Raw genomic sequence first — 44,853 nt, 5'->3', positions numbered from 1 at the left:
TATCTCGGTCTTGGTGGCGCTGTTATGTGTCGATCGCTCTGCCTTGCGTGGCGACAGCGGAATGGCTTGTTGGTCATTGGGGACCGTATTGGGCGCGGCCGTTTGCTCGTCGATGCTAGTGGCGGATGTTGGCGCACCGACCGCTGTGCCAGCCTCGGCGTCTTGATTCGCACTGACCTGTGCGCTACCAGGAAGCGGCGGCGTGTCCGCAGCCTCGACGTGTGTGACTTGTCGCGTCTCGGCAAAGGGATCGTTGTTGCTCGCTCGCTGCGGCTCGTCGTAAACCGGTTCGTCTGACGGAGGGAACACGTACTCGTGGCGACTCCGCGTAGTGGCTCTGCGCGGTGGAGTTGCATGGGCATGGCGAACCGCCGGCGCCGCCGCTCGCCCGCCGCGGGCATCGGGAATATCGCGCATATCCTGCCCGCGCGTATGCGAGACGCCAAGGCAAAATGCCGCCCACACCAAGATGGCCGTTCGACCGCGCATCCGTGCGTTATTCCTGGGTTGCCAATTGGCGGCGCATCCTTGCGACCGCGCCGATGATCAACCGGCCTTGGCGGATTCGCTCGAAATCAACTCCGCGACCCGCACGCAAAAATTGTCGTTGAGCACCAGAACTTCGCCCCGCGCGATCAATCGACCGTTCACGTAGATATCGACCGGGTCGCCCGCCAGTTTGTCGAGCGGCACCACCGTCCCCCGTCGCAATTTGAGCACGTCTTCCAGGTACATCTGGGTGCGGCCCAGTTCGATTTTCAAATCGAGGTCGACGTCGCGAATCAGATCGAGTGTGGCCCGCTCGGTCGAAGGAATCGCGCCCGTGAACTCGTGCAATTCAAACGGCGTGGCCGGCGTCGCCGCTTCGGTGGCGGCTGGCGCGTCGATGGACGCCAGCGCTGCCTGCGCTTGGCTCAGCAAAAAGTCCACATCGCCCGGCGCGATCTGCGGTTCTTGCGATTCTGGCGCCGCTCCCTTGGAGCTGGCGGGCGCCGATGTTGCCATCGGCGGTTTGCCGCTGAGCAGCGCCTCGATCTCGTGTTGGCCTAGCGGTGCGCTGCCCGAGGGCGCTGGGCCGCTGCCCAACGACTTGCCGGTCTGGGATTGCTGGAGCAATCGTTCGATTTCGTCTTGGCCCATTTTCTGATGGTCATCGGACATGGCGATGCTGGCGCCTGCGGTTCGGGCCTGTGCTGGCGAGAAAAGCGGGCGGGATTCTCGCGAAAACACGGTCCGGCATCAAGGCCAAGTCACACCGTCGCATCGTGAAACGAGCGGCGCCGAATGACGCTCCGCGCTGGAAGTCGCAGTGGCGCCGCGACAGCCAGCATTGCTGTCACTGCTCGATAAACGAAAACTTGCTGAAGATGACCTCTTGCACCAGCGGCTTGCCCAGTAGTTGATTGGTCTTTTCCAGAATCTGCCGGCGAATGAGCCCCAGGCTGGCGTCAGTCAAATCGGCCATCTCCGCGCTGCGGACGATCGTAATGACCTGGTGACGCATACGATGCCGGTTCTCCTCGAACAGCGCATCAAACTCACCGGATTCGTCGAAAGTCACCGTTCCAAAGATGTGAAAATCGACCAGCAAGCTAGCACCCGAAGCCGGATCTGTGGCCATGATGCTATATTCGCCAAGATCAACCTCGCGGTTCTCGCCGAAATGCTCGACCGGAGCGGCATGCCCATGCTCCGCTTTCTTTTCCTCGCCATGACCGTGTCCCTTGTCATGTTTTTCGGCGGCGCCGTGACCACCATGCCCCTTGTCGTGCGATTTTGCGTGCCCCTTGTCATGTTCTTGGTCATGTTTCTTGTCGTGGCCCTCTTCGGCGACCGCTTCCTTGGCGTCCGCGGCTGCCGCCGGTTCACCATTGCCGAGAAAGAAGAACGCGGCCAGGCATTCGCCCAGAACCACAGCCAGGATCAATGCCAAAATGGTGATCTTGTTCATCAGAGCCGGAGCTCCTTTTCCTTCGGCAGCGTGCTCTTTCGTCGCGGCCGCGGGCGTCGGGGTGGTTTGTTTGCTCATGGCGCCTATCAAGGTTGGAAGCAATGGGCCCCGTTACAAACGCTATGGGAGCCGAGATGGTTAATGAACCATAGCTTCTTCTGCGTTGGCGCTTTCCGAATCCAGCCGAATTGCTCAACAAACACGAATCCGCGTCTGATTAGGCGCTGACCGGCATAATCGGTCGCTTCCGAATACCCGATTTTTCCGCGCCCAAGGCGGGTGGCGTAGCCGATTTGAGCCGCTCTTGGATTCGACCGAAAGTCGCGTCCCCGGACGAACGCGATCGCGCACAGCGTTTCGGTGCGCGCATTACCATCTCTGGGGCGCGCTTGGGCTGAGAACGTGCCCGGCATCGCGACCGTCCCTACATGCGATTGAGTCCGTCGGCGCCAAGCCATGGCGCCTTGCCGCCAACTCAAATCAGCCAGGCGATCACCTCGCGCTTGCCAGCCGCATTCGCTTATCGACGCAGATTCAACAATTCGTCGAGCAGTTGCTGAGCGGCGGTGATTACGCGCGCGTTGCCGCGATATTGCGTCGACGCCAAGATCAGGTCGATCAGGTTCTTGCCGATATCGGTGTTCGAGAGTTCCACGGCGCCGCCAACCACCTGGCCAATGCCCTCCTGACCTGGGTTGCCTTGCACCGGCAGGCCCGAGTTCACACCGCCGGCGTACATGTTCTGGCCGCGGGCTTCGAGACCGGTGTTGTTGGCGAATCGCGCCAATCGCATTTGGCCCAGATCGCGTTCAAAGCCGTTGTCGAACACGCCGCGCATGCGTCCCGATTCGTCGATGATGTAGTTGGTGAGCTTTCCGGGCGGTTGTCCATCCTGACGCGTCACCTGCAAACTACTCACCTTTGACGCCAGTCCCGAGACGTTGCTAAAGTCGAGTGTGAACGACAATGGTTTGTCGGACGCAATGTGCGATCGATCGATCGATATCGTGGCGGTGCCGCCGGGAATCAGATTTCCCTTCCCGTCAAAAGTGACTAGTCCCGATCCGACGGCGGTCTGCACGCCACTCGTCGGATCGTTGTCGGCCGAATCGGCGAACCAACGGTATGTAGTTGTCGTGGCGTTCCGGCTCTCCAGCACCGCCGTGAGTCGCACGTTGAGCGGAATACCCAGCGAGTCGTAAACGAGGAAATCGGCCGTCGCGCTCTCGCCCACAGCCTTTTGCGTGGAACCGAAGCTCAAATTGGGTTGGCTGACGGTCCCAGTGCTGGGAGTCAGCGTAAAGTCGGCAGTGCTGATCTCAATCGCATTGCCTTTGCCGTTGTTGCCCACCAGTCGAATGCGACCGTTGTTCAATGTGCCGCCCGGCGCCAATCCGGAAATGTCCTCCGGAATCCCATTGGCGGCAGTGGAGCGTTGAATGCCGAGCGACTCCTCCATGAAGGTGATCAAATCGAGCACCGTGGAAGTGCCGGTGATTGTGAACTGTTTGGGCGGATTGATCTCGCGCTCCGCCTTGGATCCTTTGAACTCCAACACTCCTTCTTTAAAGGGCGAGTCGTAACCATCGTTGGCGTTCCGCTGCACCACGTTGGTTAAGAGAGTGTTGAAGTTGACCGCCGGACCATCCAGGTTGACCTGCGGATTAAGCGCTATCGTGGCGTCGGAGTTGTTGTCGGTGAAGGTTTGGCTCGGCAGGTTGTTGTCGATCTCCCCCACGTAGTAGAAAACGTTGGGGTTGTTGGCCAGGTTTCGGTAGATGCGGCGTACCGTAAAATTGCCGCTGGTGTCTACCGGAATGTTTTCCAGTTGGACGCGTCCCCCAGAGATCGTGGTCGGATTGATGATCTGAGAGGGCCGACTTTCCACGCCGTTGGGCGGGCCGCCGCTGGCGTCGGCGAAAGTGACGTAGTAGTTGTAGTTGCCCGTCAGCGTCGTTGTGTCGAGTGATTGCCCGGCCGACCAAGCGGCGGCGTTGGCGCCGTCTGTGAACGATTGGCCCGCCAGGTTGTTGAGCACTTCGCCCACGTAATGATAGGCGCCTGTGCCGGTCGCATCGGTCCGGTAGATGCGCCGCGCGGTATAGCGGCCGGTCGGATCGACCGGCAGGTTGCTGAGCGCCACTTGATCGTTCCCGCCGGTGACCGTGATAGGACCCAGCGTCGCTGACGGCAAGCTCTCGGTGGGCGTGTCGGATCCAATAGCGCCATCGGCGAAAACGACCTGGTAGCGGTACACTTCACCCGCCGCCAAGCCACCACCACCAGCGCTTTGCCCCAGTGTGGTTCCGGCGCCTGGCACGGCCGACAGGTTGGCCGTGGTGGTGTTTGTCGGCCGCGTGAGGGCCGAGTCTCCCAGCACGCCACTCTCGATGATCTCAGCCGTGGTGGCCAGATCACCGTCTGGAACCAACGTGCCGGAAAGCTCCGCAGTCTCCGTGGCCTGCGCTACCGCAGCGCTGCCCAAGGGGATCACGAGCGGTTTGAGTTCCGTGGTTTGAAGCTGAAAGTTCTCGTCAACGCCGAAGCCCAGCAATCGCTGGCCGGTCGATGTAACCAACTCGTTCTTGCTGTTTAGCTGAAACGATCCATTGCGGGTGTAAAGGTGCTCGCCGCTTGATGCCTCTACAATGAAGAACCCATCGCCTTGAATCGCGATGTCGTTGGCCGCGGCGCTGATTTGAATTGTGCCTTGCGAGAAATTGGGCGTGATCGATGCGACTTTTGTGCCCAGGCCGATCTGCCGTGGATTCGTACCGCCGTTGTTGTCGGTTGGCGCCGAGCCCAGGCTCAACGTGCGCAAGAACTGAGTGGCGAACAACGCCTCGGACGCTTTGAATCCGTTGGTGTTGGCGTTCGCCACATTGTTGCCCACCACGTCGATCGTGGTTTCGGCGGCGCTGAGTCCGGTGATGGCCGTGCTGAATACGGAGGAAAGGCCCATTTCTCGTTCCTTCCAGAAATGTATGCGTTATTGAGCGGGTTGAATCTCGCGGATATTGCTGAGGCTGACGCTCTTGTCGCCGACATGCACGCGGATGGCGCCGTCGGCCACCGTGGCCTTGTCCACCTTGCCAGTCACCTCATTCGAACCGTCGTCCAGTCCTTTGATCTGCTTGCCGATCAAACTGCTGGCGGCCGCGAAGCTTTGCCCCTGCTCCATCGAATCCAGCGTTTTGGAAAGCTTGTCGGTCGAAGAAATCGAACGCAGTTGCCCCAATTGTTCCAGGATCTGCGCATTGTCCATCGGATTGACCGGATCCTGGTTCTGCAACTCGGCGATCATCAAGTCCAAGAAGCTCTTGAGGTCAATGTCTTGAAATGCGTCGGCCTTCTTTCCCTTCGGCAGAATCTTGGCCTGGTTTTGATTGCTGGTTTGTCCGATCGCGGCGGTATTGTCTGTAGCCATCTGATTGTCCTTACGGTGGTTTGGCTTGTCTTACGAACGCGCCGGCGCCGCGGCGCAAGCGCGGTGGCGTCAACCGGGCTAATTCATCCGAAAAACGATGTTCCTGCTCTCTCCGGTCTTAAATCACCACATCCAGCGCGCCATTGGTCTGTTGCCTCCCACGCTCCGGCGCCGCTGGAGACGCAGCACTGTCGCGCGCCAGCGCGGTTTCAAAGCGGCGCTGGCCGGCTGATCCACGCTGGCCATCGTTGGCTTGTTGACCCGCGTCGCGCGCCAGTTCGCCTCCGGACTGATTCATGAGATCAATGTCGAAGCGCTCGATCTTGATGCCTTGTTCGCCAAGGCGCTCGCGCAACTGCGGCAAGTTGTCGGTCAGCACCTGGCGGGCGTGGTCCGTTTCGGCCTCGATCCGCGCCGACAACACGCCATCTTTAACCGTGACATCGAGCTTGAGCGAACCAAGTTCCGCCGGGCTCAACCGCAATCGCAGTTTGCCACCCGTCTCGCCGATCGTTTGAAACGCTCGAGATACTCGACCGATGAAGCGGGCCTGATCGGTCTGCGACAGTCCCGTGGATCGGCCCATCTCGCTGCCGCGCTTCGCGCTGCCGGTGGTTGAGCGGCCAGTTTCGGCGCCGGCGGTGGAGCCACTGGCGACGGTTTGAGTATTCGCAGGTGATTGCGTTGCTGGGCTGGCTGGCCGTTGCGTAGCCTGGACGGACAGCGCAGCGGCATCGCCAGGCTTGCTGACCACCGCGGCCGGCGTCTCCAATCCCGTGGCTGGCGCCGCAGCATTGTCGGGCGGTGGCGCGCTGGCGGTATCGACCGCCTGCACGATCTTCGCCTGCGAGTCCGCGTCTGCGCGCGATTCTCTCCGTTCGGAACGCTCCCGCCGCGTGGACGATCGCGCATCGGCCGACGGCTCGACCGGTATTGACGAGTTCACTTTTTCGGCGATCGCTTCGGCAGTTTTGAGTGAAGCCTCCTCCGAACTCTCCTTGGCATTGGTGTTGCCGGACTTTGCTACTTCGGCCTCGCCTGCCGCTACTGCCGCCGAAGGGTTGCGAACCGGCGCTTCAGCAGGCGTCGTGTGTTGCTCATCCGCGGACTTGCCTGGCGCCTTGTGCATCGGCGACTTCACGGCGGCAGCAACATGCGCGGTTTCCGCGTTGTTGAGGCCTCTTGTCGCGCTGACTGCTTCTGTGGCGTGGACCTGTTCCTCCGACGCGTCTCCATCCTTCGCCGCATCCCGCTCCGCGTGCTGAGCCAGCTCCGCGCGAGGAACAGCACTGACGGTTGCCGCTGCGGAAACAACGGCTTGGACCGAAGTCGCTTCGGGCGACTTCTGCTCGGTGGCCGGTTCGGGATCGGCGTGTGTTCTGGCCGCCTTGTGGGGCCGCTCAGCCTTCGTGTCGCGATCCGTCACTTGCTTCTTGGGGCGCTCCGTCGCGGGGGCCGGATCGTTCCGGCGGCTCTCATCGCGCGCATCTTCGCGTTGTTCGCTTCGCTGCTCGATCAGCTTGGACAGCGGCGATTGTTCCATGTGCCGCAGGTGATCGTCAAACACTGGCGCGCCATCGTCTGCCGACGCGCGCCGCTTGGTGGCCTCAACCGGCGGAATGCTGAAGATCAGACTATCGATATTCATCCGCGCCATTGCATTGGTCCTAAGGTTGGGATGCTGCCTGCGACATCGCGCCGCGCGTCTCATCCACCATGCGAGCGACCGGATCGCCCTGTCCCATTACTTCCAGAATCTCATTCAGTCGCGGCAGATCTTCGGGCGACTTGAACTCAGCCACGATTTTCGCCCGTCTCTCTATCGGCATCGCGGCCAGCATCGCGACCACATTTTCCAACTCGCCCTGCTCCAGCATCAGCAGCAACTGTTGACGCGCCTGTGGCGGCCGCATTCGCTCGAAGGTGAGCCGCACGTTCTCTTCGCCAGCCACGAGCGCGGCGTCGGCCATTTGCGCCAGTTCCGCTTGAAACGCCTGTTGAATGCGGGTCAGTTCGTCACGTCGCGCCGTCACATCGAGCCGCTCGCGGGTGAGAATCGAAACATTCTGTCGCACCACTTCTTCGCGCAGCTCCAATTCGCGAAACTTCACCGAGCGCCGCTCGAGCAACTCTTCATACGAAGGCGTCTCCTTGGCCTCGTCTGGCCGCGCCTTGGGCGCTTGTGCTTCGGTTCCCACCAACACCGCGCGCAGCCGCGCCAACTTGGCTTCGTTCAACGTGCCAGTAGAAAAACCAATTACGACCAATGTGATCGCGGCCAATACCGTGGCAACCGCGAAGTACGAAACGCCCGCCCCCAACTTGGAGATCAGCCCTCCCATGCGGTTCGACCTCCCATGGCAAAGGGCCGTAGCGCGATCTCATCTAGCTGCGCCTGCTCGCGCCGCTCCTCCTCGACCTGATGTCGCGCGGCCTGCGCCTCCTTCATCTTTTCCAGCATCCGCACTTCGCGATCCGCCTCGACCAGCACCAGCCGTCGCCGCTCGATTTCCTCCGCCAGCACTTTCCGCTGGACAATGGCCATCTGCTCTTCCGCTCGCAACAGCAGTTCATAACGTTGCGCGTCGAGCAGTCGATCGACGTTGATCGGTCCCACGGACAGATGGGTGGCGTTCACGCGCAGTTGCCGCAAGTCCCCTTCCAACTCCTGTAGCCGATCCAACAGTGCCGCATCGGCGCGCAGCGCCTGCGCCAACTCGCCGCGCTTTTCATCGCGCCACGATTCGCGCAGTCGCATTAGCGTCGCCAGTCGGAAATGAAACGGCTGCATGGACCTGGATTAACCTCGGCTTGAACTCTGTGCCGTGCTAGCGCGCCGCGTCGCCGCCACCTTGGCGAGCTGAACCAGCATTTGCCGCGCCCCTTCGACGGAACTGGACTCCTCGACCTTTTGCCGCAAGAACTGGTTGATCACATCGTGCATGTCCATGGCCAAGTCGACCGTGGGGTTGCTCCCGCGGCGATACGCGCCGATCGAGATCAAATCCTCATGGTCGCGATACGCCGACAGCAGCTCGCGGATCAACTGCGCGGCCGCCACTTGCTCCGCCGGCACAATGTCGTTCATCAAACGACTTAAGCTGCCCAGGACATCGATCGCCGGATAATGTCCACGGGAGGCAATTTTCCGCGACAGCCAGGTATGTCCATCGAGCAATCCGCGCACGGCGTCGCCAATCGGCTCATTGGGATCGTCGCCCTCCACCAGCACCGAGTAAAAGGCGGTGATGCTGCCGCGCGGGCTGCGGCCTGCGCGCTCCACCAGCTTCGGCAACATGGCAAATACCGACGGCGGAAATCCTCGCGTGGTAGGGGGCTCGCCCGCGGCCAGCCCAATCTCGCGCTGCGCCTGCGCAAAGCGCGTCACCGAGTCCATCATCAACAGGACGTCGCGGCCTTGATCTCGAAAGTACTCGGCGATTGCCGTGGCGGTCGACGCGGCGCGCACGCGCTTCACCGCGGGCTCGTCGCTGGTCGCCACCACTACGACGCTACGCTTCAGGCCTTCTGGGCCGAGGTCGCGTTCGATGAAGTCGTTGACTTCGCGGCCGCGCTCGCCAATGAGACCTACGACGCTCACCTCCGCCGAGGTGTAGCGCGCCATCATGCCAAGCGTCACGCTCTTGCCGACGCCCGAACCCGCGAAGATTCCCATCCGCTGGCCCTTGCCGCAGGTGAGCAGCGCATCCATGCAGCGCACCCCTGTCGAAAGGGGCGTATCGATGCGTGGCCGTGAAATAGGGCTGGGGGGCGCTTGATCCACTAACGCGCGGCCCGCCAGACTGGGCTGCGGCAGTCCATCGATCACCTGTCCTTCGGCATTGACGACCCGGCCTAGCAGTTCGTCGCCCACCGCAATCCAAGGCAGGGTGCGCACCAACCGCACGCGGTTGCCGCGCCGCACTTCCACCAGGTCGCTGTGTGGATAGACGATCGTCGTTTCGTCTCGAAAGCCAATCACCTCGGCGCGCAGCGTCGTGCCCGACTGACGCTCGATCTCAACGACCGCGCCCACCGGGGCCGGAAAGCCCGCCACCGCTGCCGTGGTGCCAACAATCCCCTGCACCTTCCCCGTCAGGGCGGTGGGCATGACACGTCGAATTTGTTCTTGTAGTTCCAACATGACGATTTGTCGGCAGGTGCTAACTCAGCTCTTCCTCAATCCGCGCTAATTGTGCCCCGATTTGTTGATCAATCACTCCAAATCGCGTCTCTACTCGGCAACCGCCCCGGCCGATATCGTCGGCAGCGATCACTTCCGCCGCGCCGGCGCGGCTTAGTTCTCGAATCAACAATTGCGCCTGCTTACCGAGCGCTTGTTGATCCTCGGGGTGCAAATAAATCTTCACATCCGCGCTGCCAGCCGCCAGTTCCAAGGCTTCGCGAACGAGCGCGAGAGTGATTTCTGGTTCTCGTGCCAGCTCTTTGCGAATCACGCGCTCTGCTATCGCCGCAGCGACGTGAATCGCTTGTCGTTCCCAATGCTTGATCCATGCTTGGCGCGCGTGTCCGATTTGCTCCACCACCTGTTTGAGCGCCGGTAACAGCGTGGCCACATGCGTACTCACTTTTTGCTCGGCAGTTTGTTCCATCTGCGCCATCGCCGCGGCGCGACCCTCGCGTTCGGCTCGTTCGCGGATGCCCGCAGCCTGCTGTTCCGCTTCGGCGATGATCTTGCGCGCCTCGCCCTGAACGGTCGCCAGGTAGGCCTGTGCCTTTTCGGTCATGTCGCCGAAATTGAAGGCGACTCCGCCTGCTTGTCTGGCTGGCTCCTTCGATTTGATGATCGAGCTCATGCCGCCCCCTCTACGACCGACCATTGCTCCGCGGCGATCAGGCACACTTCGCGCTGAGCGGCGGCCACATCGCTCATCCGCACCGCCCCCAGTTGTTCGATTGAGCGGCGCAACTTCTTGGCCGCGCGCCCGCCCAGCAGCCGGTAGACCCGTTCCGCAAACATCAGTGTCGCGCCGGCCAGCGCCAGCCGCATCACCTGTGGGTCGCAGTCGGCGATCACCCCGGCCAGTTCAACGTCGGTCCATTCGATCAGTTCGTCGAATTCGACCTCGCGAGGCGCCTCGGAGGGTAGCGGCTCTGCGGGCGCCACCTGTGGCGCGCGTCCCAAACGAGTCGCCAACTCGGCGTCGTGGCGGGCAATGCTCGACAGCAGTTCGTGTTCCGTCAGCGGACCACTGGCATGGAGTATCTGCCGCATGGTCGCCATTCCCGCCGCCTGGCGGCGCTGGCCTTCCAACCGCGACTGTAATCGTGTCTCCAAGCTGCGCTGAACCGCGGCAAGCGCTGTGGGGTGCGCTTCGTCGAGCTCCACCAGCCGTCGTACAACCTCCGCGCGCAAATCCACGCCGAGGTGCATCAACACGTCCGACGCGCGGTGCGACGTCAGGTGCGCCAGCACGAGCGCGATGGTCTGTGGCTGTTCGTGCTCGAGCAACCGAGACAATTCGGCAACATCTGAGTCGTGAAGCAGCGACTCGCCGCCGAAAGCGACCGGACGACTTCGAGAGTCCGCGGCGATCTCTTGGGGTTCATGCGCCAGATTGACGTCGAGCTCCACGCCGCCATCGTCCACCACCGTTCTCGGTCGCTCGCTGCCCAGAAAGTCGTTCAGCACCTGCTGCTGCTCGATCGGGTCCACGTCGTCCAGATATCGCGCCAGCTCGCGCACCTGCGCCGCCTGCGACGGCGGCAGTTGCGCAAGCAAGCTGCTGGCAGTGCGGTCGTCGAGGCTACGAATGAGAATCGCCGCCTTACGCAATGTGGATTCTTTGTGCTCTATCATCGTCATGCGCTAATTCAGGTTGCCGATCCAGCCCTTGAGTATGTTCGCCGCCGCATCGGGATCTTCGCGCACCAGCTCGACCAGATCATCGCGCAACGACGGCCCAGTGCTTGCTCGCCGCCGTAGCCGGCTCTTGGCGCTTGCCGCCTCGCCGGCTTCGACGGGATTTGCCGACATCGGCAGCACCGCCGGGTTTTCTTCATATCCTGCGACTGGCTGCGGCGAGACCTGGCTCGGCACGCCGCGCACCACCGATCGCAGCATGACCAGACTCACGCCAGCCAACGCGAACATGCCCAGCGTGCTCCACGAGTCGCCAAGCCAAGCCAAGGCCTTGGTGGACATTGCTGGTCCGGTGGGTGGCGCTAGCGGAATCGGCGTGAACGGCGCGACCGACACTAGATCCGCGGCGCTGACGTCGGCCTGATGCGGAATCTTGTTGAACACCAGTAGTCGAATCTTTTCTCGTTCCTCCTCCTCGATCTGCACCAGTTCCGCCGTGGTTGGTTCGACCGGCGTCTGGCCCTCGGCGGTCGGATGGCGTTCGCGCCACAAATTGACGAAATAGCTGCTTGGTATCGCCACCGACACCGACACACGCTCGGGAGTCAAGCCGACATGTCGTGACCGAGTGATGTCGGTCGAAGTGACTTTGGACTCCTCGCTGCGGTTACGCGTCTCGCGCGACGAAGTTCCGCGTCCGGCGCCGGCGATTGACGCCCCACGATTGGGCTGCTGCGCTTCGAGCCCCGGCCGGCCGCCCGGCCCGCCACTATCTGTGCTGGTTTCCGTCTCGTCCGAAGTCGTCCTCATCGCCACCGGCTTGGGATCAAACTTTTGGCTTTCCTCTTCGCTATGCTGCATCTTGCTGAGCTCGACGTTGACGCTCACGTTGACGCCGGGCACATACGACAGCAGCGATGCGATGTCGTCCTGAAACTCTTGCTCGTAGGTGCGCTTGAGCGACAGGTAAGGGTGGTCAAAGCCTCCACCGCCTCCACCGCTTTCGCCATCGCCAGAAAATGTCTTCCCATGATGCGCGTCGATGACGCTGACCTGGTCGCGCGAAAGCCCCAAGATGGCGCCGGCTACCAGGCTGCGAATCGCAAAGGCCTGCGCGGCGGTCAGAGGCTGCGAGCCAAGCGTCCGCACATGCACCGCGGCGGTGGCCTGCGGCTCGGACTTGAATCCACGTTTTTCCTTAGTGTCGGTGTAAACATCGGCGCTCTCAATACCGGCCATCTGGCTGATGCTTTTGGCCAGCATCGAGTTGAGAGCTTGCTTGAGAATCGCCTCTTGCTGTTTGCCACTTGAGAATGGGCTTTGACGCTCGACGACGTCGATCAGCCGATCGCCAAACGAGATCGGCAACCGATTAGCGTCGGCTAGCGCCGCCAAGTACGCCGATTGCTGGGCTTTCGGAATCCGAATCAGATTCCCTTCCACTTCAAAGTCGCTCAGTCCGGCTTGTGCCAGCGCGCCGAGGACGGCCGGCATCTCGCCTGGCGAAAAGGGGTGTCCGCCGAGCAAGTAGCTGTCGGGGCCCGTCGTCCGCGATTGAAAGAGATACCCCAAGCTGACGACCACCACGATCAACAGCAGCGCCGCGGTCATCCGCGTGCCAGCCGACATTGAGCGGAACAAGTCGTTAAGCTGGGCCATCGCCCGATTGAGAAAATCCATCCTGAGCAGCTCCCTCTGCGACCGACAAACGGGCGATCATCCATGAACGCCGTGCGCGCCACCGACTAGACGCGGATACTCTTTACCTCTTCATAGGCCTGCATCAACTTATTGCGAACCTGCATCGTCATGCGGAACGCCAGATCCGCCTTCTGCACCGCCGATAGCACCTCGGCCGGGTTGACGTCGCCGCCCGTCATCAAATTTTCCACTGCGGCGTTCGCGTCCTGCTGCATCGCGTTCACCTGGTTGACCGAGTCGACCAACAGATCCTTGAACGATGTCTGCCCGGGCGCGATTGCCTGCTGCGCGGCGTCCAAGGTGAAGCGCGATTGTACGCCCACCTGTTGCCCGATTGCTCCGATGGCTTGATTCATCGCTCAACCTGTCTATGCGAGAATGCGAAACGATTGTTGAAACAGATCTTTCGAGATTTCAATGAGACCAATGTTCGCCTCATACGCCCGCGAAGCTTCGAGCGAATCGACGAACTGGGTGGTGAGATCGATATCTGGATAGGCGACGTAACCGTTTTTGTCGGCGTCGGGATGCGTGGGATCGTACTTGAGCCGCGGCTGGCCCTTCTCGGTCTCGACCGAACTGACCCGCACGCCGGCGGCGCCAGCAGGCCCTCCCAGGCTGGTGTCGGTCTGAAACACCACGTAGCGCGGCTGATAGGCCTCGGGCTGGCCCGCTTCATTGCGCGTGGTAGAAATGTTGGCGATGTTGTTCGAGATTGAGTTCAACCGCACGCGCTGCGCTACCAGTGCGCTGGTGCTCACATTAATCGCCGTAAACATGCTCGGTCCTCCTTGACCGCCGTGACGACGCGTTACACGCGTTCGCTAATTGCCGCCTGCAATAGCCGAAATTGATTCGCCATAATCACCATCGCCAGGTTGTGCTGCAATTGGTTCTTGGTGATCTCGGCGATCTGTTGTTCGAGTCCCACATTCGTCTCGTCGTGATGCACGATACTAGTAAGACTTTGTTTCACCTCACCAAACGGGTCGCCGTATCCCGTTTGAGCCGGAGAAGGGTTCCCCAAGCTCCAGTTGTCGCGAGCGGTGATGGCTTCTTTTAGTTGCGATTGGAACTGCTCGACCGACAGGTCGCGGGTGCGATAACCGGGCACGTCGAAGTTGGCGACGTTGCTCGCCAGAATCGAATGCCGAGTTTGCGCGAAGTTGGCAAACTGCTCCAGGGCCGGAATCGGAGTCTGATTAAACAACGCGTCAAGCATCGCATACCTGCCTAATCTGCCACCGATGCTCCCAGGGCAAATGGCGCGCCGCTCGCGCAGTGCAACGGGATGCCGCCACCCCAAGTGGTGCCGTTTCTAATCGCAAGTCGAACCGTGGTCTCATTCTTTTTTCGCTGTAGTCGCTCGGGCCGAACGTCCGATACTTGCCTGCGATACACCATGCTCTAGGGCGTGACCGGCGATTTCTGCGCGTGCCGACCGGCCAATTCTGCCGATCGCCATCGCGGCGACTAGATCGCTCGGCTGAACGACTTCTCCCGCGGCGCGTATCCGTAGCCTCGCAGTTTGCCCGAAAGTGTGCGTATTCCGATCCCCAGCGCTTCGGCGGTCCGCGCTCGATGCCCGCTGTAGTGGTCCAAGGTCGCTTCGATCAGTGCGCGTTCCATCTCATCCAGCCGCGTGCCGACCGGCAAAGCGCCGTGCGATTCATCGGCCTGCGGCTTGCCATCGATCAGCCAGGGCCGAATGTCGCCGACGCCGATCGAACCGCTAGAGCACAACACGCTGGCTCGGGTGATGATATTCTCTAATTCGCGCACATTGCCAGGCCACTGATAATGCGATAGCAGATCGCGGGCCGCGGCGTCGAGCTGGCAGGGGTCGCGCTGCAGTCGCCCGGCCGCCCGCTCCAAAAAGTGGTGCGCTAGTTCCGCAACATCTTCGAGTCGTTCGCGCAGCGGTGGAACCGCCAGCGGCACCACCGCCAGGCGGTAATACAAATCCTCGCGAAACCGCCCCGCTTTCGCCTCGGCCGGCAAGTCGCGATTGCTGCTGGCCAGCACTCGCACGTCGATCCGCTGCGTCTTGCTCGAACCCACCCGTTCGAAGGTGCGCTCTTGCAGCACGCGTAGCAGCTTGGCTTGTAGCGGCAGACCGATCTCGCTCACCTCATCCAGCAAGATCGTTCCGCCGTCGGCCAGCTCGAAACGCCCGGTGCGCGCCGCGTCGGCGCCAGTGAAGGCTCCCTTCTCGTGCCCAAATAGCTCACTTTCCATCAAATGGTCAGACAGCACGGGGCAGTTCAGGCTGACAAGCGGCGATGCCGCGCGGCGACTTTGCGCGTGAATAGCGCGCGCCACCAATTCTTTGCCCGTTCCGCTTTCGCCAGTGATGAGCACGGTTTCGGTGGTCGGCGCCACCTGGGCGATCCGGTCACGCAAGGCTTGCATCTTACGACTGGATCCTTGCATCATCACGGGCTCGTCGCCTGTGCCGCCGGCGCGCGATGGCGCGGCGGCGTCGATCAACCGGCCATGCGCTAACGCACGGTCGACCAGGTCCTCCAAAGCGTCGACGTTGAACGGTTTTTCAATGTAGTCAAACGCGCCATGGCGCATCGCCTCCACCGCCGTCGACACCGAAGCGTAAGCAGTCACCATGACGATCTGAGCGCCGTGCCGGCGCTTCGTCAGCTCGCGAATGAACTCCAGGCCGCTCATGCCTGGCATTTGCAAGTCGGTAATGATCAGGTCGAAGCTTTCCACCCCTAGCCGAGCCAAGCCCTCGATGGCGCTCGACACTCCTTCGACTCGATGCCCCACATGCGTCAGTATTTCACAAATCGAGCCGCGCGACTGTGGATGGTCGTCCACCACCAGCACGCGCCCGGTCGACGGTCTCTGGCTTTTGTCTGTCACCGACCTGATCACGCGGCGGCCTCCATGATGGTTTGTTGCGGGATGCGCAACGTGAACGCCGCGCCACCGATGGCGCAGTTTTGGATCAATACGTCGCCGCCATGCGCCTCGACGATGCGTTGCACAATGGCCAGTCCCAACCCCGTGCCGGTGCTCTTGGTGCTGAAGAACGGCTCGAACACTCGTGCTTGCAGTTCCGGACTGAGCCCCGGTCCGCTGTCGGCCACCTCCAACTCGTACCAGCCGCGGCCGCGATACGCACTGAAGGTGATCTCGCCACCGGATGGCATGGCGTCTATGGCGTTCAACGTCAGGTTCAATAGGGCCCGACGCAGCATCTCGCGATCGGCCGTGATCCATTCATCGGCCGCTAGCTGTAAATCAACATCGATGCCTTGCGCGCGTAGTTGCGGCGCGAGTTGGGCGACAATTTCCTCGGCCACGCGGCGCGGGTACACGCCGCCCACTTGTGGCTCGCGCTCCGCGGCAAAGTGCAACAAGTCGTTCACGGTGGAATCGAGCGACAATACGCCGCTCTCCACCTTGGTCAACACGTCCAGACTTCCCCCGTCGTCGGACAAGCGCCGCCGCAACAAGCTCAGGTACAGATTCACCGGCACCAGATTATTGCGCACTTCGTGCGCCACATGGGCGGCGATTTGGCCCAGATCGGCCAGTCGATTTTTGCGCGCTAGCTCGCGATTCTTGATTTCCAATTCGTCTGTCAGCCGGCACACCTCGGCGCGGAGCGCATGGTGCGTTTGCTCCAACCGTTCGGTGGCCGTATGCCATGCCGCCAACACGGCGCCAAGATCGGCGCTTGTGTCGAGCGGTTCCTCGGTATAGATGCGCGGCTGCTGCACCATCGTTTTCCTCACTTCCGGCTATGAAGCCAGATCGAGACCCGCTGTTCCAAATTCACTGCAGTCGGCGTAGGCCTGTCGCGCTTCGCTGGCCGACTGCAACATTTGCAGCTTGGCTGCGACTTCGTCTCGGCGCAGCTTCAGGTTCGCCTCGTTTTCCCGTTCTTGATCGAGCACTTCGTCGAACAAGGCTTGCGCTTGACCCAACAGCGCAGCACACCGCTCCCGTTCTCCCGCAGTACGCCAGACGCGGCGATCGGGATCTTGCTGCCGATACGGATCGAATCCACGCTCCACCGCGTGCAATTGTTCAATCAGTCGTTGTTTGCCCGCGAACATGCGCAGCAACTCGGTCAAGTCGCCGGACTCGATCAGCGTGGCCTGCTGCCGACTTAGGTCGCGCAGTTCGACCAGACAGGCGTGTTTGGCCTCGATCAGTTCCGCCAGTTGTTGTGTCGTCGCCAGCATGCTGTCTTGTCGCTCGTGTTACAGCGCTCGTAGCCACGTGAGATAGGTATTCCAGTCGGCGGCGTCCAGCCCAGTTCGTTGTGCGAAGGGAGCGTTGGCCGGCATCCGATCCAGCACAACTCGCGCCAGCGACAGCGCCGTTTGCGCCTCGTCCGGGTCTCCCAATCGTCGGTGACAGATCGCCACCTGCGCATACGCGGCGAGGGCCTCTGGCATGTTGGGATAACGGTTCAACGCCAGCGTGTACGGCTCGAGGGCCTCGGCATAGCGCCCCAGCGCGACCAGCGACGCTCCCCAGTTGAAGATGCTTGTCCGCTGCACCGCGCGCTCCACCTGCTTCAATTCGATGCTCATTTCGCGCTCGCCAAGTCGTTCCACCACCACTTGATAACCACTGGCTGCCAGCTCATAGGCCCGTTGGCGCTTGCGTCCCAACTCGCGGCGCGACTGCTCCACCAACTCGGAATCCAACTGCTTGCCAAAGCGGGCGGCCAACTGCAACTCGCTGTCTGCTAGCAGATATTGCGCCATCCATGCCTGATGGTCGTCCGGATAGCGCTGAATGGCCTCGCTCAGGCGTTCGATGGCCTCTTCGTAACGTCCCGTCAGGTGCAACAGGCTGCCGAGGGCGAACAGCGATTCGCGCCATTCCTTGCTCGCCGGAGTCAGCAAGTCGCCATCCAAATTGGCCAACAGGCTGCGTTCCGCGGCGGCGTAGTCGCCCAGTTCCAGGTGAATGGCGCTGGCCAGCAAATGGGCGCCGTACAGGGCCGGATGTCGAGCATGAAACTCGATGCATTCATCGAGCACCGCCAACGCTTCTTTGAACTTTCCTTCTCCCACCAGCGTCCTGGCCAACAGGACCAGCGCCGGCGGGCGCTCGCGGCGGCCAATTATCTCTAGATAGTCACGCAGCAGCGTCGCCGCCTGATGGTAGTTCTGCGCTTCTAGATAGCACTCCGCCGATTTCAGGCGATCCGCCGGATATTGCCGCGTGGCAAATCGCTGCTTGGCAAGCTGGTCATACAAAACGGCCGCGGCGCGCATTCGGGCTCGCCCCATGCGGCGCTGGGCGATGGCCGCCTCGCCCGAAAGCCGGCCGGCGTCGTCAATCAGCCGTCGTCCCCAGGCCTCCATGGCTTTGGCCTGAAACTCCCAGTTCTCCGCCTGAGTCAGCGGTGGCGTGATTGTTTGAGTCAGTTGAATCGCCAGCGCGAACTGCGAATTCTCGACCAGAGTGGAATACGCGCGATTCAACCGAACGCGAAACTCATCCGCGGAGATCCAACGATCGTCTTCGAGGGGCTGTCGCCGCCGCACTCGCACCGCTTCCGCTAACGATTGCGTGGCGTCTTCATACGCGCGGGCACGTAGCTTCAGGTCGACAATTTCCACCAGCGCGGCCCACCCCTCGGGCAGATCCACGTAGCGTTTGTAGGTTCGCTCGAATTGATCGAGCGCCGCGCGCTCGTCTCCCAGCTCCACCAAGCAGACACCAACCAGGTACATCGCTTGCCCGGTGACCGCTTCGCCGCGCGGCGCAGACGACTGGATTTGTCGCAGTCCTTCGATGGCGGCTTGCAAGTTCGCGTTGGCGGCCTGCAGGCCGGCGGCATCTCCCGCCAAGCCAGCGGCAGCGCGCTGTTCTCGGCCTTGTTGCAGTGTCAGGCGGCACTCGGCCAATAACGCGTCCCAGCGCGTTTCGTCGTTCATCTTCAAAGGCGCCAGCACCTCGCGCGCCTCGTCGAAACGTTCCAGTTTCCCTAACAGTTCCGCATGCAGCAGTTCGTTGCGCAGTCGTTCCGGTCCGCGGGCCGGGTCATTCCGCTTAAGGCTCCGCGAGAGATAGCGTAAGGCCTTGTCGGGATCGGCCTGCGGCGAGCGAGCGTAGGCCAGCGCCAACAGGGGATCAGTTAGAGACTGTTGATTCGGCGCAGCTTCCGCTGCCCTTTCCAGTGGTTCGCGGGCACGCTGGGACTGACCGCCATGCAATAATGATTCGCCCAACAGCAAATACCCTTGCGCCGCACGGCCGGCGGGAAACCCTAGATCGGCCGACTTTTGCAATCGCTGCGCCGCCTTGCGATAGGCTTTCACACGCGGCACTCCCAACATTTGAGCCGCGCGCTGACAGGTAATCTTGCCCAGCGCGAACGCCGCCGCGCTGCGGTCTCTGGAGCGGGCGCCGACCGAGGATTCAATTTGGCGCGCTAGCGCTTCGGCCTCATTGTCGCGCTGTTCATCTAATGCGGCCAACACCCCTTCCCCCGTGGCGCGACCGAGTATTGGGGTTGCTCCACTTGGCGCTAGTAAGTACGTCCCAACCCCGGCGGAAACTACAACCACAAGCGCGGCCACCACGATCCATTTAGCGCGCATCAATCGCGACGCAAGATTCGCGGCGCCAGCCGCGGCGTCCGTCGTAGTCGCCGGTTTGGCCGATTCCTTGGCCATGCATGTCCCCAGTGAACCGGCGCCAACTAGCGCCGATAACTTTCGAGGATTCCAAACTGCCGCCGGCTGCCGAACGTCCCTGTTCGCGCAAGCGCTCCCGCACCGCCGAGCGGCGGCGGATATGTACCGCAAGGCATCCTGAACTGTCAACGCATCCTGTAATCGCTTGGCAGTTGGGGTAATCGCGTCAATTCGGGCGCTTACATAGCGTCGCCATTCTCGCCGGCAGCTTGCATGGAAATGCTGGCGCAAACGCTGCAATGTGTCTCATGTTGACTTCGCCCCAGTCTGTCCTATCTTTGCTCGTTCATTTGGAGAGCAACGGACGGCCGATCTGAGTCGAATCCATCCGCGTTTGGAGCAACTGTAATGAGTAAACGAGCGTTGGTCGCCGATGACTCAAGCACCATGCGCCGGATTCTCATCCACTCGCTACGGGCGGTCGGAGTCGAAAGCGCCACTGAGGCCGCGGATGGCAGCGAAGCCGTTACGCTGTTCAAGCCTGGCGAGTTTGACGTGGTGCTCACCGACTGGAGTATGCCCGGCAAGAGCGGCTTGGAGTTGATTCAGGAGATTCGCGCCATGGACACCGTCGTGCCGATCATCATGGTCACCACTGAGGCCGAAAAAGGCCGCGCGGCGCAAGCCATCCAGGCAGGGCTTTCGGACGTCTTGGTGAAGCCCTTCACCGCCGAAACTCTGCGCCAAAAACTGCACAAACATGGCTTGCGCTCGCCGTAGCGCTGCAGCGAACGGCCGGTCGCCAGGGGCGCCGGCCGTTCGCGTTTAACGAGCGTGTTGGGCCGTGGGCGAATTCGATTTCGGAAGCACCGTCACCTTGCGTCCCTCGCGGCGATAGGTCAGGTCCGCCGGTTCCAGCGTGGCTCTCAAAAGGTCATCAACCGTGGCATCGCGAAGTTCGACATTGATCAACTGCTGTGGGTCGATGCCAGCGGCGCGCGCCGCTTCTTGATCGAACGTGGTCTCCAATTGCAGTCGCTCCGAAAGCTGCTCAATGACCGCGGCCAGTGGCAGCGACTGGAGGGTCAGTCGTTCGATCCGTATCTGCTCAAGGGCGCTAGCCGGCGCGGGTTGCTTCTTGCCAGGCGATCCGACTCCGGCGATTCGTTCATGCTCTTCGAGCGTCGCTGCCACCATGAGATCACGAGCTCGCGTTGCCACATGCGCGCTGGGCGCTAACTGCTTGATACGCGCCACGGATTTCGCCGCCGAAGGGCCCGCTGGATAGCGCCGCTCCAGGCGATGTTCGGCGCCAACCGGGATAATCCGCCCGCGGCGCCCATCGTGGGCCAACACCAGTTCCAAGTCGTACTGGTTCAGAACATAACTGAGCCGGGCAACCAGCGACATCGCGGGCAAGCTGGCCGCTCCCCACAGATCGTGCGGAATCTTCTCGATTCCTGTCAATTCCACACCGGCATCCATTGCCAGTTGAGACACCAACTCGCGCGGCGCGGTGAAGTCTGGCCATTCCAACAGGCGGCGTTCCAACCAGACTTTTTTCTGCGCCGCACTAAGCCGCGCGGCCTGGGCCTCGCCAATCGCAATGATGGTTCGCACTCGCGCGGCGGCCTGAGAGGGCGCCAAATAGACAACTCCGTCGCCAAACGACGCCCGGCCCCCGACTTCGTCGGCAACTGCGACAAACCATTCGCGTAATGGCCTTTCCCCCCCTTGCAGTGTCAGGCGGCGATCGGGATCGATGCGGCGATCAATCAGTACGGCGCAATGTTGTGTTTTGGCAACAGCATCCATGGCGCTTCGCATTCCAACCCCCGCCCATGCCACGCCAATCCCTTGGTCCAGCGCTTGTCGCTGCGCAAGTCCTGACAGCCACTTTGGTTGTCTTGGCTCACCAGCGCAGGCAATTGCGCAGACCAATGCCAAGTAGGCGAAAATGACGCATCTTGGCCACTCGAATAGCCACCGGAGAGGAGTAAAGCCGGCGCGCCAAACGCGCAAGAAACGTGCCGTACAGCGCGCGCCCGCCGCGCAGCTAGTACGAACGGACCAATGCGGTTGGCAAGCGCTCACGTGTTGCGACGAACGTCCGATTTTATTTGGCGAATTCGCAGTGGCCGATTACACTCGACCATTGTATCCCACGGGAGTGCCCCGACGTCTTGCTCGTATCCGGATTCTGCGTCGCGAGGGAACGCGGCAGCCGTTCGGTTTAGGATATCACTCGTGCAAAGTCCCTCGCGTACGGCACTAGTACTCGACTTTTATCAAGCCTACCTGAGCGATCAGGACACGGCGGCCTTCATTCGCAGCGTGTCCGAGCGCTACACCATTGGGTCGCTGGAACGCTTGACTCGGCATGGTCGCCGCGAGGTGCGGCGCGGCGCGTCGCTCGCGATTGGGTTCCTTGCCGATTATTCGTCCAACGCGCCGCTCGGTCGGCTGCTCAACGATCCAGATCGCATTGTCCGCACTATCGCCGAAAATGGCGTTCGCTCCCTGTGGCGTCGAGCTGGCGACGAAGCCAGCCGCCGCCGGCTGGCCAAAATCATTCGTCTGAATTCCACCGCCAAGTATCGCGATGCCGTGAAGTCGGCGAATGAGTTGGTCGACGACTCGCCCGACATCGCCGAGGCCTGGAATCAACGGGCCATCGCCTTTTATAATCTTGGCCGCTTCGCCGAATCGATCCAAGATTGTCATCAGACGCTGGAAATCAACCCCTATCACTTCGACGCCGCCACCGGCATGGGCCAGTGCTATCTGCAGCTCAACGACTCTGTGTCGGCGCTGGAATGCTTCAAACGCGCATTGCGGCTTAATCCGGGTCTCGAAGGCGTCCGCGCCGGCGCCGATTATCTAGAGCGCACCTTGAAGCGCAAGAGCGAGAGCTGAGCGGCCATCGACCAGTTACCGGTCGATGAATTCCTGAAACCACAGCTCTGTTATGATCCAGCGATAGATATTGTTCGACAGGTCCACGCGCCCTCTGGCATGTAGCGCCAGCGTCTGATCCAATCGCTCGGGATCAAAAAGCCCTCGCCGCCGACATACGGCGCTGCGCAGCACCGGATCGACCGTTCGCTCGGGCTGCTCACGAAACCAGCGACCAATCGGCACTACAAATCCCAGTTTTTTGCGCGGCGTCAGCACTTCCGCTGGCACAATCTGGCGCACGGCTTGCTTAAGCACCGCCTTGCCATGCCCATCCCGATACTTGAAGTCGCCGGGCATGCGGCAGCAATATTCGATCAGTCGATAGTCCAAGAACGGCAATCGCGACTCGATTGAATGTGCCATCGAGATCGCATCGCCATAGTGCAGCAAATCCACCAATCGCCCGGCGTGTTGGCGAACCAGTGAGGCGTTCAGCCGGTCGCCGCCCAATGCGACTGATCCGGCCGGCTCATCCTGCGGGCCATCGCGTAGCGGTCCAAGATAAACCTGCTCGTCGCCGCGACTCCGGCGAAACAGGCGGTGGCTCCACTCGGGGCCCAGCGCTCGACCAGCCAGCAGCACCGCGCGCTTGGCGCCCACGCGCCGCAGTTCCCAGCCAATTTCGCGCGCGGCGCCAAATAGATTTCCCCGCAGCGCGCGATCGGTGGCCGCCAGCGCGAAGTTCGTGTCATAACCGGCTAGCAGTTCGTCGGCGCCTTGACCCTCCAGTACAACCGTCACTCGCTCCTTCGCTGCACGCATGATGAACCACAGTGGCAACACGGCGGGCGTGTGAATCGGCGCTTCGAGATGGCGTACGACCTGCCGCAATGTCGCGAGAAAATCGTCGGGTTGCGCGGGAACCAAGTGGGGCCGCATGCCCAAGTGGTTTGCCAGCGCCTCGGCTCGCGGCGCTTCGTCGAACGGCTCGCCCGGAAACGAGGCGGTGAAGGTGTCGAGCAGCGCCGGGTGAATCTTGTGAACCAGGCAGGCAATACTCGACGAATCGACCCCGCCGCTGAGCGTGATGCCCACCGGCACATCGCTGCGCATTCGCAAGCGCAAGGAGTCCTCAAGTTGCTCGCTCAGGCCCTCGGCGGCGTCCTCAAACGACAGCGAATCGTCACGGTCTGTTGGATAGTTCCAGTACCGCTCCGTACGAACGCCTGCTCTTGAAACAATCAGGTGATGCGCCGGCAACAAGCGCCGAATGCCTTCAAAGCAAGTCGCCTCTAATCGCGCCCCGACGCTTGCGCGCAGCAAGCGGGAGAGCGAATCGTAGTTTGGCCGCGCCAGATGCGGAGCAATGGCCAACAGGGCCTTGGCCTCGGATGCGATCAGCACGCGTCCTTGATCGACGGCATAAACGAACGGCTTGACGCCAAATCGGTCGCGCGAGCAAAAAAGCAAATCTTGCCGCCGATCGTAGATAGCGAAGGCCCACATTCCGTTGAACCGCTGCACTGCAGCCGGCCCCCACTCCTGATAGGCGCGTAGCAGCACTTCGGTGTCCGAACTGGTGCGAAACGAGTGCCCCGCGGATTCAAGTTCCGCGCGCAACTCGATGTAGTTGAATATCTCGCCGTTGTAGCTGATGACGTAGTCGCCATTGTCCAGCTCAAACGGCTGATTGCTCTCCGGTCGCAGATCCAAGATCGAGAGGCGCACATGCCCTAGCCCGACGTGCGGCGCGCAGCAGACCGTTCCGCGCGCGTCTGGCCCGCGATGCGGCATCGTGGCGATCATGCGCTGCAGATCATCGCGCGAAGCGGCCCGCGAGGGATCGAGCGCAAAGATGCCGGCAATTCCGCACATGAGGACTGAGAAACTCGGTCGAGGCGCCGCCAACTGGGCGTGCGGCTGAAGCGCTCCATCTTGGCCGCCTTGCTCGCCGAGCGGAACCCCTACGGCGACTTGGGAGGCAGAATATCGAGGCCGGCCACTCCCAGATCGAGGCGGAACAGCGCGCCGGCGCCTTTTTCGTTGGCCAAGGCGCCTGTCACAAACAACTGATCCCGCCGGGGGCCGCCAAACGCCACGTTGCTGGTTGTTAGTGTTCCCCCTTCGTAGCGGCGCAGCAGTTTTCCAGCGGGCGACAACACTTGCACCTGATGCATGCCGTAATGCGCGACATAGAGATTTCCCTCCGCATCGAGGCACATGCCGTCTGGCTGGTTGTCGATCTGCCCGAGTGCCGGGTCCTTTACCGGCAGGTCTGCCAGCACCTTCTGCTCGCCCAATTGCCCAGGCGACGTCACTTCGTAAACGAGCACGCGGTTGCGTTTGCTCTCGCCTACGAAAAGACGCTTTCCATCAGCGCTCAGCGCGATGCCGTTGGGGAATGCCAACTGGCCGGCGACCAGCGTCGTCTTGCCGACCCGATCCACGTAATGCACTGTCCCAATCGCCTGGTTCTCATCCGAGCCACCGGGATCAGTAAAGTAGAACCCGCCGTTGGGAGTATCGAGCGTCAAGTCATTCGGTCCGCGCAGTGGATTTCCGTCGCATTCCGAAGAGGCCGGCGGCAGCAGCTTTCCTTCGGGGCTCAAATGCAGGACCGCATGTTGGCTGGCGTCGCAAACCAAGTGCGATCCATCGGCCAGGATTTTATGCCCATTCGGCGCGCCCGTGACGGCAAAAACCTCGGCGGCGCCGTCCAGCGTGAAGCGCCAAATCGACTTGTCCTCCGAGAGATAACCGCGCCCTTCATGGTCGAAGACAACCCCTTCTGTGTAATGTGGCACGTCGAGCAATTTGACCGGACGCACGGCGTCGTTCTGCGGCAACTCGGCGCCGTGGATCAATCCGCAGCAAAGCACAGCCGGCATCAGCGCCCATTTGAACATTGGGAATCCTCAATCTTGAAAGTACGCAACGCCCTATACAGCAGCACGAAGTAGCCTACTCCCCCCGTCTTACCTCCGCAAACTGGCCGACGGCGCTGACCGCCCAGCTTGCCGAGTGATTCTTGCCACTGCCGCGAGCGGTCGACCCTACCCAAAACGGCCGCAATGCTCGCTGTTTCTGGGCCGCTTCTCGGCATATCCAGGAACAATCGATACAACCGCATCTGGCCGCCGGCTGAGAATCTTGGGCGCCTGCGCCAAAGTTTCCTTGCCCCGATCCTTTGGGCCCAATTAAGATCGGTATGGACAGGGGATTGGACCGTCGCGGAACGACTGGATGAATAGGCATCGCTTGCTGGTCTCGTACCGATTGTTCATCACGCTGACCCTGTTGGCATTCGGCGTCGGCAGTCAGGCCGCGCCACTGACCATCGGCGGGAACAACATCGGTTCGATCCAAATCACTGGCCCGATTGCGGTCAACAGTGAATACAGTGGGGGCGTCAATTTTTGGGCCCATTGGCAACTTGATGGAGGCCAGAACCAGGTCGCCGAATCCGACTTGCGATGGCTGCAACTAGCGCAGTTCTCCAAGCCGGTTAACGGCTTTCCGAATCGGCCTTTTATTGATCCCAGGTCGAATCAGTCGTTGGGTGATGCAACCGCCGACGCGCTCCCCTGGTACGACATTAGCGGCGACACCAAAGCCGGACTCGCGGTAACAGGTGGAGGCGACGACGCCTGGTTAGGGGACGGCCCCTACGCTCAATGGGAATTCGCCCCACTTACCTTCTCGGTCAGCACACTGGTGGTGTCGATCGTCGATGAGGCGGCAAAGCAAGCGCGCATTCTTGGCGGAGTGGCCTGGGGGTACTCCGTCAGCAACATCGGCGGCAATCATGTGACCTTGATCAATCCAACCGATCTGGCCAACACCCAGGCCGTGCGCGACGCATTCAACACGCAGTTGGCGCTCGATTTTCCTGGATGGTCGTTAGTTGTCCCCGAGCCGAGCAACTGGGCGCTTCTGCTTTGCGCCCTCGCCCCGCTCGCCATTGCCGGGGCGCGCCGACAGCGTCCATAGCCGCGCGGGTATAGCGCACAAATGCGCGTCAGCGCGGATCGCTGTTCAAACTTCCCGCTGACGATCAAATCCCAGCGTGCTGGTTAAGCGCGGCGCGAGTCGCGATCTCCCCTGCGCAGTCATTTGGCAATCGCTGGCCGTCGCGCCTTCTACTGGTTGTCGCCTTTGTCGGCTCCATGTTGACGGCGGACCTGGCTGAGCATCTTGCGAATATCGAGTGCCCCGCCGATCGCGACCGCGATGGTCAGGCAGGTGAACATCGAAAGCGTGGCGACCAGCACGGCAATCCACAAAACCATCCAGGCGTTCATCGTGTGCCTCCGTTGTTGAGCGCCGGATTGCCCGGAGCGCGGCGATCTGGCCAGACCAGTGAACCAACGATCAATAGCGAGAGCGCCAGCGCGGTTGTGCCGAGAATGATTTGTGGCTCGCTGAGCCACGACAGACCGATCGCGCTGCGCAAATCGCCGAGGGCCAGAATCGCCAATGATCCGGTTCCCAGCGCCAGATAGGCGCCGGCACAACTGGCCCTTGGCCAGTACAACCCTCCCAGCAAGAGCGCGATGGCGCCGGTGAAATAGACCGCCGATGTTACGGCCAGATAATCCCACAAATGCTGGGACAACGGATACCATAAGCTCCAGATCAACAGGAACGCGCCGATGATCAACATGAAGATGCGCGTCAGGCGCATGCGGGCGCGGTCGGATAGTTTGTCGTCCATCAGCGGGTTAACCACATCTTCGACGAGCACCGACGACCAGCACAAAAGGTAGCTGCTGTCGGTCGACATTTGGGCGGCGATCATGCCGGCCAGGATCATGCCGATCGCGCCAATGGGCAACAATTGGCTGAGGAACAGCGGCATCGCTTGCAGCGTGAGATCGACGTGCGCCGGATCGTCGAGCAACTTGCCGTCTGGACCAAAGAACAGGTCATGCGCGCGCGAGTCGCTCCACATATAGGTCATGGCGCAGACGCCGAGGAATTGCGGAATGATCCAGCGCGTCATAAACCCGATCGACGACCAAGTGTACATTTGGCGGACGACGGTTGTGTCGCGAGCCGATAGAACCCGCATCAGCGCGGTGGGCCAGACCGCAGTGCTGACCAGTCCCACAATCAGCGCGTTTTGCGCGATTTCGCCCCAGCCAAAACCCTGGATCGGATCGAAGCCGCCGTCGCCGTGAACGTGACGCACAGTGTCGATCATGTTCGACCAACCCACGTGCGTCAGGGCAAAGATACACGCCAGCGACATCCCCACGGCCAAGACGACGAACTGGATGTAGTCGGTGATTACCACCGCCAGCATGCCGCCGAGCACCGTATACAACAGCACAAGCAGCAGAAGGATGGTCATCACGATCTTGATCGTGATGGGATCGGACAGCCCAGTCAGACTGGTGAGAAACAGCGCGCCGGCGCGGAGAAACATGCCCATGTTCAGGATGCCGGTTACAGCAAGGACCACGCCGCCAAAGATGCGAACGCCTTTGCTGAATCGCTGCTCGTAGAACTGTGGAATTGTCATCACGCCCATGCGCCGCAGCGGAACGACGAACAGACCGGTTAATCCGACAAGCAGGCAGATCACCCCGCCCAGCAGACCGATGTAGAACGCCGCGAACCCACCGACAAAGCCTTTTTGGGCCGCGTACATTACGGTGACCAGCCCAATTTCCGATCCGAGCATGGTAGCGATGCTCAAGAACGAGTTGAGCGAGCGCCCGGCCACAACGTAGTCGCTCATGTCGGAGACATATCGTTTGACATACACCCCGGCGCCGACGCAGGCCACCAGATACGCGCCGACAATCGCCCAGTCCCAGGGGGTGAAGTTAGTGCCGAAATCGCGCGCGAGATTCATCAGGACCAAATCGCTTTCAGCGTGACGAACTCAGGGAGACGCATAGCGAGTTTTGAGATGCTCGCAACTCACCACTTTCTCCACTAGATCGAGCGGGAGATAAAAATACTGGTTGGCGGCCTCGAAGCCAATGTGCGAGTCTTGTTTAGTCAGGTCATACAGTTGCCGCGCCAGCGCGATTTCGGAGTCCAGCGCGTCGATCAGTTGCGTTCTCAGCCCTCCCTTGTCGCCGGCGGCCAATTCGTCGCGGGCCATGATAAAGCGCACCTGATTGGCCACGCTGGCCCAGTAGGTGTAGGCGGCGCGCGCGTACCCCAGCTCGGCCTGCGCGGTCGGCAGATTGGCGGCGTCGACCAGCTTGACCGCTTGCTCGAAGTGCTCCACTCCGGTCGCCCAACCCGCGGCTATCTTCTCAAACTGATTGGCCAGAACATTGGCCGGGTAGGGGCCGCGCCACGCCGCCAAGTCGTCGTATGGATAACAAGTCATGGTGGCCGCGTAGCCGGTGGGCGAGCGGTAGAGCAAATTCGCTGGCCCAATCTGCTGTGGCGCGGAGTACAGTCCCAAACCGTACGGAAACTCGCGGAAGGCGTCGCTGAAAGCTTTCCAAGCCTGACGCACGTGCGGCGCCGCCTGGCTGCCATACCGCTCGGCGGCCAGCGTATTCAACACCTGTACTTTGTCGGCGGCCTTTTGTCCCATGATCCGCTGGGCAACCAGCAAATTTGGCGACGGATAACCGCCCAGCGACCAGCTCAGCATTAGGCCGTCCATGTCGAGCTTGGCCAGGTTCTCGCAATGTTCGGCGACCAAGTCCATGACCGGAAGGTATGGCAAAGTCGATAGCTCCCAGGTGGCGTTGAAAGACACTCGGGCGGCGGTTTTCAGACCGCGCTGTTTCGCCAATTGCCAATGCCGCTTGGCGCGTGGTCCGGGACCGACGACGGAAATGGAGTATTCGCCGACGGCGCCCTTCACCCCGCCACGCTCAAAAGGTTGCGCCCACTCACTGACCGACTGCAGCCAGACGTTATCAGGAAGCAAGGCAATGATCTCAGAGGCATCGCCGTGGCCGGCCCAGCCCCAGTCCCAACAGATCACTTTGGCCTGGGGGTTCCCGCGATGCACACCGGTCTCGATCGTGGCGTTGACCTCAGCGATGATCTCGGCGTTCGTCCGACTCTTGCAATGCGGACACTCGGCCTGACGATTGTGCGAGGCGCAACTCGTTAGGTTTTCGGACGCGGTGATCGTGAACACGCCCCCCAAGTCTGGGACTTTTGTGAAAACGTGCGCCAACGAATCGCTCATCCATTTTCTGACTCGCGGGTTGGAGGTGCACATGGCGGTAAAGTCCTGCCCCAGCCAGCCGCGCACGCCGGCCATCTCTGGGCGGTTGGCGAAGAATGCTTGAGGTTGGGCGCGCGGCTCGTTCATGTAGAGATAGACGCGGATTCCGTAACGTTTGGCGCGCGCGACCATCTTGCGCAAGTTTTCCAGCCGCTGCTCGTGGCCTTCGCCAAACTCTGGGAAATCAGGTCCGCCCGGCGCTAGCTGCCTTAGCACGACGTGCATCCATACGCCATTGACGCCCACATCGGACAACTTTTCCAGCAATCCGTCGGGGTACGGATCAACGGTGGTGTCGATCAACGGGTCGCCGAAGGCGCCAAAGTAAGAATAGATGTAGCGCAAACCATCCTCGGCCGGAGGCTCGCTGGCTGGTGGACGCCGCGCAGCGCTGAGCTGCTCGACGAATGCAAACCGATCCTCGCCTGGCGTCGTCAGGGCATTGCCAAAACGCCGCGTAACGACGGCTTTGATCTGCGCAGCGCGCTCTCTGGCCGATTCGTCTGGCGGTTGATAGCGAAGTGGCTCGCAGCGCGGCTTGCTGCCGCCGAGCTTGATGAAGAGTCCATCGTCCTCGCGCAGGTTGAAGTTGAATTCCTCGGGCGACATGTCGATGAGGGCGAGTATCTGTTCGATCGGCAAGATGTGCCAGTTTCGCCGGACGATCGTGATATAGGCTTGGCGCTGGTACCGGTCCGCCACTGGTCGGTTGGGTGGCAGCCCCAGCGACGTTGCGATCTGCGTGATTTCGTCTTCGGTCGCACCGACCACCAGCGCGAGCTTCGGCGTGGGAACCAAGTTCCAGTTCCGCCATACGTAAGCGTGCAGTCGATCGGGGAAGTGTTCGAACATGACCGCCGGCGCGGGGGGGCCATCTGGGATCGCGGCCTCTGCTCCACCGACGCGACCGACACCGACCAATAGCAGGAATGCAAACAGACCGAAGATTGATTGCTGATACATCAATTGCTCACTTTTAGTCACTTGGCTCGTCCGTGGTGCTCTCTAAAATCTCGATCCAATCCAGCACTTGCAGCGCATCGTCATAGGTTGCGCCGGCGGGCACAGGCTCCAATCCGCGGACCACACGGCAGAACGCGCGTAGTTCTTCGGCCAGCATGCCGGTGGGTTGGCCGTCGCCGGCGCGAATCTCCAGCGTCATTGGCCAGGCGGCGCTTTCGTGCCAGAGTTGGATCGGTCGCGGGTTGGGTTCGACCCGCGCCATCCAATTGTCGCCAAATACTTCCAGTCGATCGAATCCGTCGTTCGCCATGCCTGGCGGAGTCAGATACGACGCGGCGAAACTAGCCAATGTTTGATCTTCCCAGGCCAGTTGCGCGTTGACCAAATCAATGCCGCGCGGCGAACGGCCCAATTGGCAGGAAAAGTAATCTGGCTCGGCCGAACCCAAGAGTGCTACCGCCACATACAAGTCGTGTACCATCAACAGGCGCAGCGGAGACTCGTCCGGGTAAGAGTCGAGCGTCGTAGCAGGGCGGTGGCGGACGCTGTTGAAAAATCGGATTGGGCCGCGCTGGCTGGCCTCCACGCGTAGTTGAGCCAATTCGCTGTTGAACAGCAGGATATGGCCCATCATCAGGTTCGACGAGTCTCGGCGGACCAATGGACGCAGCGTTTTGGCTTCGGCAAGCGAGGTGGCGACGGGTTTCTCCAGCAGCACTGGTTTGCCCGCGTTGAGAATTGCTTTGGTGACCGCAATATGCGATGCAGTGCTCGACGCCACCACCCAGGCTTCGGCTTCGCTTTCGGTCAGCGCGGCGTTCAGGTCGGTCCAGCCGGGCGCCGAATTAACGAGCGCGAGTCGATCTGGCCGTCGATCCACCACGGCGACCAATTGCGACTCGGCCAGTCCCATCAGAGTCTTGGCGTGCAGTAGTCCAAAGCCGCCGACGCCGACAACCCCTAGTTTCACTGGCTGAAAGCTCATGCGAACTACTCGATCTCCGGCGACTGAGAGTTGCATCAACTGCAATGCTCTGGCGACTGTAAATATGCCGTGTGCCGCAACAAAACAAAAGCAGCAATGAGTTGCGAAATGATGATGCCGCGCTCGCAGACCAAATTCAATTTGGTGCGCGGCGGCGCGATTATTGTCCGGCGCATGGCCGACCGGACAAAGGGGGGGTATGGCCTTGATAATCAAGACTCAACTTGGTCAGTTGCTGGTTTAGCTCCCACCGATTCTCACCGCAAGCGGCCTGGTCCGGACCGCATCCACCCGCCAGTACCTGGATCGAGCACGGGCCCGGATTGCCCGCCGATTCCAAAACCTAGTATCGATACGGCAGAAAATCTTGATGAACAGCGTAGACGAAAAGCTGCAACCAATTTTGGCGTCCGTCATTCGCCGCAATGCGGGGGAGGCCGAGTTTCACCAGGCGGTACACGATGTTCTGGAAAGTCTTGGCCGCGTTGTCGCCAAGCACCCGCATTTTCTCGATCAGGCGCTGTTCGAGCGGCTTTGCGAACCCGAGCGGCAGATCATCTTCCGTATTCCGTGGGTAGACGATGCAGGACAGGTGCAGATCAACCGGGGCTTTCGAGTGCAATTCAATTCGGCGCTTGGCCCGTACAAGGGCGGGATGCGATTTCATCCGTCGGTGAATGTGGGCATTATCAAGTTCTTAGGGTTTGAGCAGACATTCAAAAACGCGCTGACCGGTCTGCCGATCGGCGGCGGCAAAGGAGGATCGGACTTCGACCCCAAGGGCAAGTCGGAGGCAGAGGTCATGCGGTTCTGCCAATCGCTAATGACCGAATTGCATCGCCATTTGGGCGAATACATCGACGTGCCCGCCGGCGACATTGGTGTGGGGGGACGCGAAATCGGCTACCTGTTCGGACAGTTCAAACGCCTGACCAATCGCTATGAGGCGGGCGTCCTCACTGGCAAAGCGCTGGCCCATGGCGGATCGCGCGCGCGGATCGAGGCCACTGGATATGGGAACACCTATTTCGTCCAAGCCATGCTCGAAACGAAAGGCGCGGGCTTTGATGGCCGCCGGGTCGCCGTTTCTGGTTCCGGCAATGTGGCCATCTATACCATTGAGAAAGTCGAGTCTTTCGGGGGCAAGGTTGTCGCCTGTTCGGATTCCAGCGGATATGTGGTGGACGAAGGCGGCATCGACCTCGACTTGTTAAAAGAAATCAAGGACGTGCGCCGCGAACGCATCTCGGAGTATGCCCGTCGCAAGGGGGCGGGGACGCATTTCATTCCGTGCGACAAGGGATCGGTGTGGGATGTGCCTTGCCACGTCGCCATGCCTTCGGCCACGCAGAACGAACTGTCGGGCAAGGACGCTCGCGCGCTAGTCCGCAATGGCGTAATCGCGGTAGGGGAGGGGGCAAACATGCCGTCGACGCCGGAAGCGGTCAAGGTGTTCAAAGATGCCGGCGTGTTATTCGGACCCGGTAAGGCGGCGAACGCGGGCGGAGTGGCGACTTCGGCGCTGGAGATGCAGCAGAACGCCAGTCGCGACAGTTGGACGTTTGAGCAGACCGAGTCGCGGTTGGCGACGATCATGCGCAACATCCACGACACCTGTGCTGCCACAGCGGACGAATATGGCGCGCCGGGCGACTACGTGCTGGGCGCGAACATCGCCGGCTTCGTTCGTGTGGCCGAAGCCATGCAGATACTCGGCGTCATTTGATTGGCGGCGGCAGTGGCAGGTCAGGCAGGCGCCATAAGCCGCGTTTGGGAAGCCGCGCTCATAGTTAGTCGGCGAGGAAATTGGTGGTCCGGCGCGCGGGGCCGTCTGCATGATGCGCTACTGTGCATCGCCGACGGTTAAGTTGTCGCCGTGAACCAGGGTTGGCCGGCCAACGGGCGCTCGAACACGCCGCATCCCGTCGCTCACTTCGTAGTTGGCGTCGTCGACGGAGATATCCAGGACATGACCGCGCAGCCTTAGATCCTGGAGCTTCAACTGACCCGCGAACGAAGGTGGACGTGGGTCGATGCGAACGTCGCCATTGAACTCAGCCCGGACGCCGAACATGCCAAAGATCAGACACTGCGCCGCCGCGGCGCTATCGATGGTGCATTGCAAGGGTGTGTCACGCCGGTATTGAATTTCATTGGCTGCGAAAGAGTCGCCCCAGTATGGGACGCGCTCGCCCCACCACAGAATGCGTCGCAGGATGTTTTCTGACGCGCTGGGGTGGCCTGCCTTATAGAGGCGTTCGGCAATTTGTGGTGGAAAGGCCGTGAAGCAGCCTCCCCCGCCGTTATCGTAATCGACTGGATCGTAGGCCGCGTCCGTCTTCGCCATGCTTTCCAAGCCAAATTCCGCCATAAACTCCCGCGGATTGTTGAGATGGTCGAGCAGGGCGGTCTCTTGCTGAGCGTCGAGGACATTGCTGGCAAAGAGCTTGAAGATCTGGACTGTAAAGCGGGAATCTTTTTGTCCTTTGTCGTTCTGAAAGTCGAACCAGCCCGCGCGTTCGTTCCAGAGTTGTCGCTTGAGCACGCGCTTCAGGTCTTCCGCTCGTTGACGAAGGTGCGGTTGCGGCCTGCCTGCCAGTTCCGCCAACTCCGCGGCCCGCAGAAAGGTGTCGTAGCGCCTCCCGTTCAAATCGGGCATGATGTGGTTGTACGGGATGCCGCGGCGCAGTTCGAGGTGACTGTTTGACGGCCCATAGTCGATAAGGCTCACTGGCTTATCGCGATCATCGCCAAACATGGCGTTGGAGATCGCATGCTCCAGAATTGTCTCTCCGTCGACGACCTCTTTGAGGAACTCGGTGTCGCCTGTGTGTTTCACGTAGTAGTAAATCAGGCCGACTATCTTCTCTTGATTGACGGGATACCAGGGTCCGAACGCCTTGCCCGTCACCGGCTCGAACGCGAAATGCTTGGTAATGTCGATGTTAAGGAATTGCTTGATGTGGCTCCGGGACGCGGCGGCGTCAAAAAGCGGAAAGATTTCCCAATTGCCGCCGAAATCCCATAGATAGTTGCCGACGCACCCGCCATTGACGCCGCCCGTGCTGTAGTAGGGTTGCAGCACGAATTCGGGGACATCCCAGCGATTCATTACGAACGGTATTAGCGAGCGATAGTAGAATTGGTCCAAGGCCGCGTTGTCCGATGCAAACCGTGGCAGCTTTTCGAATAGGTGCTCCGTTCGCTGGCGATATGCCAGTTGAGCATCGGCCATCGCCTGATCCGGGGCATCTGCGATTTTCTTGCACGCCGCCCGAGCCTCATCCTTGGGGCCAATCGCAAACGCAACCCGCAATTTCGCACTGTCGGACGGCGGCAGCATGATCGACGCGCGCCCGCTGGGAGAGGAATCTCGCCATTCCACATCGCTGTTTGCGCGCAGGACAATTGCCAGTTCGTTTTGCTCCAGGCAAAGCGAACCGTCGTTAATTTGTCGCTGTGTGGGCGTCTTGCTCTGCGGGGTGCTGAACGACCATCCAGTTCCACCGTTGGCGTCCACGGGGTCGGCGATATCCAGTTTGGCTTCGGCGATGATCGCCACCGGTATCGTGCGTGGTTTCCCGCTGGTGTTGGTAAAGCTGACTTCCAACAATCCGGCGCGAGCGTCGGCGGTCAACAGCGTCGCGCTGGCGATGTCGATCTCCTCGATCGTTCCACTTCGCTCCACCTGGAATGGGCGCCATGCGTAACGCTTGGTTTCAACCGGTTTGCCAAAGGCAGTGATCTCCAATTGAAAATCGGAACTGACATAGGGGGGCGCCCAGAGTCCACTGACTCGCGCTGCACGGCGATACGGAATGCCTGCGGCGACTTTGCCGTTGACGATGCCGAAATGCTCTTCGTGAAGGATGTTTTGCGTGCCTTCAAACAAGAATGGATCGGCGTGGTCTACTTGTTCTCCGGCGATCGCCGTGGGACGAGCAGCCACAATGAATGTCATCAGTGCCGCGAGCATCCAAGGCGCGACTCGACGGATCATAATTGTCTCCAATAAATGCGCGGCCGACTTCGGCTAGCCGGTTGAGTGACACGTATGCTATCGGCGTTAGAACGGGGTGTCCAAGCAGCGAGGATGAGGTATCGCCCATTGTGATTGCGGGCGCTATTCATCTGCGTGGAGCCGCTCGCAGGCCTTGAGCATCGCGGCGAGAGGTTCTGGATCGGCCAGGCGATGGTCGCGGCCAATTTCGATGAGGGCCGAAGCTAGCAAATGGCTCGCGCGCATCAGTTCCGCGCTATCGGCGAACGGCACCACATCGTCGGCGCGACTGTGGATGATAATCGTTTGTGGCTTGACGGCGCGAGCGTCTCCCCAGTTTCGCCAGGCAGGGCACAACAGCACGAGCGGCGTGTTGCCGGAGCGGATATTCATCGCCACCGCGCCGCCGCGAGAAGACCCCACGATCACGTCGGGACGATGTCGGTCGTACTCGGCCTGTGCCGTGCGTATCGCGACTTCGAAATTGCTGTCGGAGAGCGGCGGATTGATGACTTCATGCCCATGCTCGATGAGATAACTGGGCTTCAGTCCACCGGGTCGAGAACCCCAGCCGTGCAGAAAGAGGATTTTCATCGGTGTTCACTGGGGGGAGATTACTCGGCCTCGGCCCAGATGCGAGCATCGCCGTCGTCGTCGACTTCGACATGGATCAGGTTAGGTCGGCAGCAGATGGGGCAGTCTTCGACATAGGACTGGCTGGTGCCAGCGGTGAGATCGAGTGGAACAACGATCTCCTCGCCGCAGGCGTCGCAGATGTAGCTGGCTTCTTGGCGCATCGGATCGATTCCTGAGTTGGGCGTGATTGTCGCCGCTGCCAAGATTCTAATGGATACACGGGCATGCTAGCTCACGATTGAGGCAAACTATGAGACGAGTGTTCCACTGGGCAACTTTTTGGTGGGTGGCGACGTTTGGCTTTCTTCCGTCGAATGCGACGGCCCATGAGAATCAATCGTTCGTGACGGTCGCACCTGACAAACTAGGATTCGTGGTGGCGGCTTCCGGTAAGCCGTTCGTGCCGTGGGGATTCAACTACGATCACGATGAAGCGGGACGGCTGATCGAGGACTATTGGCACGATGAATGGCCCAAGGTTGAGCAAGATTTTCGAGAGATGAAGGAGCTTGGCGCCAATGTGGCGCGGATTCATTTGCAGCTTGGCCGGTTTATGTCGTCCGCCGATCAGCCAGACGAGCGCAATCTGCGGCAGTTGGCGAGGTTGCTGCGACTCGCGGAAAAAATTGACATCTATCTCGATCTGACTGGACTTGGTTGCTATCACAAACAAGATGCGCCGCCGTGGTACGACGCGCTCGGCGAGGCGGCGCGATGGCGCGTGCAGGCCTTATTCTGGCAGGCCGTGGCCGGCGTCTGCGCCGATCGTCCTGCCGTGTTTTGCTATGACTTGATGAACGAGCCAGTCGTTCCGGGTGGAGATGGCAAACGCGATGACTGGCTTGGTGGCGCCTTTGGCGATAAGCACTTTGTGCAATTCATCGCCTTGGAAACGCGAGGCCGAGAGCGTCCGCAGATCGCGCGCGAATGGATCGAGACGCTCGTCAAGGCGATTCGTCAGCATGACCGACGGCATTTGGTGACCGTGGGGTTGGTGCCGTGGAGTCTTGATCGACCCGGGCTGAGTTCAGGCTTTGTGCCAGAGAAGATCGCCGAGCCGCTCGACTTTTTGGCGGTACACATTTATCCGGAGGCCGGGAAGGTCGAAGAGGCATTGAAGACGCTGCGCGGCTTTGGCGTGGGCAAGCCGGTGGTGATCGAAGAGATGTTTCCGCTCAAGTGCCGGCCTGCGGAATTGCGGCAGTTTGTGCTGGATTGCGAAGGCCGGGTGGCGGGCTGGATCGGATTCTATTGGGGCAAAACGCCGGAGGAGTGTCGCAAGTCTGGGACGATTGGCGACGCGATGTGCGCCGACTGGCTGGACTTGTTTGTGGAGCTGGCGCGCGGCCGCCAGTGAATACTTCCAGTGATTGCTGTGAGGAACGCAAATTTGCGTGCAACGGCGGCCGCAATGGATATGCTGATGGTGGTTTTCGCAGACTGGCACGGGCACTGAAAGCGAGATTGGCCATGAAGACGCTGCGTGGGAAAAAGGTGTTGATCACCGGCGCCGCCCAAGGCATTGGCAAGCAAACGGCGCTGCGGTTTGCCCAAGAAGGCGCCGCGCTGATCCTGGTCGACCTCAGACCGGAGCAATTGCCGCAGGCCGTGGCCGATGTGAAGTCGGCCGGCGCGGCGGACGCCTGGTCGTATCAATTGGATGTCACCGACTTTGATGCGATCCCCGAGCTTCGGTCGCGGATTTTTGAAGCGCACGGCGCCATCGACGTACTAGTGAATAATGCGGGCACAGCGTACGGCGGCTTGTTCTTGGACGTGCCGCTTAAGAAGCACCTGATGACCTATCAGGTGAACACGCTGGGACTGGTGGCGATGACCTACGCGTTTCTGCCCGACATGGTTTCGCGGCCGGAGGCGCATTTGGTGAACATTGCCAGCGCCGCCGGTCTGATTGGGCTACCGTATGGATCGACCTACGCCTCGAGCAAATGGTCGGTGATCGGATTCTCTGAATCACTGCGCCTGGAACTTAAAGGGCAGGGGAAGGGCCATGTCGGCGTGACGAGCATCTGCCCAAGCGTCGTCAATACGGCGCTATTCGCGGGCACAAAGCCGGCCAAGACAACGCGGCGGCTGGAGCCGGAGGAAATCGCCGATCGCATTGTGCGGGCTGTGCTTGCCAACAAGGCATTTGTGATGGCGCCGTCGCTGGTGCGGCTGACGGTGTTTTTGCGTGGTGTGCTGCCGCTACGAGTATTTGACTGGGTGGGCGACCAATTTGGTTCGACAAAAGCGATGGCGACTTGGGACGGTCATACGAAACAAGAATTGAAAAGCAGCGGCGAGAAGCAAGAATCGCGTCCCCGAGAAAAGGTTGGCGCGCAATAGTCGGCGCCTGCGACCAGCTAGAGCGGCAGGCATCGATCCACGTTAAGGAGCAACGTCGTGCGATACATAGGGTTGGTTGTTGTCTTGTCGACGCAGATTGCCGGGGCCGCAGCGCCTTCGACGCCTGAGGCGCCGCGATATTTATCGGCTCGCCACAGCGAAGGGGAACAAACGCCACCGGAACGCTGGTCGGCAGTGGAGAATGTGCTGTGGAAGACCGAGCTGCCAGGGCTAGGCTGGTCGAGTCCAATCGCGACGGGGGGGCGCGTTTACTTGACAACTTGCGTTAGCTCGGGAGACGTTCGCGAGCCGCGTAAGGGACTGTATTTGGAAGACCTCAACGCCAACTTGTATCCCAAGGAAACAGCGCAACACGAATGGAAGGTGTATTGCCTTGATCAGGCCACTGGCTCGGTGCTGTGGGAGCGTGTGGCTCATGCCGGCGTGCCACCCAAGCCGCACCACCTGAAGAACTCATTGGCGTCGGAGACGCCGGTCACTGATGGCCAACGGTTGTTCGCCTATTTCGGCAATATTGGACTTTATTGTTATGACCTGGATGGCAAACCGCTGTGGCAAATCGAAATGCCTGCGCACGAGACGCAACAGGGCTGGGGCACGTCGATTTCGCCGATTGTGCATGAGGGACGACTTTATCTGGTCAACGACAATGAAGAGGAAAGCAACCTCGTCTGCTATGACTGCGCGAGCGGCAAAGAACTGTGGCGCGTGGCGCGCGATGAAAAGACGAATTACTCCACGCCATACATTTGGAAGAATAAGCTGCGCACCGAGTTGGTGATGTCGGGCATCAACTGGGCGCGATCCTACGATCTGAGCGGCAAGCCACTTTGGCAGATCAAGGGCCTTTCGATCCTGGCGATTCCCACACCGTTCGCGCATGACGGCATTTTGTATTTGACCAGCGGCCATGTGGTTTGGGGCAAGAACCCGATGTACGCCATCCGGCCAGGCGCCAACGGCGATATTTCGCCGCCTGCCGACGGAGAAGGCAAGCTCAGCGAGCATCTAGAGTGGCACAATCCCAAAGGCGGCCCGTACCATCCCACGCCGATCATTGTGGGGGACCAGATGTATGTGCTTTACGATCGCGGGTTCTTCGCTTCGTATGACATCAAGTCGGGGCGTGAGATCTACAGTCGCAAACGCCTGCCCGTCGCCGACTTCACTAGCTCTCCGTGGAGCTATGGCGGCAAGATCTTTTGCGTGAACGAAGATGGTGTGACCGTGGCGATTGAGGCGGGGTCGGAGTTCAAGGTGTCGCACGAGAATCGCCTAGCGGAAGACGATATGTGTATGGCTTCGCCAGTGGTCCTGGGGGACAAATTGCTGATTCGCACGGCGGCGCGCCTCTATTGCATGGGAAACAAGTAGTCTGCGCATTGCGCTTCGGAGTTCGTGTCATGCGTTGCTGGCGCTTGCCGTTGGTCGCTTTATGGACGCTGTGCTTCGGCATAGGCCCTGCGCATGGGCAGGAAACTGCGTTAGATCGCTATGTCGCCGCGCCCGATCCGTCGTTTGCTTGGAAGCTTATCACGACGATTGCTGGCGAGGGGCAGACCACTTATGTATTGGAAATGACTTCGCAGCAGTGGCGGACTGCGGCGGAAATTGATCGACCGGTTTGGAAGCACTGGCTCACCATCGTCAAGCCAGTTGCGGCGCAAAGCAAGACCGGGTTCTTGTTTATTGGAGGCGGCGACAACGGCGATCCCGCGCCCGAGGCTGCCTCTCCCCGCGCCGTCGCGCTCGCCTTGGGCGCCAACAGTGTGGTGGCCGAACTGGGCATGGTTCCAAATCAACCGCTACGCTTCAAAGACTCGCCCGACGCCGCGCGAGTCGAGGATGATCTGGTCGCCTATAGCCGGGTCAAGTTCATGGACGCGGGCGATGAGACGTGGCTGGTGCGACTGGCGATGGTAAAAAGCGGCGTGCGGGCCCTCGACACCGTTCAGCAGTTCCTCGCGTCCGATGCGGGAGGCCAGTTGAGTCTGCAGGAGTTTGTCGTTGCGGGCGCTTCGAAGCGCGGTTGGACGACCTGGCTGGTGGGCATCGTCGATCCGCGAGTTGTCGCGATCGTGCCGCTGGTGATCGACGCGCTGAATTCCGAGGCAATCACGCGCCATCATTATGAGGCGTACGGCTTTTTTTCCGAATCACTCAACGACTACGTGCGTCACAAGCTGTTTCCGCAAAAGATCGGCACGCCAGAATACCGGGCGGTATTGGCGATCGAAGACCCCTATCAATATCGCCATCGCGCACGTCTCAGGCTGCCGAAGTTCGTTGTCAACGCCGCAGGCGACGAGTTCTTTTTGCCAGACAACTCACGGTTCTATTTCGCGGAATTGCCGCAAGAAAAGTATTTGCGGTATGTGCCCAACACCAAGCACGACCTGCAAGGCAGCGATGCGCTGGCAAGCGTGCAGGCGTTTTATGAGTCGGTGCTGCATAACCGTCGGCGGCCACAGTTTCGCTGGGAACTGCCCGATGCGGGAGGCATTGTCGTGCGGACGGAAGACCGGCCACTGGAAGTGAACCTATGGCAGGCAACCAATCCCAACGCACGAGACTTTCGGCTCGATGTGATCGGCAAGGCGTTCAGCAGCAGTCCGTTGGCGGCAGCGGACGATGGCGCCTATCGGGCCGAACTGGCGCCGCCGGACAAAGGATTCAGCGCGTACTTTGTTGAACTAGTGTTCGACAGCGGCGGAAGCCATCGTTTCAAATTCACCACCGATGTGCGGGTGGTTCCGGATCGTCTGCCGTACCGCTTTGACGACGCGCTTCGTCAGGCGAAGTAATCGGAGCCTTTGCTGCTCGCACGAGTATCGGCTGGCAGCGGAATAACGGCGGCAGTGTCGCCCGATATTCTCGAGGAATCACTGCTGATACGGATGTCGACGAGATTTTCATTTGTTCGGCCGCGATGAATCCGAGGCATGGCGCATTTTGTAGAGCGCCTCTCCCACGCGACGACACATTTCGGTGGTTACCGCATACGGGGTGTCAGCGACGTCGACGAAGCCAATCTGGTAGTTCTCTTCGTCATAGAACCGTCCCGTGGTCGGCTCGTCCTGAAATTGGAACCAGTGACATCCGACGAATTGGGGATGGCGGAGCGCGGTTTCGACATACTGTCGATACGCTTCGGCTCTGGCCTTTTGGTTTTGCACTGGCACGAGACCCGTATGAAACAGCCCTCGATCGAGCGCGCCAAAATGAAACTCGCCGATCAGTAGGGGCACGTCGCCACCGGCGAACTTGAAGTCGGCGATTGAGTGCTGATAGAGGTTGTAGCTGACGACATCGCAATGCTGAGCGGCGGCTGCGGCGGCAAGATCGTTCGCCCCAGAGAATCGGCAGCCCAGATAGAGCTGCTGGGGCGCGGCTTCGCGAATGACTCGCCGAACGGTGGAAAAGTAAGTGTCCGCCATTTGAGAATAGAAGCTTTGCAGGTCAGCCCGAGCCCGCAATACATCCGGCGGCGCGTCTCGGGACGTCGCGAGCGATTCCCAAGATTTGTGGCTCGTTCCCCAAACTTGATTCAGCGCGGCGATATCCAGGTGCTTCTTCTGCAGTTGCGCCATGAAAACCTGCTTCGCGGCCTGCCGCGGTGGGCTGCGCAACGTGGCGACAGCCAGCGAGATGTCGTCGCCCCACGATAACTCGTTGTCACAAAAGTAGCCGATGCACCACGGGTCGTTCGCGCTCTTCGTCCCCCGGTCGGCCATGCTCTTTTTTAAGGCGCGTTCGAACGACGGGTCGTACACGTCGGGGAATTTGCCCCAGTAACCATCGCTACCTTCGAGTACGACGGCGCCGTTCGAGGTGATGGCATCTACGTACGGCGTGCGGCGCAAGCTGCGCACTTCGTCGGAGGACCAATTGCCGATTGTGTTTAGGCCCCAATGCCGCAGGCGGCGGTGGGTGACGCTTGCCGAAATCTGTCGCCAATCGTCGCCGTACTTGCGCTGCAGGTTCGCGCCGGCGAACGAAAAGCAGCGTACCGCGGCGCCGGCGTAGTGTCCCTTGAGAACATGCCCCTGCGCGAAGAACGACTCGAATGTGCGTTGGTCGTCGGAAAACTCCTCAAACCAGTGTTGCCGCTGCTCGATCGGTGTCTGATCCAGCGCCCCGACGCAGTCGATGCCATGCGACCAGAACAACCGCCCCTCGGGGTCTACGAACCACCATTTGTCGTCCACCTTTTCGACCCGAAAATAGCCGCTAGCCTTGCGTCGCGGCCCCTTCACCCAGCCGCCAATGTGGTTCCAGTCGCGCGGGCCGCGATCTTTGCGGAGTTCTTTCTCCTCTGCCGTTCGCCGTGCGAGTAGTTCGGCGAGTGAATGTGTCTTGCCCGGCCAGTCCTGATGGCGATATTGGCCGAACATGTCGATTAGCGGAAAGTACGGATTCGCGTCGGTCGTCCATGCGGTTGGAGACACCCATTCGCCGCTGGCGCGAATATCGCTGATCTCGAAGTCGTTGGCGACGGTTGGGTGACCCACAAACACCAACAATTGCGTCACTTTCGTCGGGTCGATCGTTTGATCGCCGCCGTTCTTGGCCGGATATCCACGCATGCCAAAGAGTTTTCCGCCCAGCGTATCGCCCGATGTGCGTTGTAGTGGCACTTGCATTTCTCGCTCGGCGCCAGGGCTTATTGTCAAGCTCTGAGTGACATTACGGGCTTTGCCATCGACGTTGTCGCTATCCACGCGGCAGTGGACGGTTACTCGTTTCTCGCCGACGTTGCGCAGGCGTAGCACCACATGGGAGAATGCCGAAAGGTTCCAACAGCCGTCGCGGGCAACGAGTGTGACACCTGGCCAAGACTGCGAAGTGCCCGTTTCGACGCGCAAGGCGCTTCCCGCATCCGAGGCGACGCGTCGTACTGTCGCGTCAGTGACGCTGACCTGCGTGGGTTCGAACGGTGGGGCAAAGTCAAACAAGACTAACTCGCCGCCGTGGGCCGCGCAGGTCAGCGAGAGACACAGCAGACTTGCCAATCGCGCGAGTTTGCAGGGGGGGCCTTTGCGGGCAAGGCGCATTCTCGACTCCTACGCATTAGTTGGTGTTGCCCCGGAACTGTCTGCGATTACGATTCGCCAAGCCATCGCCGACGGTCGATTGGCCGGTGGACGTTGCTCTGTTTACCTTGCCGTGTCGTCGGGGGCAATCGCATCAAAATGTATGTCATTCGAGGTATTTTGCTGACGGCCGGTTCGCCTTCCGTGCGAGGTGGTAGCTGTCAAAAAAAACTGTCGCAAGCGAAAGTAATCGCGCTGGCACTATTGTTTTGATCACTCGACGGATGGCGCCAAATCGGGCACAGGGTTTGCAGCGTCAACTGGTTACGGAGTTTGCAACGTCGGGGCGCATCACGACTACCAGAAAACTGTGCAAGGAGCACCTGCCATGGCGCTGTCTGTTCCTCGATTGACCAACCGATTGCGCGCGGATCGACCAGCCTGCGCGAATGAATCATGCCAGAACGTCGGCTCGTTGGAACGTTGGGCCTCGGCCGCCGCGGGTGTGGGGCTGTTGGCCTTTGGGATGCGCGGGGGAATGGCGCGCCGCGTGTTGACCGGGTTGACTGGCGCGGCGCTGGTGCAACGTGGCGTCACCGGGCATTGCGATATCTATGGCATGCTGGGCATACAAACAAGCGACCAGCCGCACTCTAGGATTGGCGTGCCCGCTCGTAAGGGAGTGCGATTCGACGAGACGGTGCAGATCAATTGCTCTCCCGAGGAAGTCTATTGCTATTGGCGACATTTGGAGAACTTGCCGCGGTTCATGCGGCACTTGGAATCAGTGCGCGAGTTGGACGAGAGGCATTCGCGTTGGATTGCGCGCAGCCTAATGGGCAGCACCTTCGAATGGGACGCGGAGATCATTAACGAGCGAGAGAATGAGTTGATCGCCTGGCGGTCGTTGCCAGGATCGGAGGTCGACACGGCCGGCAGCGTGCGCTTCGATTCGGCAGATGCGGGGCGCGCGACGCTGCTGCGGGTGGAAATGAAATACCGCCCGATTGGGGGCAAGTTCGGCATCGCGGTGGCCAGCTTGTTCGGCGACGACGCGCAGTCGATGATTCGCGAAGATCTTGCCCGGCTCAAGCAACTGTTGGAGAGCGGTACGGTCGGCGAACCCGCGACACTAGCGGGGGGACTCGGAAAACGGCTACCGCGATGACAGGAATGGCTCGCGCGGCGCGGTCAATGGCGCACGGCGTCTTGCAGCGCCTCGCGCGGCT

At 60.7% G+C, this 44,853-nt stretch carries 40 protein-coding genes (1 of these 40 only partly in view); 9 read left to right on the top strand and 31 right to left on the bottom strand.

All coding sequences use genetic code 11. The annotated features are described in order from the left end of the window. The 19 genes from K1X71_06865 to K1X71_06775 all read right to left on the bottom strand — a co-directional run. Window positions 1-489: hypothetical protein (locus K1X71_06865; GenBank protein ID MBX7072855.1), on the bottom strand; the 489-nt coding region annotated here is incomplete at its 3' end. 57 nt (window positions 490-546) lie between these two features. Beyond that, entirely contained in the window at window positions 547-1,161 is a 615-nt protein-coding gene (fliN, locus tag K1X71_06860; GenBank protein ID MBX7072854.1) for a flagellar motor switch protein FliN, read from the bottom strand. Window positions 1,162-1,336: 175 nt separating this feature from the next. After that, window positions 1,337-2,029, bottom strand: coding sequence for a flagellar basal body-associated FliL family protein (locus K1X71_06855; GenBank protein ID MBX7072853.1), 693 nt, complete (start codon window positions 2,027-2,029; stop codon window positions 1,337-1,339). 442 nt (window positions 2,030-2,471) lie between these two features. Continuing rightward, window positions 2,472-4,913 (bottom strand): flagellar hook-basal body complex protein, encoded by a 2,442-nt coding sequence (locus K1X71_06850; protein MBX7072852.1) that lies wholly within the window; start codon window positions 4,911-4,913, stop codon window positions 2,472-2,474. Window positions 4,914-4,940: 27 nt separating this feature from the next. Further along, on the bottom strand, window positions 4,941-5,378 hold the full coding sequence (locus K1X71_06845) for a flagellar biosynthesis protein FlgD (GenBank protein MBX7072851.1): 438 nt from the start codon (window positions 5,376-5,378) through the stop codon (window positions 4,941-4,943). A 118-nt stretch (window positions 5,379-5,496) separates the two neighbouring features. Then, window positions 5,497-7,035 (bottom strand): flagellar hook-length control protein FliK, encoded by a 1,539-nt coding sequence (locus K1X71_06840; protein MBX7072850.1) that lies wholly within the window; start codon window positions 7,033-7,035, stop codon window positions 5,497-5,499. A gap of 10 nt (window positions 7,036-7,045) precedes the next feature. Beyond that, window positions 7,046-7,720, bottom strand: a complete 675-nt coding sequence (locus K1X71_06835; protein MBX7072849.1) for a hypothetical protein — start codon at window positions 7,718-7,720, stop codon at window positions 7,046-7,048. Then, entirely contained in the window at window positions 7,708-8,136 is a 429-nt protein-coding gene (gene fliJ / locus K1X71_06830) for a flagellar export protein FliJ (protein MBX7072848.1), read from the bottom strand. Before fliJ ends, K1X71_06835 begins: the two co-directional genes overlap by 13 nt. Before the next feature lie 42 nt (window positions 8,137-8,178). Then, on the bottom strand, window positions 8,179-9,522 hold the full coding sequence (locus tag K1X71_06825) for a FliI/YscN family ATPase (GenBank protein ID MBX7072847.1): 1,344 nt from the start codon (window positions 9,520-9,522) through the stop codon (window positions 8,179-8,181). A gap of 19 nt (window positions 9,523-9,541) precedes the next feature. Then, complete coding sequence (locus K1X71_06820; protein MBX7072846.1) at window positions 9,542-10,195, bottom strand: hypothetical protein; 654 nt, start codon at window positions 10,193-10,195, stop codon at window positions 9,542-9,544. After that, window positions 10,192-11,199 carry a hypothetical protein gene (locus tag K1X71_06815; protein MBX7072845.1) on the bottom strand — a complete coding sequence of 336 codons (1,008 nt, stop codon included), beginning with the start codon at window positions 11,197-11,199 and terminating at the stop codon, window positions 10,192-10,194. Before K1X71_06815 ends, K1X71_06820 begins: the two co-directional genes overlap by 4 nt. A 9-nt stretch (window positions 11,200-11,208) precedes the next feature. Next, window positions 11,209-12,882 carry a hypothetical protein gene (locus K1X71_06810; GenBank protein MBX7072844.1) on the bottom strand — a complete coding sequence of 558 codons (1,674 nt, stop codon included), beginning with the start codon at window positions 12,880-12,882 and terminating at the stop codon, window positions 11,209-11,211. A gap of 65 nt (window positions 12,883-12,947) precedes the next feature. Next, complete coding sequence (fliE, locus tag K1X71_06805; GenBank protein ID MBX7072843.1) at window positions 12,948-13,259, bottom strand: flagellar hook-basal body complex protein FliE; 312 nt, start codon at window positions 13,257-13,259, stop codon at window positions 12,948-12,950. Between the two features lie 12 nt (window positions 13,260-13,271). Further along, on the bottom strand, window positions 13,272-13,682 hold the full coding sequence (gene flgC, locus K1X71_06800) for a flagellar basal body rod protein FlgC (GenBank protein ID MBX7072842.1): 411 nt from the start codon (window positions 13,680-13,682) through the stop codon (window positions 13,272-13,274). Window positions 13,683-13,714: 32 nt separating this feature from the next. Further along, complete coding sequence (gene flgB / locus K1X71_06795) at window positions 13,715-14,125, bottom strand: flagellar basal body rod protein FlgB (GenBank protein ID MBX7072841.1); 411 nt, start codon at window positions 14,123-14,125, stop codon at window positions 13,715-13,717. A gap of 251 nt (window positions 14,126-14,376) precedes the next feature. After that, window positions 14,377-15,783, bottom strand: a complete 1,407-nt coding sequence (locus K1X71_06790; protein ID MBX7072840.1) for a sigma-54 dependent transcriptional regulator — start codon at window positions 15,781-15,783, stop codon at window positions 14,377-14,379. Between the two features lie 8 nt (window positions 15,784-15,791). Beyond that, window positions 15,792-16,649: a sensor histidine kinase gene (locus K1X71_06785; GenBank protein ID MBX7072839.1), complete on the bottom strand. Its 858-nt coding sequence runs from the start codon at window positions 16,647-16,649 to the stop codon at window positions 15,792-15,794. An 18-nt stretch (window positions 16,650-16,667) separates the two neighbouring features. Next, entirely contained in the window at window positions 16,668-17,114 is a 447-nt protein-coding gene (locus K1X71_06780; protein ID MBX7072838.1) for a hypothetical protein, read from the bottom strand. Between the two features lie 18 nt (window positions 17,115-17,132). Then, window positions 17,133-19,568, bottom strand: a complete 2,436-nt coding sequence (locus tag K1X71_06775; GenBank protein MBX7072837.1) for a tetratricopeptide repeat protein — start codon at window positions 19,566-19,568, stop codon at window positions 17,133-17,135. Between the two features lie 369 nt (window positions 19,569-19,937). On the opposite strand from K1X71_06775, the gene K1X71_06770 reads away from it, so the two are divergent. Next, complete coding sequence (locus K1X71_06770; protein MBX7072836.1) at window positions 19,938-20,309, top strand: response regulator; 372 nt, start codon at window positions 19,938-19,940, stop codon at window positions 20,307-20,309. 45 nt (window positions 20,310-20,354) lie between these two features. On the opposite strand, the gene K1X71_06765 is transcribed toward K1X71_06770, so the two are convergent. Next, window positions 20,355-21,344: an STN domain-containing protein gene (locus tag K1X71_06765; GenBank protein MBX7072835.1), complete on the bottom strand. Its 990-nt coding sequence runs from the start codon at window positions 21,342-21,344 to the stop codon at window positions 20,355-20,357. 432 nt (window positions 21,345-21,776) lie between these two features. Between K1X71_06765 and K1X71_06760 the strand changes: the two genes are divergently transcribed. After that, complete coding sequence (locus K1X71_06760; protein ID MBX7072834.1) at window positions 21,777-22,445, top strand: tetratricopeptide repeat protein; 669 nt, start codon at window positions 21,777-21,779, stop codon at window positions 22,443-22,445. A gap of 15 nt (window positions 22,446-22,460) precedes the next feature. Here the strand turns inward: K1X71_06760 and asnB are convergent, their stop codons facing one another. Both asnB and K1X71_06750 read right to left on the bottom strand, forming a co-directional pair. After that, complete coding sequence (gene asnB, locus K1X71_06755; GenBank protein MBX7072833.1) at window positions 22,461-24,302, bottom strand: asparagine synthase (glutamine-hydrolyzing); 1,842 nt, start codon at window positions 24,300-24,302, stop codon at window positions 22,461-22,463. A gap of 89 nt (window positions 24,303-24,391) precedes the next feature. Further along, a complete protein-coding gene (locus K1X71_06750; GenBank protein MBX7072832.1) occupies window positions 24,392-25,333 on the bottom strand; it encodes an SMP-30/gluconolactonase/LRE family protein in 942 nt (313 codons plus the stop codon). Between the two features lie 337 nt (window positions 25,334-25,670). On the opposite strand from K1X71_06750, the gene K1X71_06745 reads away from it, so the two are divergent. Further along, entirely contained in the window at window positions 25,671-26,417 is a 747-nt protein-coding gene (locus K1X71_06745) for a hypothetical protein (protein MBX7072831.1), read from the top strand. Between the two features lie 149 nt (window positions 26,418-26,566). Here the strand turns inward: K1X71_06745 and K1X71_06740 are convergent, their stop codons facing one another. Genes K1X71_06740 through K1X71_06725 form a run of 4 tightly spaced genes read right to left on the bottom strand, consistent with a single transcriptional unit; the run spans window position 26,567 to window position 31,585 of the window. Further along, complete coding sequence (locus K1X71_06740; GenBank protein MBX7072830.1) at window positions 26,567-26,728, bottom strand: hypothetical protein; 162 nt, start codon at window positions 26,726-26,728, stop codon at window positions 26,567-26,569. Continuing rightward, window positions 26,725-28,287: a sodium:solute symporter family protein gene (locus K1X71_06735; protein ID MBX7072829.1), complete on the bottom strand. Its 1,563-nt coding sequence runs from the start codon at window positions 28,285-28,287 to the stop codon at window positions 26,725-26,727. Before K1X71_06735 ends, K1X71_06740 begins: the two co-directional genes overlap by 4 nt. 30 nt (window positions 28,288-28,317) lie before the next feature. After that, a complete protein-coding gene (locus K1X71_06730; GenBank protein ID MBX7072828.1) occupies window positions 28,318-30,600 on the bottom strand; it encodes a hypothetical protein in 2,283 nt (760 codons plus the stop codon). Between the two features lie 13 nt (window positions 30,601-30,613). Continuing rightward, complete coding sequence (locus tag K1X71_06725; protein ID MBX7072827.1) at window positions 30,614-31,585, bottom strand: Gfo/Idh/MocA family oxidoreductase; 972 nt, start codon at window positions 31,583-31,585, stop codon at window positions 30,614-30,616. A gap of 370 nt (window positions 31,586-31,955) precedes the next feature. Here K1X71_06725 and gdhA point away from each other — a divergent pair, with 370 nt between their 5' ends. Further along, window positions 31,956-33,311 carry an NADP-specific glutamate dehydrogenase gene (gene gdhA / locus K1X71_06720; protein ID MBX7072826.1) on the top strand — a complete coding sequence of 452 codons (1,356 nt, stop codon included), beginning with the start codon at window positions 31,956-31,958 and terminating at the stop codon, window positions 33,309-33,311. A 117-nt stretch (window positions 33,312-33,428) separates the two neighbouring features. On the opposite strand, the gene K1X71_06715 is transcribed toward gdhA, so the two are convergent. The 3 genes from K1X71_06715 to K1X71_06705 form a co-directional block, all read right to left on the bottom strand. Further along, window positions 33,429-35,585, bottom strand: coding sequence for a hypothetical protein (locus K1X71_06715; protein ID MBX7072825.1), 2,157 nt, complete (start codon window positions 35,583-35,585; stop codon window positions 33,429-33,431). Window positions 35,586-35,708: 123 nt separating this feature from the next. Then, window positions 35,709-36,179, bottom strand: a complete 471-nt coding sequence (locus K1X71_06710; protein ID MBX7072824.1) for a hypothetical protein — start codon at window positions 36,177-36,179, stop codon at window positions 35,709-35,711. A gap of 20 nt (window positions 36,180-36,199) precedes the next feature. Then, window positions 36,200-36,382 (bottom strand): CPXCG motif-containing cysteine-rich protein, encoded by a 183-nt coding sequence (locus tag K1X71_06705; protein MBX7072823.1) that lies wholly within the window; start codon window positions 36,380-36,382, stop codon window positions 36,200-36,202. 89 nt (window positions 36,383-36,471) lie between these two features. Between K1X71_06705 and K1X71_06700 the strand changes: the two genes are divergently transcribed. The 4 genes from K1X71_06700 to K1X71_06685 all read left to right on the top strand — a co-directional run bounded on the left by K1X71_06700 (window position 36,472) and on the right by K1X71_06685 (window position 41,395). Continuing rightward, a complete protein-coding gene (locus K1X71_06700; protein MBX7072822.1) occupies window positions 36,472-37,578 on the top strand; it encodes a cellulase family glycosylhydrolase in 1,107 nt (368 codons plus the stop codon). Window positions 37,579-37,691: 113 nt separating this feature from the next. Beyond that, window positions 37,692-38,570: an SDR family NAD(P)-dependent oxidoreductase gene (locus K1X71_06695; GenBank protein MBX7072821.1), complete on the top strand. Its 879-nt coding sequence runs from the start codon at window positions 37,692-37,694 to the stop codon at window positions 38,568-38,570. A gap of 57 nt (window positions 38,571-38,627) precedes the next feature. Then, window positions 38,628-39,965: a PQQ-like beta-propeller repeat protein gene (locus K1X71_06690; protein MBX7072820.1), complete on the top strand. Its 1,338-nt coding sequence runs from the start codon at window positions 38,628-38,630 to the stop codon at window positions 39,963-39,965. A 29-nt stretch (window positions 39,966-39,994) separates the two neighbouring features. After that, entirely contained in the window at window positions 39,995-41,395 is a 1,401-nt protein-coding gene (locus tag K1X71_06685) for a PhoPQ-activated pathogenicity-related family protein (protein ID MBX7072819.1), read from the top strand. 108 nt (window positions 41,396-41,503) lie between these two features. On the opposite strand, the gene K1X71_06680 is transcribed toward K1X71_06685, so the two are convergent. Further along, complete coding sequence (locus K1X71_06680; protein ID MBX7072818.1) at window positions 41,504-43,645, bottom strand: beta-galactosidase; 2,142 nt, start codon at window positions 43,643-43,645, stop codon at window positions 41,504-41,506. 367 nt (window positions 43,646-44,012) lie between these two features. Between K1X71_06680 and K1X71_06675 the strand changes: the two genes are divergently transcribed. Next, window positions 44,013-44,792 carry a DUF2892 domain-containing protein gene (locus K1X71_06675; GenBank protein ID MBX7072817.1) on the top strand — a complete coding sequence of 260 codons (780 nt, stop codon included), beginning with the start codon at window positions 44,013-44,015 and terminating at the stop codon, window positions 44,790-44,792. A 23-nt stretch (window positions 44,793-44,815) separates the two neighbouring features. Here K1X71_06675 and K1X71_06670 read toward each other — a convergent pair whose 3' ends face one another. After that, window positions 44,816-44,853, bottom strand: partial view of a TIGR01777 family oxidoreductase gene (locus tag K1X71_06670; GenBank protein MBX7072816.1) — the end only. Its footprint extends 859 nt past the window's final position; only the last 38 of its 897 coding nucleotides appear in the window; the start codon falls outside the window, past its right edge; it ends in the stop codon at window positions 44,816-44,818.

This window comes from Pirellulales bacterium, assembly GCA_019694455.1.
Classification (GTDB): Bacteria; Planctomycetota; Planctomycetia; order Pirellulales; family JAEUIK01; genus JAIBBY01.
This window is presented reverse-complemented; position numbering and strand designations above follow the sequence as displayed.

Bases quoted from the DNA above. Each gene is read 5' to 3' on its own strand.
- fliN (MBX7072854.1), bottom strand. From the start codon at position 1,161: ATGTCCGATGACCATCAGAAAATGGGCCAAGACGAAATCGAACGATTG.
- K1X71_06855 (MBX7072853.1), bottom strand. From the start codon at position 2,029: ATGAGCAAACAAACCACCCCGACGCCCGCGGCCGCGACGAAAGAGCAC.
- K1X71_06850 (MBX7072852.1), bottom strand. From the start codon at position 4,913: ATGGGCCTTTCCTCCGTATTCAGCACGGCCATCACCGGACTCAGCGCC.
- K1X71_06845 (MBX7072851.1), bottom strand. From the start codon at position 5,378: ATGGCTACAGACAATACCGCCGCGATCGGACAAACCAGCAATCAAAAC.
- K1X71_06840 (MBX7072850.1), bottom strand. From the start codon at position 7,035: ATGGCGCGGATGAATATCGATAGTCTGATCTTCAGCATTCCGCCGGTT.
- K1X71_06835 (MBX7072849.1), bottom strand. From the start codon at position 7,720: ATGGGAGGGCTGATCTCCAAGTTGGGGGCGGGCGTTTCGTACTTCGCG.
- fliJ (MBX7072848.1), bottom strand. From the start codon at position 8,136: ATGCGACTGCGCGAATCGTGGCGCGATGAAAAGCGCGGCGAGTTGGCG.
- K1X71_06825 (MBX7072847.1), bottom strand. From the start codon at position 9,522: ATGTTGGAACTACAAGAACAAATTCGACGTGTCATGCCCACCGCCCTG.
- K1X71_06820 (MBX7072846.1), bottom strand. From the start codon at position 10,195: ATGAGCTCGATCATCAAATCGAAGGAGCCAGCCAGACAAGCAGGCGGA.
- K1X71_06815 (MBX7072845.1), bottom strand. From the start codon at position 11,199: ATGATAGAGCACAAAGAATCCACATTGCGTAAGGCGGCGATTCTCATT.
- K1X71_06810 (MBX7072844.1), bottom strand. From the start codon at position 12,882: ATGGATTTTCTCAATCGGGCGATGGCCCAGCTTAACGACTTGTTCCGC.
- fliE (MBX7072843.1), bottom strand. From the start codon at position 13,259: ATGAATCAAGCCATCGGAGCAATCGGGCAACAGGTGGGCGTACAATCG.
- flgC (MBX7072842.1), bottom strand. From the start codon at position 13,682: ATGTTTACGGCGATTAATGTGAGCACCAGCGCACTGGTAGCGCAGCGC.
- flgB (MBX7072841.1), bottom strand. From the start codon at position 14,125: ATGCTTGACGCGTTGTTTAATCAGACTCCGATTCCGGCCCTGGAGCAG.
- K1X71_06785 (MBX7072839.1), bottom strand. From the start codon at position 16,649: ATGGTGCAGCAGCCGCGCATCTATACCGAGGAACCGCTCGACACAAGC.
- K1X71_06780 (MBX7072838.1), bottom strand. From the start codon at position 17,114: ATGCTGGCGACGACACAACAACTGGCGGAACTGATCGAGGCCAAACAC.
- K1X71_06775 (MBX7072837.1), bottom strand. From the start codon at position 19,568: ATGGCCAAGGAATCGGCCAAACCGGCGACTACGACGGACGCCGCGGCT.
- K1X71_06770 (MBX7072836.1), top strand. From the start codon at position 19,938: ATGAGTAAACGAGCGTTGGTCGCCGATGACTCAAGCACCATGCGCCGG.
- K1X71_06765 (MBX7072835.1), bottom strand. From the start codon at position 21,344: ATGGATGCTGTTGCCAAAACACAACATTGCGCCGTACTGATTGATCGC.
- asnB (MBX7072833.1), bottom strand. From the start codon at position 24,302: ATGTGCGGAATTGCCGGCATCTTTGCGCTCGATCCCTCGCGGGCCGCT.
- K1X71_06750 (MBX7072832.1), bottom strand. From the start codon at position 25,333: ATGTTCAAATGGGCGCTGATGCCGGCTGTGCTTTGCTGCGGATTGATC.
- K1X71_06745 (MBX7072831.1), top strand. From the start codon at position 25,671: ATGAATAGGCATCGCTTGCTGGTCTCGTACCGATTGTTCATCACGCTG.
- K1X71_06740 (MBX7072830.1), bottom strand. From the start codon at position 26,728: ATGAACGCCTGGATGGTTTTGTGGATTGCCGTGCTGGTCGCCACGCTT.
- K1X71_06735 (MBX7072829.1), bottom strand. From the start codon at position 28,287: ATGAATCTCGCGCGCGATTTCGGCACTAACTTCACCCCCTGGGACTGG.
- K1X71_06730 (MBX7072828.1), bottom strand. From the start codon at position 30,600: ATGTATCAGCAATCAATCTTCGGTCTGTTTGCATTCCTGCTATTGGTC.
- K1X71_06725 (MBX7072827.1), bottom strand. From the start codon at position 31,585: ATGAGCTTTCAGCCAGTGAAACTAGGGGTTGTCGGCGTCGGCGGCTTT.
- gdhA (MBX7072826.1), top strand. From the start codon at position 31,956: ATGAACAGCGTAGACGAAAAGCTGCAACCAATTTTGGCGTCCGTCATT.
- K1X71_06715 (MBX7072825.1), bottom strand. From the start codon at position 35,585: ATGATCCGTCGAGTCGCGCCTTGGATGCTCGCGGCACTGATGACATTC.
- K1X71_06710 (MBX7072824.1), bottom strand. From the start codon at position 36,179: ATGAAAATCCTCTTTCTGCACGGCTGGGGTTCTCGACCCGGTGGACTG.
- K1X71_06705 (MBX7072823.1), bottom strand. From the start codon at position 36,382: ATGCGCCAAGAAGCCAGCTACATCTGCGACGCCTGCGGCGAGGAGATC.
- K1X71_06700 (MBX7072822.1), top strand. From the start codon at position 36,472: ATGAGACGAGTGTTCCACTGGGCAACTTTTTGGTGGGTGGCGACGTTT.
- K1X71_06695 (MBX7072821.1), top strand. From the start codon at position 37,692: ATGAAGACGCTGCGTGGGAAAAAGGTGTTGATCACCGGCGCCGCCCAA.
- K1X71_06685 (MBX7072819.1), top strand. From the start codon at position 39,995: ATGCGTTGCTGGCGCTTGCCGTTGGTCGCTTTATGGACGCTGTGCTTC.
- K1X71_06680 (MBX7072818.1), bottom strand. From the start codon at position 43,645: ATGCGCCTTGCCCGCAAAGGCCCCCCCTGCAAACTCGCGCGATTGGCA.
- K1X71_06675 (MBX7072817.1), top strand. From the start codon at position 44,013: ATGGCGCTGTCTGTTCCTCGATTGACCAACCGATTGCGCGCGGATCGA.